This window comes from Comamonas sp. NyZ500 (assembly GCF_016772095.1).
Taxonomy (GTDB): domain Bacteria; phylum Pseudomonadota; class Gammaproteobacteria; order Burkholderiales; family Burkholderiaceae_C; genus Comamonas; species Comamonas thiooxydans.
On the sequence record NZ_JAEIJE010000019.1, the window covers coordinates 1 to 55,847 of the forward strand.

Sequence of the window (55,847 nt, forward strand, 5' to 3'; positions counted from 1 at the left end):
GATTCCAAGGTGATCGTGGCGATCAACAAGGACCCCGAAGCACCGATCTTCTCGGTGGCCGATTACGGTCTGGAAGCCGATCTGTTCACGGCCGTGCCCGAACTGGTCAACGCGCTGTAATTTGGCGCACATCAAAAGAGGGGCTTCAAGCCCCTCTTTTTCCATGGGCGCCTGGCTCGTACAGGTCAGGTCATCAACAATAATTCGGCAGCTGCATGGGCGCTTCAGACCCACTGCATTGATGGAGAGGGAGACTCTGAATGAATCGCAAGCATTGGGTGTTGGCGCGAGCCGGTTTGGTTGCCATGTGTGCAGGTGCTGTTTTGGTGGCACAGGCCTGGACGGTAGGGCAGGTGGCTCCGATGTCGGGGGCCGAAGCCAGTCAGGGGCGGGCCTATGCGCAGGGGATGCGTCTGTACTTTGACCAGGTCAACAAGGCTGGTGGTGTGCAGGGCCAGTCTGTGGAGCTGGCCGTGCTCGATGATGTGGGCCATCCCGAAGAGACCGTGACCAAGACGCGCAAGCTGCTGAGCGAATCCAAGCCCGTGGTGCTGGCAGGCTATTTCGGCAATCGCAATCTCTCGGCCTTGCTGGAGAGCAAGGCTCTGGATGGCTCGCAGATTCCGCTGGTGGGTTATCAAAGCACGGACACCCGTGTGCTGGCATCACCCCAGATGTTCTCCACGCGTGCAGGGCTTGTCGAGCAGATCGCAAAGATTTCCACCCACCTGGCCACCGTAGGCATCACGCGGCTGGCGCTGGTGTTCGAGGAGCGACCCGATGCACAGGAGCTGACGGCCTTGGTGACCAAGGCCGTGAACCCCAGCGGGGCCAAGCTGGTCGCATCGGCCATGCTCAAGAGCCGAGGTGGCTCGGACAAGGCTGTGCAGGAGCTGCAGGCTGCGAAGACTTCGCCTCAAGCCATTCTGTTGGTGGCTTCCAGTCCTGCCACGGCGGCATTTGTCGAGGCATATCGTATGGAGGGCGGTACCGCCCAGGTCTATGCCACGGCCGAGGCCGATATCGAGCAGTTGGCCAAGCGTCTTCCTGTGGAGTACATGAGCGGTCTGTCGATTGCCCAGGTGGTGCCCAGTCCCTACAAGGTCTCGGGCAAGCTCAACAAGGAGTTTCGCGACGCGACGATTGCTGCGGGCAAGTCCCTGGACGTTCCGGTGAGCTTTGCGATGATGGAAGGCTTTGTGAATGCCAAAGTCATCGTGGAGGCCATGCGTCGCAGCCAGCCGGTGACGCCGGAAAAAATGAGTGCCGCCTTGCGCGGACTGGAGTCTTATGACCTGGGTGGCTACTGGGTGAACTTCAAGCCCGGTCAAGTGGGATCCAAATATGTGGACCTGTCCATCGTCAATGCCGCCGGGCGTGTGACGCAGTAAGAAACCAAGGCCTGACGCAGCACCGCGCTCAGGCCTTTTTTGCGGCCGCGCCCATCACGATGATCCTCCGTGCACAGAGAAGGCAAAAACTGTTGCCCTGGGGACAGGGAGTGGCGCGATGGCAGGCGAAACTGGCCAAAGGCCAGTCGGACGGCTTCACCGTCGGCACAGGGGTGCAAACAGTGAGCCGTCCTTCGAACTGCTTCTGAAATAAGAGCTGCCTGCGTATCTGGAACAAACGCTACAGCCCTTTTTATTTATAAAACGAAGAAGGAGACAACATATGTCCAAGCTGCCACCCGCCCTCAAAAAGCTGGCTCTGCCTGTCATCGGCTCGCCGCTTTTCATCATCAGCAATCCCAAGCTTGTCATCGAGCAGTGCAAGGCCGGTATCGTCGGCTCCATGCCTTCTCTCAATGCCCGCCCGGCCGAGCAGCTGGAGGACTGGCTGGCAGAGATCACCGAGACTCTGGCGGCCTGGGACAAGGCCCATCCCGATCGCCCTTCGGCACCATTCGCCATCAATCAGATCGTGCACAAGAGCAATGACCGTCTCGAGCACGACATGCAGGTCTGCGCCAAGTACAAGGTGCCCATCATCATCACCAGCCTGGGCGCGCGTGAAGATGTGAATCAGGCCGTGCATGGCTGGGGCGGTGTGGTGCTGCACGACATCATCAACAACAAGTTTGCTCGCAAGGCCATTGAAAAAGGTGCCGATGGCCTGATCGCCGTGGCAGCCGGTGCTGGCGGCCATGCGGGTGTGAAGAGTCCATTTGCCCTGGTGCAGGAAATTCGCCAATGGTTTGACGGCCCTCTGGCGCTGTCCGGCTCGATTGCCACGGGGGGGGCGGTTCTCGCGGCCCAGGCCATGGGTGCGGACTTTGCCTATATCGGATCGGCCTTCATTGCCACCGACGAGGCGCGCGCCGTAGAAGCCTACAAGCAGGCGATCGTCGAGGGCAGCTCCGACGACGTGGTCTACAGCAATCTGTTCACAGGCGTGCATGGCAACTATCTGGCACCTTCGATTCGTGCGGCCGGTCTGGATCCGGAAAACCTGCCCGAATCCGACCCCAGCAAGATGAATTTTGGCGGCGGTGCGCAAAAGGCCTGGAAAGATATCTGGGGCTGTGGCCAGGGTATCGGTGCCATTGACAAGGTGCAGTCCACGGCGGAGCTGGTGGCTCGCCTCAAGCGTGAGTACGCCGAAGCCAAGGCAAGCCTGCTGGTTGCCTGAGGCAGTTCACTATCTTCTGTGCCAACGGCGTCTTCGGACGCCGTTTTTTATGGGCGGCTTGCTCGCTTGATGTTGCTCAAGCACGACTTGCTCAAGGGTTAACCCTTGTTAAATTGCTTCGGAGTTGATGCGTATCAATGTAGGCCTGGTCCTGCAATTGGCTTTTGCATATCAAGTCATGATGATTGTCAAAAGAAGAGTAGTATTCCGTTAATTTCAGTAAATACTGAAAATTGAGAAATGCAGCACACCCCTTCTTCCTCCACCGACAACCAGGTCGATACAGCACATGCCAAGTTGGCGAGCGTCATCCGTCGCCCCAGCGCGGGAGCTGTGTGGCAGGTGTTTGCCGGGCTGATATGGCTGCCGCAGGCAGCCTTGCTGGCCAGGGCTGTGCAACTCATGGCCAACGGTCAGGGCATGGCGGCCGTCTGGCCCATGGCTGCTGGCGTGTTGTTGCTGGGCTTGCTGCGAGCCTGGGCAGAAGGCCATGGCGGCATGCTGGCCAACCGTGCAGCGCGTGCGCAGCTCAGCAGCTTGCGCGCCCGGGTGGCGCAGTCGCTGGCTCAGACATCGCCGCTGGACAAGAGCCGTCCAGCTTCCGGCCAGGCCGCCAGTGCCATGGCCGAGCAGGCCGAGGCCATTGTTCCGTGGCTGGCGCGTTACCAGAGCGCGATGTGGCGTGTGCGTTTGCTGCCCTTGGTGATTTTGGCTGCCGTGGCCTTGCAGTCATGGGTCGCTGCTCTGATTTTGATGGTTGCCGCGCCGCTGATTCCGCTTTTCATGGCGATCGTGGGCTGGCGTGCCAAGGCGGCCAGCGAAGAGCAGATGCTGCAGCTCGGTCATATGAACGCTTTCTTGCTGGACCGCCTGCGCGGCCTGAGCACGCTGCGTGCTCTGCATGCCGTGGAGCTGACGGGCCAGCGGCTGCGTGACCATGCCGAAGACCTGCGCACCCGCACCATGCGCGTGCTGCGCATTGCCTTTCTGTCTTCTGCGGTGCTGGAGCTTTTCTCGGCACTGGGCGTGGCCATGGTGGCCGTCTATATAGGTTTTCACCTGCTGGGCACGCTGAATTTCGGCGCCTGGGGCGACAAGCTCGGTCTGGGCCAGGCCATGTTTGTGCTGCTGCTGGCGCCGGCATTTTTCGAGCCTTTGCGCGATCTCTCGGCCGTCTGGCATGACAGAGCTGCGGGCGAGGCCGCACTGCAGACCTTGCAGAGCATGCAGGCGCAGTCCATGCAGGTTGTCGGTGCGCAGCATGCCGCTGAAGCATCTCCGGTCGATGAGCAGTCATGGCCTGGCCAGCCTGTGTCCGTAAGCGTTTCGGAACTCAAGGTTCAGGTGCCAGGCAGTGACTCCAGCCTCGCGCCGCTGTCTTTGCACATACAGGCTGGCGAGCATGTGGCGCTGTGGAGTCCCAGCGGCAGCGGAAAGTCCGTGCTGCTGGCGCAGATTGCCGGCCTTTTGCCGGTACAGCAAGGCCGTATCGAAGTCGACCGGCAAACGCTTGATGCCGGCAGTGCTACCCAGCTGCGCCGGCGCATGGCCTGGCTGGGGCAGTTGCCCCATGTCTTTGCAGGCTCGGCCGCGCGCAATATTGCGCTGGGGCGACGTTCTGTAGGACCTGAACAGATTGCCGAAGCTACGCAGCTGGCGGCACTTGATGAGGCCCTGGCGCATCGCCCCGGCGCAAGCCTGGGTGAGGGCGGCGCAGGCCTTTCCGGTGGCGAGGTGGTACGTTTGGCTCTGGCACGTATGGCCGCGCAGACACAGGCCGGACTGCTGCTGGTCGATGAACCTACTGCTCATCTCGATCCCGAGACAGCAGCCCAGATCACGCAGTCTCTGCGCCATCTGGCCAGGGGGCGCACCATGCTGGTCGCCACCCACGATGCACAGCTGGCCGCTGCCATGGATCGCGTGATCGAGTTGCCGCTGCCGCGACCGGCGCGGGAGTCGCAGCCATGAAGATGCAAACCATTTCAATGCGCGAGATGCTGAAGCTGCTGGGCCAGATGGCGCCGCGCAATCTCTGGCTGGGAGGTGCAGCCCTGGCAGCGCTTACGGTGCTGATGGGCATGGCATTGCTGGGCTTGTCGGGCTGGTTCATCACGGCCACGGCACTGGCCGGGCTGGTGCCTGCCACGGCCCTGGTGTTCGATGTGTTCATGCCGTCGGCCGGCATTCGCTTGCTGGCCGTGGGCCGTACCGGTGCCCGCTATGCCGAGCGCCTGGTGACCCATGATGCCACGCTGGCCGTGCTGGCCGCTTTGCGCCAGAGACTGTTCCTGAGCTGGGCTCGCCCGCAGGCCGCCCGCCTGCTGCTGCAGCGCCCGGCAAGGCTGTTGCAGCGTCTGACCTCCGATGTGGATGCCCTGGACAATCTTTATCTGCGCCTGCTGGTGCCCGCCGTAGCGGCGCTGGGCGCGGCCTTGCTGGCGGCTCTGGCCTACGGATTCATGCGCTGGTGGCTGGGCCTGTTGACCCTGGCGTGGCTGCTGCTGACTGGCTGGGGCATCGCCCTGTGGCATGGTTTGCGCAGCCGCAAGGCTGCCGTACGCCGTGCCATGGCACTGGAGGCCATGCGTGCCCAAACCGTGGATCTGGTTGCAGGCCAGACCGAGCTGCTGATGGCAGGCCAGTTGCCTGCCCAGGTGCAGCAAGTGCTGCATAGCGATGCGCGCTGCGCCCTGGCCGATGAGCGGCTTTATCAATCCGAAGCGGCTGCCGCCCAGGCTTATGGTGCGGCGTCGGCCTTTACCTTGAGCGCATCCGTGCTGTTGATGGCCTGGTTGATGGAGCAGGGCCGCATCAACGCGCCGGTTGCTGCGCTGGGTATTTTGCTGGCACTGTCGGCAATGGAGCCGTTTGCAGCTCTGCGCAGAGGGGCAGAGCAGGCCGGGCGTACCTGGCTGGCGCTGCGCAGGCTGGCTCCACCGCTGGCGGCCAAGGCCGAAGCGGCAGAGAGTCCGCAGCCGCCTGTGCAGAAGCTGGCCGTCAGCCTGCAGTCTGTCCGACTGCGTCAATTGGGTCCGATAGACCTGAGCGTGCGCCAAGGCGAGCGCGTGGCGCTGATTGGCAGCAGCGGCGCAGGCAAGACCAGCTTGCTGCATTTGATGGCGGGTGAGCTGCAGCCGGACGAAGGCGTGGTTCAGGCCCGCGGCTGCAGCTGGATGACACAGAGAACCGAGCTTTTTCAGGACAGCCTGCGCAACAACCTGAGTCTTGCCGATGCCAAGGCCGACGATGAGCAGCTGTGGGGCGTCCTGCAGGCTGCAGGTCTCAGAAGCGACGTCATGGCCCTGCCACAGGGGCTGGACACCATGCTGGGTGAAGGCGGCCTGGGTCTGTCCGGAGGCCAGTCGCGCCGGCTGGCACTGGCCAGACTGCTGCTGAGCCCAGACCGCTGCTGGCTGCTTGATGAGGTGACCGAGGGACTGGATGCCGTCACTGCTGCCGATGTGCTGAAGCGGTTGGTGCAGGCGGCTGAGAGCGGCGCGCGAACGCTGATTTTTGCCACGCATTGGCAGCGTGAGGCGAGCCTCGCCGATCGCATTGTGTATCTGCAGGCAGGACAGGTGAGAGCGCAGGCCCTGCGCGGCACCCCAGAGTTTGAGCAGCTGATGGCAAGGCTGCGACCCGATGCGCTGGGTGCTGTTGCACCGCAGTCCATATGTTTTTCCGATTGATTTTTGAAGTACCGAGAGAAAGGACCTGACCATGGACCTCGATATCGTCGATTTATCGCGACTGCAGTTTGCGATAACGGCGCTCTACCACTTTCTGTTTGTGCCGCTGACACTGGGCCTGTCCATACTCGTTGCCATCATGGAAACGGTGTATGTGATGACCGGACGAGCCATCTGGCGCGACATGACCAAGTTCTGGGGCGTGCTGTTCGGCATCAACTTCGCCATGGGTGTGGCCACCGGCGTGGTGATGGAGTTCCAGTTCGGCATGAACTGGAGCTACTACAGCCACTATGTGGGCGACATCTTTGGTGCACCGCTGGCGATCGAGGGTTTGATGGCCTTCTTCATGGAGGCGACCTTTGTCGGCCTGTTCTTCTTTGGCTGGGATCGCCTCTCCAAGGTCAAGCACCTGATCGTCACCTGCCTGATGGCCATAGGCACCAACTTCTCGGCGCTATGGATTCTGGTCGCCAATGGCTGGATGCAGAACCCCGTGGGTGCTACTTTCAACCCCCAGACCATGCGCATGGAAGTGAATGACTTCTTTGCCGTGCTCACCAATCCCGTGGCGCAGGCCAAGTTTGTGCACACGGTGTCGGCGGGTTATGTCATGGCCTCGCTGTTCGTGCTGGGTATTTCGGCCTGGTATCTGCTCAAGGGTCGTCACATCCATCTGGCCAAGCGCTCGATGACGGTGGCCGCATCCTTTGGTCTGGCTGCTTCGCTGTCGGTGGTGGTGCTGGGTGACGAGTCCGGCTATCTGTCATCCGAACACCAGAAGATGAAACTGGCGTCGATCGAAGCCATGTGGGAGACCGAGCCCGCACCGGCTTCCTTCACGGCCTTTGGTTTCCCCGACCGCGAGGCGCGCGAGACCCACTTTGCCGTGCACATCCCATGGGTCATGGGCCTGATCGGTACGCGTTCGCTGGACACCCAAATTCCCGGCATCAACGAATTGGTCAAGAGTGCGGAGGGCAATATCCGCAACGGTATCGACGCCTATGACGCGCTGCAGACCATTCGCAAGGCCAGGACCGATGCCGAGATTCCCGCCGAGGCACGTCTGCGCTTTGAGAACAATGGTGCCAATCTGGGTTACGCCCTGCTGCTGATGCGCTATGTGGATGACCCACGCAAGGCGACCGAAGCACAGATCCACCAGGCGGCAATGGATACAGTGCCGCCGGTCGGTCCACTGTTCTGGACCTTCCGCATCATGGTGGCCTTGGGCATGTTCTTCATCGTGCTGACCGGCACCTTCTTCTGGCTGGCTGCCCGCCACAGGCTTGAGGCCTATCCCTGGCTGCTCAAGGTTGCCGTGTTCTCGATTCCGCTGCCCTGGATCGCCGCCGAATGTGGCTGGGTGGTGGCCGAGCTGGGTCGTCAGCCCTGGATCATCGAAGGCGTGCTGCCCACGGCCATGGCGGTTTCCAATCTGGGCGCGAAGACGCTGTTGCTGACCATTGCCGGCTTCGTGCTGATCTACACCGTGCTGCTGGTTATCGAGCTCAAGCTGATGGTCAAGGCCATCAAGAAGGGCCCCGAGCATGAGAGCGAACCTCACCTCAGCCTCTACGAACCAATGATCAAGAAGCTGGCACGCGGCCAAAGCTGAGAGGAGCAACCAAATGATCTTGCATGAACTGATTTCATATGACGTGCTGCGCCTCATCTGGTGGCTGCTGCTCGGCGTGCTGCTGGTGGGCTTTGCCGTCACCGACGGCTTTGACCTCGGCGCCATGGGCCTGCTGCGCGCCACGGCCAAGACCGATGTCGAGCGCCGCACGGCCATCAACTCCGTCGGCCCCGTGTGGGAAGGCAATCAGGTGTGGCTGATTCTGGGTGGCGGCGCCATCTTTGCGGCCTGGCCCCAGCTTTACGCCGTGTCCTTTTCGGGCTTTTACCTGGCCATGTTTGCCGTGCTGGTGCCGCTGATCCTGCGCCCCGTGGCGTTCAAGTTCCGCAGCAAGCATGAGGATGCGGCCTGGCGCAATCGCTGGGACTGGGTGCTGTGCATCACGGGTCTGGTGCCAGCGCTGCTGTTCGGCGTGGCAGTGGGCAATGTGATCCTCGGCGTGCCATTTCGTCTGGGCGACGATATGCGCATTTACTATGACGGCAGCTTCTTCGGTCTGCTCACGCCTTTCGCATTGCTGTGCGGTCTGGTCTCGCTGTCCATGCTGCTCATGCACGGTGCGGCCTGGCTGATGTTCAAGACCGATGGAGAAGTCGCCAGCCGCGCCGCCAGGTACGGCACATGGTTTGCCGTGCTGACCACCGTGCTGTTTGCGGCTGCCGGCCTGTGGCTGGCTACAGGCATCAACGGCTATGTGATTACCAGCGAGATCAACCCCGTCGGTCCCTCCAACCCCTTGAACAAGACCGCAGCCGTGGCTGCCGGTGCATGGATGGCCAACTTCAAGTCCTATCCCTTGCTCTGGCTGGTGCCCGGTATCGGCCTGCTCATGCCGCTGATCGTGGCCATCGGCTTGCGCAGCCGTCGCGAGTGGCTGGCGCTGCTGGCAAGCGGCCTGGCGATTGCCGGAATCATCCTGACCGTGGGCGCTGCCATGTTCCCCATGATCCTGCCCTCCAGCATTGATCCGCGCTTCAGTCTGACGGTCTGGGACTCGTCTTCCAGCCATGTCGTGCTCTTCATCATGCTGGTCTGCGTGCTGATCTTCCTGCCCTTGATCCTGGCCTATACCAGCTGGGTGTACTCGGTGCTGCGAGGCAAGGTGGACGTGAAGGCCATCGTGACCGGTCAGGGCCACTCGTATTGAGATGGGACGCCCCTCGGACGCCATGCTGCGTTCTTCCTTCTGTGTGAGGGGCGGTTCGAATATTGTTGGCCCATGCATTGGATGGGCCGAATGAAAGGAAACTTATGTGGTATTTCGCCTGGTTGCTGGGTCTGCCGCTGGCAGCAGCCTTTGCCGTGCTCAATGCGATCTGGTTCGAGTTGATGGATGACGAGGCAACGCGTCGCAAGCTTCTGGAGCGAACCAAGTCGCTGCCGGATGCCTGAGTCGCCAAGACATGGAAAAGCCCGGTCGGCTTGGAGCTGACCGGGCTTTTTTATGGATGAGGCCTTGTCTTGCTCAGGCCGTGCGAGAGCTTCGCAACGTCTGCGTGGCCTGAGCCAGCTCGGTGATGAGTGACCAGTTGCCACTCTCCACGGCACTGGCTGGGACCAGCCAGGAGCCGCCCACGCAGACCACATTGGACAGCGCCAGAAACTCCGCCGCGTTGCCGGGCGAGATGCCGCCCGTGGGGCAGAAACGCAGCTCTCCGAACGGACCTTGCCAGGCCTTCAGCATCTGGATGCCGCCCGACTGCACGGCGGGGAAGAACTTGAGCTCGGTAAAACCGTCTTCCTGAGCCATCATGATTTCGCTGCTGGTTGCGACGCCGGGCAGCAGCGGCAGGTTCAGATCGCGGCAGGCCTGGCCCAGCTTGCTGGTATAGCCGGGACTGACGGCAAACCTTGCGCCGGCCCGAGCAGCCGCCGCGGCATCGGCTGCATTGCGCACGGTGCCCGCACCGACGATGGCTTCGGGCAGTTGCTTGGCGATGGCCTCTATGCAGGCCAGGCCCTGAGGCGTGCGCAGCGTGACCTCCAGAACCCTGATGCCGCCGGCCAGCAGTGCTTTGGCCATGGGCACTGCATGCTCTGCGTTGTGCAGCACGATGACCGGAATCACCGGTGCATCCTGCATGATGGACAAGGCGGTCATTTCAGCAGCCATGTGCAAGCTCCTTCTTCTGCGCTCAGCGCATTGCGCCGGAATCCGGCAAACAGTTCACGGCCCAGGCCGCGGTAATTGGCTTGCTGCAACGCAGTCGGCATGATGGCCAACGGCCTGGCTGCCCATTCGGCATCCGTCAGCTCGGCTTGCAGCAGGCCGGTGGGGGCATCGAGCACGATGATGTCGCCGCTTTGCACCTTGGCCAGCGGGCCGCCTGCCAGTGCTTCGGGACTGACATGGATGGCTGCTGGAACCTTGCCCGATGCACCGCTCATGCGGCCGTCGGTGACCAGGGCCACGACATAGCCCTTGCCTTGCAGCACGGCCAGCGGAGGGGTGAGCTTGTGCAGCTCGGGCATGCCATTGGCCTGCGGACCCTGCCAGCGCACTACGCAGACGACGCCATTGAAGCCATTGGTCTGGCAGGCCTGCTCCAGCGCACCGGATTTGAAGGCCGCCTGCAATTCATCCTGCGAATCAAAGACCCATGCCGGTGCCCGCAGTGCGTGGCGATCTTCAGGTACGGCGCTGATCTTGATGACACTGCGGCCAAGATTGCCTTTGAGCAGCTTCAAGCCGCCCGTAGGGCTGAAGGGGCGGCTGGCAGGGCGCAGAACAGTGTCATCGCCGGAGATGCCCGCATCCCGCCATTGCAACTGATGGTTTTCGACATGGGGGATGCGCCCGAAGGCAGCCAGCCCCTCGGGCCTCACCGTGAGCACATCGCCATGCATGAGTCCGGCCTGCAGCAGCTGGGCGATCACGTAACCAGGGCCGCCTGCGGCCTGGAACTGATTCACATCGGCGCTGCCATTGGGGTAGACGCGGGCCAGCAGGGGAACTACCGCAGACAGCTGCTCGAAGTCATCCCAGTCGATGACGATTCCGGCAGCTCGGGCCACGGCCACCCAGTGGATCAGGTGATTGGTGGAGCCGCCGGTCGCCAGCAGGGCCACCATGGCGTTGACGATGCAGCGCTCGTCCACGACATGCCCTATGGGGGCAAAGCGCCGGCCCCGGGTGATGGACAGCACGGTACGCATGGCTTCGCGCGTGAGCAGTTCACGCTCTGCGTCGGCGGGGTTGATGAAGGCTGTGCCGGGAACATGCAGGCCCATGGCTTCGAGCAGCATCTGATTGCTGTTGGCCGTTCCGTAGAAGGTGCAGGTGCCCTGATCATGGTAGGCCGCGTTTTCTGCCGCGAGCAGCTCCTGCCGGCCGACCAGGCCCTGCGCCGCCTGCTCGCGTACCTTGGCCTTGTCGCTGTTGGACAGGCCCGAAGTCATGGGGCCGGCAGGCACGAACACCATGGGCAGGTGGCCGAAGTGCAGGGCGCCGATCAGCAGGCCGGGAACGATCTTGTCGCAGACGCCCAGCATCAGGGCCGCATCGAAAGTGTCATGCGTGAGAGCCACGGCGGTGGACATGGCAATCGTGTCGCGGCTGAACAGGCTCAGCTCCATGCCCGGCATGCCCTGGGTCACGCCGTCGCACATGGCAGGTACACCGCCGGCCACCTGGGCCGTTGCGCCGTTGCGCCGGGCTTCGTCTTTCAGAATATCGGGGTAATGCGCAAACGGCGCATGGGCAGAGAGCACATCGTTATAGGCCGTGACGATGCCGACATTGGGGCCTTTTTCCTCAACGATGCGAATCTTGTCCGTACCGGGCAGAGCCGCAAAGGCGTGGGCCACATTGGCGCAGCCCATGGTGCGTACTTGCGGAGGGCGCGCGGCCATGGCATCGACCTGTGCCAGATAGTCGGAGCGGCTGGCGCGGCTGCGCTCCTGGATGCGCCGCGTCACCTGGTCCAGAACGGGGTGAAGTGCCATGATGAAAGTCCTTGGGCAGCAATGCCTGTGCTTGGGGCGCAGGCATTGTCTTGGAATGAGTCAGAGCCATGCCCGGGGCATGGCTCCATGGTTGGGCGCTTATTTGGCGCGAGCTTGCTTGACGGCTGCCTGCACAGAGTCCCAGGTACCTTGACCCACGGACTTGGCAATGCCGGCATTGACGGTGCCGAGCTTGTCGCGCATGCGGCCTGCTTCGGCGGCTGGCAGTTCGTTGACCTGCATGCCCTTGGTCTTGATCTCGGCCAGGGCCTTGGCGGCTTCTTCGCGCGTATCCTTGCGCTCGAATTCACGGCTCTTGATCGCAGCATCTTGCAGCACCTTCTTCTCGGCAGGGCTCAGCGTGTCCCACCACTTCTTGCTGACCGTCACGATCCAGGGGCTGTAGACATGGTTGGAGACGGTCAGGTACTTCTGCACTTCATAGAACTTGCTCGACAGCACCGTGTTGAAGGGGTTTTCCTGACCGTCCACGGCCTTGGTTTCCAGCGCCGTGAACAGCTCGGAGAAGGGCAGGGGAACGGCATTGGCGCCCAGGGTCTTGAAGCTGTCCAGGAAGACATTGTTCTGCATCACGCGCAGCTTCACGTCCTGAAGATCTTCCAGCTTGGTGATGGGGCGCTTGTTGTTGGTCAGATTGCGAAATCCATTTTCCCAATAGACCAGACCCACCATGCCCTTGGGCTCCAGAGTGGCCTTGACCTTCTCTCCCACGGGGCCGTCCAGCACGGCATCGGCCTCCTTGGTGTTGGCAAACAGAAAAGGGGTGTCCCAGATCGCCATTTCGGGCGACAGGCCCACCAGCGTGGCGGTGGAGCCGACCATCATTTCCTGGGCGCCGCCGATCAGGGCCTGCTGCATCTGCGTGTCCGAGCCCAGGGATGCGTTGCCGATGGCGCGGACCTTCATCTTGCCACCGCTGGCCTTTTCCACTTCCTTGGCGAACATGCGCACGGCACGACCCTGGTTGGAGTCTTCCACCAGGCCGTAGCCGAACCGCACCAGGCGGGGCTTGAAGTCCTGCGCCTGAACGGCACCGGCGGCCAGCAGCATTGCCGTGAGGCCCGCGACTGCAAATTTGATACGCATACCCGTCTCCTTGCTTGATTGGGCCTGGGCCCTTTGATGAAATTGGAACTGCCGTGATGCGCTTGACTGAAGTGCGCACCATGCTATGAACTTAAGAGCTTTCATGAATGGAATGCCGTTCTCAGTGCATCCATTTGAGCGGACCCGTGACCAGCTGAGGGAAGATCACGAAGAGCACGGCCAGCAGCACATAAACCATCAGGAAGGGATTCGTGCCCTTGATCACGGTCTCCATGCGCAGCCTGCCGACCCCGGCCACCACGTTCTGCACCGTGCCCACCGGAGGGGTGATCAGGCCGATACAGCCCACATAGATGAACATGAAGCCGAAGTACACGGGATCGATGCCGGCCTTGACGGCCAGCGGCGCGCAGACCGGACCGAAGATCAGAATGGTCGGGGTCAGATCCATGGCGGTGCCGACCACGAGCAGGAAGAGCATCATCACGGCCATGAAGAGCATGGGCTGATCCAGCAGACCCGAGAAGCTGTCGGCCAGCATATTGGGCAGGTCGGCGAGCGTGATCATGTAGGCGGTCACAGTGGCCGCTCCGCAGAGGAACATCACCACGGCGGTGGTCTTGGATGCGCCCAGAAAGACTTCGTAGAGCCTGCTCCAGCTCATCTCCCGATAGACCACCATGGACACGAACAGCGCGTAGACCGCGGCCACCACTGCGGCTTCTGTCGGCGTGAAGACGCCGCCCTTGAGGCCACCCAGAATGATGACAGGCATCATCATGGCCCAGAAGCTCTTGGCCAGTGCCTTGAGGCGCAGGCCCCAGCTCACGCGTTCACCCGAGGTCAGCTGGTATTTGCGCGCGATGAACCACCAGGCGGCAATCAGAAAACCGCCCATGAACAGGCCGGGAACGACGCCCGAGAGAAACAGCTTGCTGATGGAGGTGTTGGTGGTGACGCCGTAGATCACGAACGGCATCGAAGGCGGAATGATGGGGGCGATGATGCCGCCCGACGCCAGCAGGCCGGCGCTGTAGCTGTCGGGATACTTCTGGTCGCGCATCATCGGCAGCAAGATGGTGGCCAGCGCGGCGGTGTCGGCAATGGCCGATCCGCTCATCGAGGCCAGCAGCACGGCTGCGCCGATGGCCACGTAACCGAGGCCACCCGGGATATGACCGACAAAGGCGCGGGCCAGATCGATGATGCGGCGCGACAGGCCGCCGGCATTCATCAGCTCACCTGCCAGGATGAAGAATGGCACGGCCAGCAGCGGGAAATTGTCGAACCCGGCTTGCAGGTTCTGCGCGAGCAGCTGGGTGTCGAAAAAGTCCAGGTGCCACATCAGTGCAACACCGGTGAGTATCAATGCATGCGCAATCGGCATGCCGATCACCATGCCGCCGATCAGCACGGCGAGAAAAATCAGGGTAACGACCATTGCGCTCTCCTTACTCCACGCTGGTTTCAGAAGATTCGGACGGGGTACCGCGCAGCATGTCGCGCACCACGACCAGCAGCATGCCTATGGCCAGCACCAGCGTCGCCGCTGCGCCCAGAGCCAGGGGGTAGCCCAGCACGGTGCTGTAGCTGCTCCAGCCGGCAACGACCTGCTCCCAGGAGCCCCACAGCAGCAGGGCCATGCAGGCGCCGATCAGCAGTTGCGAGACCCAGAACAGGACTTTGCGGGTGATCGGGCCGACCCGCGATGTCACCATGTCGAAGCCCAGATGGGCGCCTTCGAAAGCCGCCACGATGGCGCCGATGGCCACCAGCCACACAAACAGCAGGCGCGAGATCTCCTCATAGGAGACGATGCTGGTGTGGAAAACGTAGCGCAGCACCACGTTGACGAAAACGGCAACCACCATGCCGGCCAGGGCCAGCACCATCAGGCCTTCGGCCAGGCGCTTGAGCCATGGCTTGCGGCCCTGTGCCTCTTTGCGATCTTCAGACATTGGCTGTCTCCTGCTGTCTTTATGCTTGGGATTCGCGCCTTGCCCATTGCCGGGCCGCGAGCGCGATGTCGTTGAGATTCATGGTGGCGCTGACGGTCAGAACATCGGGCTCCTGACGCGGGTCTTCCAGCGTCGTGAACTGATTGGCCACCAGGTCGGGTGAGAAGAAATGCCCGGGTCGGGTCTGGACGCGTTCCAGGGCCGTGGCATAGTCGAGATCGAGAAACACAAAACCCAGCTGCTGGGCGCTGCGCAACTGGTCGCGGTACTTGCGCTTGAGCGCCGAGCAGGTCAGTACCAGGCCGTGTTCGGCATCTGCCTGAGCCAGTCGCTGCGCCAGGCGTTCCAGCCAGCCTTCGCGGTCGGCATCCGTCAAGGCAATGCCGGCCTGCATCTTGGCCACGCTCTGGGGGGAGTGGTAGCTGTCGCCTTCCACCAAGGTCCACCCCAGTTGACGGGCGATGGCTTCTCCTGCGCTCGATTTGCCGCAGCCGGAAACACCCATGACGACGAGTGCCGACATGGTGCCCTGAGGCTGGATCTTGCTTTGAATCATTTTTGGATAGCGCTATCCGATGTGGTTAAAAAATGAGCAGCCTGCTGCTTTCTGAGATTGGCTTCAGACCTTGGTCGAAGGCAAGTCAGTGCTTTCATCAAGCTGCTTCTACAGACTTCATTTCAAGTCTGGATAGCGCTATCATACTCAAAAAACTTCAGGCATCTGATTAGGAGATTCCCTTGCCTCCCGAGACCCGTACCAAGAGTGAAACCCCGGCCGACAGCGCTTCTTCAAGGCGATCTCGTGCCAGCGGGCGTGTCACCCTCAGCGATGTGGCACAGGCTGCGGGCGTGAGTCCGATGACGGTCTCCAGAGCCTTGCGCGGAGAGCGTAGAGTAGCTGCTGCCCTGGTCGACAAAGTGCGCGAGGTTGCGGATTCTCTGGGTTATGTGCCCGATCTGGCAGCGCGTGCACTGGCCTCGCAAAAAAGCACCCAGGTGCTGGTACTGGTACCCATGCTCTCCAACACCTTGTTTGTGGAGGTCCTGGAGGCTGTGCACAAGGTGCTGTTTGCCCAGGGCTATCACATGCTGATCGGCGTGACCCACTACGACCCTGCGGAGGAAGAGCAGTTGCTGCGGGCCTATCTGCCCATGCGACCTGCCGGGCTGTTGCTGACCGGGTTTGATCACAGCGAAGAGTCGCGGAAATTATTGGCTGCCAATCCCGTGCCGCGCGTGCATCTCATGGAGTTGCGCGAGCCCGGCACGGGCCCCGATTGCTACAGCGTGGGTTTCTCGCAGATTGCAGCGGGCGCTGAGATGACCCGTCATCTGCTGGACAAGGGATACAGACGCATCGCATTTTGCGGAGCCCAGCTCGACGCGCGTGTCATGCAGCGCCTGGAAGGTTATCGGCAGGTGCTCAAACAGGCCGGCCTGTATGACCGGAGCCTGGAGATTCTCAATCCCGAGCGTTCATCGCTGGCGCTGGGTGCAAGGCAGTTTGAGACACTTCTCAAGGCGCGGACTACGGTGGATGCCATCTTTTTCTGCAATGACGACATTGCACAAGGCGCATTGCTGGAGGCCAATCGCATGGGGGTCAAGGTGCCGCAGCAGGTGGCGATCGCCGGGTTCAACGATCTGCCTGGCAGTGATCAGATGGTGCCGCCTCTGACCACCATCCATACACCCAGGGATGAAGTGGGCAGAAAAGCTGCCAGCATGCTGCTGCAGTTGCTGGCAGGGGACACCGTCAGAGAGGCCAGCGTGGATCTGGGCTTCAGGCTGGTGCCCAGGGCCAGCACCTGAGTTGTCGGCGTCAGGCTTCCGAGCCTGACTTGCCTCGCCCGGTAATCTTGTCTTTCAGGTCCAGCAGTCGGGTCACGGCGGAGCCCATGCCCATGAGCTGCATGGCGGTCTCTGGCGACAGACGCTGAACATCGTCAAACCAGCTCATCAGCTTGTCGATGAGCTCGTGCATATCGCGCATGCGTTGCTGGGCGTAACGTTCTTCGTCGGTGCTGGCTTCTTCCATCATGGCGGCACGCAGCATGGACTGCGTGGGCTCGATCTCGCGGCGGCGGCGCTCTTCGGCCAGTCGCTTGAAGATTTCCCAGACATCCTCGGGTGCCTGGAAGTATTCGCGCCGGTCGCCGGGCTGGTGACGCAACTGAACCAGCCGCCAGGCCTGCAGCTCCTTGAGCCCCATGCTCACATTGGAGCGCGAGAATTCCAGCGTGTCGGCAATCTGGTCTGCGTTCAGCGGCTCGGGCGAAATGAACAGCAGGGCATAGATCTGCCCCACGGTGCGATTGATGCCCCAGCGGCTGCCCATCTCGCCGAAATGCGAAACAAATTGTCGGCTCAGCTCCGACAGTGGTTTGGCTTGCGTCATGGCCTCCATTGTGCCTTTGCCCGGGGTTCTCAGTGGGGCAGGGAAATCAAGCCGGAGTGCAATCGCTCTGGTTTTGTTCATGCTTGGCGCATGAAGCCCGCGCAGATATGTTTCGTAAAACTTGCAACGCTGTCAGCAAATTGTTGGGAATCGGCGCAAAATCGCCATCCTGTTTTAAGTCGGCTTCTTTACGTTGCCTGTTGCCGGGCAAACTCACCCTGCTGCCGGGCAGCCGTGATCTGATGGTTCAAAGTTCTATTTCCTCTCATTCCCGCAGTGCCCTGATCGACTGTACCAAGGGGCTGGCTTGTGCTGCCATCGTCTGGCATCACCTGGCTTTCTACGGCCCCATGTCCGATGTGGCTCACCCTGTCATGCCCGACCTGCTGGACTGGCTCTATGAGTACGCCCGTATGGCCGTGCAGATCTTTCTGGTGATCGGCGGTTTTCTGGCTGCAGCCAGCCTGGCTCCCATGGGTCTGGCGCGGTTTGATTCACCCTGGTCCAAGATTGGCAAGCGCTTTGTGCGTCTGGTCGTGCCTTATGCCGTGGCACTGGTGGTGACGATCGTGGTGTCTGCGGCGATTCGTCCCTGGTTCGATCACGAGTCCGTGTCCGCCGACCCCGATCTATGGCAGCTCATGGCCCATGCCTTGCTGCTGCAGGGCATTGTGGGCGAGGAGTCACTGTCGGCTGGCGTCTGGTATGTGTCCATAGACTTTCAGCTGTTCGCTGCGACCGTGCTGCTGCTGGCCGGAGTGCGCTGGCTGCAGCAATGGGCGCTGAAACGCTGGGGCGATACGGCCATGAAGCGCTGGTGGCCCTGGGCTGTGACTGGCATGCAGGGGCTGGTGGTCGTGGGGACGGCAGCTTCGCTGCTGAGCTTCAATCTCGATGCAGACCTGGATGTCTGGGCGATTTATTTCATGGGTGCCTATGGCATCGGCATGATGGCCTTCTGGGCGGTGGCGGCAGACAAGCGCCTGACGGCCTGGAGCTGGGGCATGCTGATTGCGGCTCTGATCATCGGCGCACTGGTCTATGAGTGGCGTGACCGCATTTTTCTCGCCGGCGTGACCGCGATGCTGCTGATCGTTTGCATGCGTACCGAGGTCATTGCCCGCTGGCAGGGTTTTGCGCCGCTGCGTCGCCTGGGAGAGATTTCCTACTCGGTATTTCTGATTCACTTTTCCATCTGCCTGCTGGTCAACGCAGTGGTCAACCATTTCTGGCACGGTTCGGTCACCGCCGCCGTGGTGGGCATCCCGTTTGCCTTTGTGCTTTCACTGACTGCCGGCTACGCGCTGTATCAACTGGTGGAGCGCCATGTTTCGTCCTGGAGTCAGGCCCTGCGCTGGCAGGCAGGCCTGATCGGCGCGGGTCTGCTGACCACCATGCTGGCCGGCTTGCGCTGAGTCTGATCCAGGCAACAAAAAAAGCAGCTCCGGTGAGCTGCTTTTTTGTTGGGTGAGCCGGTTCAGCGATGGAGCTCGCCCGCGCTTTCGGGCTGGAACTCGATGGCATCCACACGCACGGTTACCTGGCCGGTAGGGCTGGGCATCTTGAACTCATCACCCACTGACAGGCCCAGCAGGGCGATGCCTACCGGCGCAAAGATGGAGACCTTGTCGGCGCTGCCATCCATATCCTTGGGGTAGACCAGTGTCAGCGTATTGGTCTTGGCGATCTCGAGAATGGTGAAGCGCACGGTGGAGTTCATCGTCACCACGTTGGCGGGTATTTCTGCGGGGTCGAGTACATCCGCGCGGTCCAGCTCCGCCTCCAGTGCATCACGGCCGGGGAACTGGCTGTTGTTCTTTTCCAGCAGCGATTCAATGCGATCCAGGTCCAAGGAGGACAGAGTGATATTGGGCTTGCGCTCCATGTAGTAACTCCCTTGCGAGATGGTGTGGTTGGCGCTTTGGCGTTGCGCAAACGGACAAAAGCCCGGGCAACGGTGTTGTCCGGGCCAAGGCATTCAGTGAAAGGCACCAACTTGGTGCATTGAAGGGATTGTCGGCGCTGAATCGCAAACTGCCAAGCCATCTCGCACTCACTGAGTGCGGATTGACTTTGAGCTTGCTCTAGTTAATGGAGCGTGCTAAGCCTGTAGAGCAATGGGCGCAGTCATTTTTCATCCAGATCTGACTCAATCAACCCTCACCGTATTGACCGGGATGCAGCCATGGTCAGTGCCCATTTCTTGCAATGAGTAACTGTATTTATGTACAGTTGTTTTATGAAGAAACTTTCCTCATCCTCTGGACTGGAATCCATTCGGACCGATGTGCCGGTGCGGCTCATCAAGGGGCGAGGGGCTGCCAGCCAGATCACGCACCGGTTTGCACGGGAGCTGCGCCAGGGTTTCGATGACGGCTGGGGCAAGTCCGAACAGGATGAAGGAAGCGAAGAGGGTGAGGAGGTCAAGACCTGGTGCACCCATCTGGAGTGGGAGCGGGCTAAATCAGCCCTGAGCCGCCACGAATCGCCGGATCTGCCTTTTCATCTGGGGCTCAATCCCTATAGAGGATGCGAGCACGGATGCATCTATTGCTATGCCCGGCCCACGCATGGCTATCTGGGCTATTCGCCGGGTCTTGATTTCGAAACCCGGCTGATTGCCAAGCAGAACCTGCCCGAGGTGCTGCGCGCCGAGTTATCCCGGTCCAGCCATGTGGCGGCCCCCATCATGCTCGGCTCGGTCACGGACTGCTACCAGCCTGTGGAGCGCGAAGTCGGGTTGACGCGCCGCGTGATAGAGGTCCTGGCGCAGGCCAGGCATCCGTTTTCCATCGTCACCAAGGGCAGCGGCATCGAACGCGACCTTGATTTGCTGGTGCCGCTGGCACAGCAGCATCTGGTGGCCGTTTATGTGACGCTGACCACCTTGCAGCCCGAGCTGGCCCGGCAGCTGGAACCACGCGCCGCCGCACCGCATCGGCGGCTGCGCATGATTCGGACTCTGAGCGAGGCAGGCATACCCGTGGGCGTCAGCCTGGCACCGCAGATTCCGTTCCTGAACGACGATATGGAGCAGGTGCTGACCGCAGCCAGCGAGGCCGGTGCAAGACAGGCTTTTTATGCAGTGCTGCGTCTGCCGTGGGAAGTGGCTCCGCTGTTCAATGAATGGCTGATGCTGCACTATCCCGAGCGCGCCCAACGCGTGATGGAGCGGGTGCGGGATCTGCATGGGATCAGCGAAGCGGGCAGAGCCGACGGCAAGGTCTACAACAGCAGGTTTGGCCAGCGCATGAAGGGAACGGGCGCCTGGGCCGATATGCTGGCGCAACGCTTTGCACTGGCCTGCCGCAAGCTTGGGCTGAATCGTGAGCGCGTGCAACTGGACTGCGATCAGTACCATCATTCCTTGCTGTCGCCGCAGCAAAGTCTTTTCTGATGTTTCGTCTCAGTCCGTTGCGTGCCGACTCGGAACGGGTCGACGCAGCGAGCTGCAGCTACCCGGTTGCAAGAAGCCGGAATCTGGCATGACTCCGGCCTTTTGGGCGCCTGAACTGTTTACTGAGCTTGGTAATCAATGGACTTGAGCAAGGCCTGCTGGCGCTGATAGGCCTTCTGCAGTTCGTTCATCAGCGCTTCCGGGGTCGCGTCGGTGCCCGACTCCATGCCCATGTCCCTGAGCCTGGCCTCGACCTGGGGCTGCTTGAAATACTGCAGCGCGATCTCTCTGACCCTGGCCTGCACATCGGCAGGGATATCCGGGCGCGACCAGACGCCGAACCAGCTTACTTCGGACAGTTGCGGGTAGCCCAGTTCCTTGAAAGTGGGCACATCGGGCAGTTGGACCATGCGCGTAGGGTAGTTCACGGCCAGCGGCTTGACCTTGCCGGCCTTGATCAGCGGCAGGGCGGTGGTGAGCCCGTCCATCATCAGCGGCACATGGCCGCCCATCAGGTCGCTGAGTGCCGGAGGGGAGCCCTTGTAGCCCAGGTGTTTCATCTTGATATTGAGCAACTGCCCCAGCAGCATGCCCGAGGTATGGCCGCGCATGCCTGTGGCATACGAGGCAAAGTCCAGTCCGTCGGCCTGCTTTTTGCCGTAGTCGCCGAGTTGCTGCAGATTGCTGGCCGGGAAGTCCTTGTTGGCAATCAGCACCAGACCGTTGCGGCTGAGCTGGGCCAGAGGTTTCAGATCCTTGAAGGGCTGATAGCTGACTTTGTAGGCCAGCGGCGTCTCGCTGACTATGCCGCCCTGGATCAGCAAGAACGTGTGGGCGTCCTTGCCGTTGGCGAGCAGGTCGTTGACGGCCAGCACGCCGGCCGCTCCGGGCTTGGATTCGACAATCACGGGCTTGCCCAGCTGCTTTTGCATGCCGTCGGCCAACAGGCGTGCCAGCGAGTCAGCATTGCCGCCGGCCGGGCCGCCGACCACCAGGCGTATGGGCTTGACGGGCCAGGGCGCTTGCTGCGCCATGGCCGCTGCACTCAGGCTCAGGCCGGTTGCCAGAGCAACGGCCCTCCAGAGCATGGTTTGTTTCATCATTGTCTCCTCTGTTTTTTGACTGTCCGGCAGCCACCGCTGTGCCAGCGCAACGGGCCGCCGCACTGTCCCGGCGAGAGAGTTCTGGCCGAGGTGCCCGGGCAGCACTGTCAAAAAATTCTCGGCGCAAGGGGAGCAGAGGGTTTGACGAATTACGCCAGCTTCTTGGCCGTTGGAGCGATCAAGGGTTTTGGAGCGGTCAGTAGTACAGGCAGATTGGGAGCCGCGCCGTCTTCAATGGCCTTGAGGAAGGAGCGCACCAGCAGACTTTCGCTGCGTTCCTTCATGCAATAGACATAGGTGGTGGTGCTGGCCGGGTCGCCGGCAATGCGCACGGGCCTGAAGCGCGGGTCGGCGATGAATTCGGCTTCGGACACGGCGCCGATGCCCAGGCCGCGCGCCACGGCCTCGCGTATGGCTTCGCGGCTGCCGATCTCCAGCTGGGTGCGGGGCTTCACGCCGGCTGCCTGCAGCGCTTTCTCGATAGCGGTGCGCGTGGTCGAGCCTTGCTCACGAAGCAAGAGCGGCAGGCCGTGCAGCTCGCCCAACTCGACTTGCTCGCGCCTTGCCAGCGGATGGTCGATATGGGCAAACAGAATGATGGCGTGACGCGCGTATTCGCGCACCAGCAGCTCGGGCCTGTCATAGAGACCGGCCAGCACCGCCACATCGGTGGTGTAGTTCTCCAGATCGTGCAGCACCTGCTGCGAGTTGCCCATGCGGATCGACAGCTTCATGCCGGGATGGCGGGCGCTGTAGGCCGCCACCATCTCGATCACGTGAAACGGCCCCACGGCGCCGATCTTGAGCTCGCCCTGGTTGAGCTGGCCCGAGTCACGCAAAAAGAATTCTGTTTCAGCCTCCAGTGCCAGCAGCTTCTGTGCCAGCGTCATGAGCTTGTGGCCGGCGCCGGTGAGCGTCATGCGATAGCCCTGGCGATGGAAGAGCTCGATCTGGCTTTGCCGCTCCAGCGTGGCGATCTGGCTGGAGACCGTGGGCTGGCTGACGCCCAGGGCGCGGGCCGCCGCGCTCAGGCTGCCTTGCTGGGCCACGGCGATAAAGGCTCGATATCGGGCGGTGCTCATGCAGATTTCATCTCAAGGTTTGATCTATGGAAGCTGTCAAAACTGATTCTGAAACCTTCACATGACAGTCATATGTCGTCCCTAATATTTGCGTCAACGCACTGCAGTGACGGTGCGATGGCGGCAACCCAGCCGCACTCTACAGACGCACTTGCAAAGGATGAAATCCATGACGATGACCCGCAAAACCTGGCTGAAAGCCGCAGCCGCCAGCCTGACGCTTGCCGCCACCACCGGCGTCATGGCGCAGCAGCCCACCGAGCTGCGCGTGGGCCTGATCCCTTCCGAGGACGCCCAGGCCATGATGCGCGCCAGCCAGCAGGTGATGGACCAGCTGGCCGCCAAGACCGGCCTGAAGATCAAGCCCTTTGTGGCCAATGACTACAACGGCGTGATCGAGGCCATGCGCTCGGGCAAGATCGACGTGGCCTATTTCGGACCCTTCTCCTATGTGCTGGCCAGCCAGCTGGCGAATGCCGAGGCCTTCGCCATTCCCGTGGCCAAGAAGTCCGGCAAGAGCTCGTACAACAGCATCATCATCAGCAAGAAGGACAAGGGCCTGGGCACCGTGCCCCAGCTGCAGGGCAAGACCTTTGCGTTTGTCGATCCCAGCTCGGCATCGGGCCATCTGTTTCCCAAGGCCGGCCTCAAGGGCGAGGGCATCGATACCGACAAGTATTTCTCCCGCGTGATCTTCTCGGGCTCGCACGACGCCAGCATCATGGCCGTGGCCAACGGCAAGGTGGATGCGGCGGCCGTGGCCGATCCCATCTTCCAGACGGCCGTCGCCAAGGGCCATGTGAAGGCCGAGGACTTCCAGGTCATCTGGCGCTCCAAGGACATCCCCGAGTCGCCCATGGCCTGGCGCAAGAATCTGGACGATGCCACCAAGAAGAAGGTGGCTGCGGCACTGGCCGAGATCAAGGGCCTGCCCTGGGGCGACCGTGGCGAGCTCAATGGCTTTGCGCCCACCAACGATCAGGCCTATGACGTGGTGCGCCAGACCGCCAAGGCGCTGAATCTGGACCTCGGGAAGATGAAATGATCAGCATCCGCAATCTGCGCAAAAGCTATGGCAGCAACCATGTGCTGCATGGCATCGACATGGATGTGAAGGCCGGCGAGTTCGTGGTGATGCTGGGCCTGTCGGGTGCCGGCAAGTCCACCTTGCTGCGCTGCATGAACGGGCTGAACCAGCCCGACAGCGGCCAGCTGCAGGTGGGCGGCATCGACCTGATGCGCAGGCACTCGCGCCGCGAGTTGGCCCGCCATGTGGCCATGGTCTTTCAGCACCACAACCTGGTGCAGCGCCTGTCGGTGCGCAAGAACGTGCTCACGGGGCGGCTGGGTCAGGTCGGCACGCTGGCCTCGGTGCTGCAGCTGTTCAAGCAAAGCGATATCGCACTGGCCGATGCCTGCCTGCAGCGTGTGGGCCTGGCCCACAAGGCCGATGAGCGCACCGAAGCGCTCTCGGGCGGGCAGATGCAGCGCGTGGGCATTGCCCGTGCCTTGGCGCAGCAGCCGCAGCTGATTCTGGCCGACGAGCCCGTGGCCAGCCTGGATCCCAAGACCGCGCGCAGCGTGCTGCAGTATCTGCGCGATGCCACGCGCGAGCTCGGCATTGCCGTGGTCTGCAATCTGCACCAGGTTGATTACGCCCGGGAGTTTGGCGATCGCATCGTCGGCCTGTCGCAAGGGCGCATGGTGTTTGACGGCGTACCGGCGATGTTGGACGAGGCTGCGCTCAACGCCATCTACAGCGGCGAGCCTCAGCCCGCCGGACATGCCCCAGAGCAGGGCGCTGCGCTGCATCTCAGCAGCACCGCAGTCGGCAACTGGCTGCCCGGGGCGATGTCGCCAGCCACTGCCGCAGGAGGTCTGCAATGAACAGCCAGAGCTTGAAACAGACCGATCGTTGGCAATGGACGGCGGGGCGGCCCGAAAGCACTGGCGGCTGGCTGGGCTATGCCGCAATGGCCTTGGCCATCGGCTGGGTGCTGCACTGGAGTGCTGCGGGCGCGCAGATGAGCTGGAGCGAGCTGGCGGGCGGCATGCCGCAGATTGGCGACTTTCTCTCACGCTCGGTGCCGCCGGACTGGAGCATGCTGCCACGCCTGTGGGCGCCGGCGCTGGAGACGATACAGATCGCCATCTGGGGCACGTTGCTGAGCGTGATTCTGGCCCTGCCTTTGTCTTTCATTGCTGCCAGCAATCTGCACGGCTGGCACTGGCTGCGTCGCATCACGCGCCAGTTTCTCAATGTGATCCGCAGCATCAACGAGCTGATTCTGGCGCTGGTATTTGTCTCGGCCGTGGGCCTGGGCCCCTTCCCCGGCGTGCTGGCCCTGGCCCTGCACGGCATGGGCATGCTGGCCAAGTTCTTTGCCGAAGCCATCGAGGAGATCGACGACGGCCCGCTGCAGGCCTTGCGCAGCGCCGGTGCCAGCCAGCTGCAGATCATCGCCTTCGGCGTGGTGCCCCAGGTCATCACCGCCTGGATTGCCGTGGTGCTCTACCGCTTCGAAGTCAATCTGCGTTCGGCCACCGTGCTGGGCATGGTGGGCGCGGGCGGTCTGGGCTTCGAGCTGGTCAGCAGCCTCAAGCTGTTCCGCTACCAGGAGACCGCGACCTGCATCATTGTCATCACGGTGATGGTGATTGCCGCCGACATGGCATCGAACTGGCTGCGCAGCCGCATACAGCAGGGCACTCGTCACTGATCTCGCTGCGGTGCCGGTGTGTGCCGCAGTGCTTGAACCATCAAAAATATGAGCTATCAGCGCTTGGTACATAAGCGCCAAGGGCTGATTTCGTTCAAAAAATGTCAAAAGGCTTTCTCGTGTGGACCTATCACAACCCCGTGCATATCAGCGTGGGTCGCAACAGTCTCGATCAGCTGCCGGCCTTGCTGGCCGGGCGCAGCTGCCTGCTGGTCACCTTTCCCGAGGCCGAAAGTCTGGGCCTGGTGCAGCGCATGCGCCAGCTGCTGGGAGCGCAGCTTCGCGGCGTGATCGACAGCATTGCCCCCAATCCCGATGTGCAGTGGCTGGCGCCGCTGTACGAGCAGGTGCAGCGTGACCATGCCGAGGTGCCCGTGATCGTGGCCCTGGGGGGCGGCAGCGCCATCGACTCGGCCAAGGCCTTGATCTGCCATACGCCCGGCGGCCGTTTTGCCGATCTGCTGGCGCTGCTCAAGCAGGGTGGCCAGTTGGGGGCGGGAGGGCACAAGGCCCTGATCGCCATCCCCACCACTGCCGGCACGGGCAGCGAAGTCACGCCCTGGGCCACGATCTGGGATCAGGCCGCCGGCCAGAAGTATTCGCTGCACCAGTCCTGCACCTGGCCCGAGGCCGCGGTCATCGATGCCGAGCTGATGACCAGCCTGCCGGCCGGCGCCACGCTGGCCTCGGGGCTGGATGCGCTGTCGCATGCGCTGGAATCCATCTGGAACGTGAACCGCAACCCGGTCTCCATGGCGCTGGCCGTGCAGTCGGCGCGCCGCACCCTGGCCACGTTGCCCGCCCTGATGCAGGATCTGGATAACGCGCAGCTGCGCAGCGAGATGGCCGAAGCCGCGCTGATGGCCGGCCTGGCTTTTTCCAACACCAAGACCGCACTCGCGCATTCGCTGTCCTACGACATCACGCTGCAGCATGGCGTGCCGCACGGCCTGGCCTGCTCGTTCAGCCTGCCCCTGGTGCTGGAGATGGCGCTGGGCGCAGATGCGGTGGCCGATGCCGCCTTGCTCTCCATCTTCGATGCCGGCACGCCTGCTGTGGCCGTCGAGCGTCTGCGCAGCGTTCTGCAAGGGCTGGGCGTTGCCACCGATCCAGCCCACTACGGTGTGCCGCGCGAGGCCTGGAGCGCCATGGTGCAGAAAGCCGCCAGCGGACCGCGCGGTCGCAACTTCATACGCTCTCTGAGCTGAGTCCTGCAACCCGATCACGTTCCCGCTTTCCATCCTGTTGAAGTCACCACTGAAAAAATCATGAACTCCATCGCTCAAGCCGAAACCCTGGTCCTGTCCCAGCCCTCTGTCGACCTGTCACCGCTGCAAGCCGTCATCTTCGACTGGGCCGGCACGCTGGTGGACTTTGGTTCGCTCGCACCCACGCAAATCTTTGTCGAAGCCTTTGCCAGCTTCGGCATCAGCATCACGCTGGTGCAGGCACGCGGCCCCATGGGCCTGTCCAAATGGGACCATATCCACCAGTTGCTGCAGGATGAAAGCATTGCCGCGCAATGGCAGAGCGCTTTTGGCCGGACGCCGACCAACGAGGATGTGGATGCCATCTACGCGCGCTTCATGCCGCTGCAGATTGCCAAGGTGGGCGAGTTCTCGGCCCCCATAGCAGGCGCTGTGCAGACGCTGCAATGGTTGCGCGACCATGGTATCAAGGTCGGCTCATGCTCGGGTTACCCGCGTGAGGTGCTCAACCAGTTGCTGCCTCAGGCCGAAGGCGCAGGCCTCAAGCCCGACTATGTGGTGGCCGGCGACGAGCTGGAAGCCGGCGGTCGCCCCGGTCCCTTCATGGCATTGGCCAATGTGCTGGCGCTGGGCATTGGCGATGTGCGTGCCTGCGTCAAGGTGGACGACACCGTGCCCGGCATCGAGGAGGGTCTGCGCGCAGGCATGTGGACCGTGGGCCTGAGCCTGTCGGGCAACGAGGTCGGCTATAGCGTGGAGGAGTTTGCCAGGGCGCCCGAGCAAGAGGTCGAGGCCCGTGTCGCCGTGGCCGAAGCCAAGCTCAAAAAGGCCGGTGCCCATTACGCGGTGCGCAGCGTGGCCGATCTGCCGGCCGTGCTGGTGCAGATCGCGGCCGAGATGCGTGCCGGAAAAATGCCGTTCTAGGACTCGGTTCTGGAGCTTGCAGACCCGGTCGCAAGCCCGGCCCTGATAAGCCAAGCCCCAGGCCTGACGGCCCGGGGCTTTTTTATGTAGTTGGGGCTCAGCCTGCGGGTGTTTGCGCCTCGGGATCGAGCTGCTCGTGGTGCTCTATGACCTTGCGCATCAGCTGTGTGAAGAGTTCGCGCTCGGTCTCGCTCAGCGGGTCCAGCATCTGCTGCTGGGCTTGCAGCACGGAGGGGCCGGCATCCGCCAGCAGGGCCTGGCCCTCGGGCGTCAGGGACAGCAGACGCACGCGGCGATCCTTGGCCGTGTGCTGGCGCAACAGCAGACCGCGTGCTTCCAGGCGGTCGATCACGCCGCCGATGGTGGATTTGTCAAAGCCCACTTCCATGCTCAGCGTGCGCTGGTCTATGCCCGGCAGATGCACCAGTTTTTGTAGCACGGCAAATTGCAGCGGCGTCACGCCCCAGGCTTCGGTGGCCTGGCTGAACACGGCCACTGCCACCTGCTGCAGGCGGCGTATGCCGTGGCCGGGAAAGGTTTCCACCTCCAGGCGTGGAAAGACGGGGTGGCTGCTGGCGCTGTCTGAGGCAACGTTTGGCAGTGCAGAGTTAATCATGGTTTTCCCTAGGTGGGGTTGGCATTTCAAGTTTCGAATAATACGATGCATGCATTTGGTATGCATACATATTATTTGTGTGCGGACTGATTGGGCAGACACTGGCGTCTGCGCACTTGAAGAACTTGAGGCCTCCATGCAGTTTCATTTGAACGGTTTTCGTCCCGGCAACCCCTTGATCGCTCCAGCTTCGCCGCTGGCCCCTGCCCATACCGAGACCGTGCCCTCGCAGGTCGATGTGCTGATCGTGGGCTGCGGTCCTGCCGGCCTGACGCTGGCCGCGCAACTGGCGGCCTTTCCCGATATCCGAACCTGCATCGTGGAACAAAAGGAAGGCCCCATGGAGCTGGGCCAGGCCGATGGCATTGCCTGCCGCACCATGGAGATGTTCGAGGCCTTCGAGTTCGCCGACTCCATACTCAAGGAGGCCTGCTGGATCAACGACGTCACCTTCTGGAAGCCCGATCCTGCCCAGCCTGGCCGGATCGCCCGCCATGGCCGCGTGCAGGACACGGAAGACGGTCTGTCCGAGTTCCCTCACGTCATCCTGAACCAGGCGCGCGTGCACGACCACTATCTGGAGCGCATGAGCAACTCGCCCAGCCGTCTGCAGCCGCACTACGCCCGCCGAGTGCTGGATGTGAAGGTCGACCACGGCGCTGCCGACTATCCGGTCACCGTGACGCTGGAGCGATGCGACGCCGCCCATGCCGGTCAGATCGAAACCGTGCAGGCCCGCTATGTGGTGGGCTGCGACGGCGCGCGCAGCAATGTGCGCCGCGCCATCGGCCGCCAGCTGGTCGGCGACTCGGCCAACCAGGCCTGGGGCGTGATGGATGTGCTGGCCGTGACGGACTTCCCCGATGTGCGCTACAAGGTGGCCATTCAGTCCGAGCAGGGCAATGTGCTCATCATCCCGCGCGAAGGCGGTCACCTGGTGCGCTTTTATGTGGAGATGGACAAGCTCGATGCCGACGAGCGTGTGGCCAGCCGCAACATCACGGTGGAGCAACTGATAGCAACCGCCCAGCGCGTGCTCCATCCCTACAAGCTCGAAGTCAAGAATGTGCCGTGGTGGTCGGTGTATGAGATCGGCCAGCGCATCTGCGCCAAATATGACGATGTGGCCGATGCCGTGGCCACGCCGGACTCGCCCCTGCCGCGCGTTTTCATCGCCGGCGATGCCTGCCACACCCACAGCCCCAAGGCCGGTCAGGGCATGAATTTCTCCATGCAGGACAGCTTCAACCTGGGCTGGAAGCTGGCCGCCGTGCTGCGCAAGCAATGTGCGCCCGAGCTGCTGCACACCTATTCGTCCGAGCGCCAGGTCGTGGCCCAGCAATTGATCGACTTCGACCGCGAATGGGCCAAGATGTTCAGCGACCCGGCCAAGGAAGGCGGCCAGGGCGGTGTGGACCCCAAGGAATTCCAGAAGTATTTCGAGCAGCACGGCCGCTTCACGGCCGGCGTGGGCACGCACTATGCCCCCTCGCTGCTGACGGGGCAGGCCTCGCATCAGGCACTGGCCAGCGGCTTTACGGTGGGCATGCGTTTCCATTCCGCGCCGGTGGTGCGCGTTTCCGACGCCAAGCCCTTGCAGCTGGGTCACTGCGGCAAGGCCGATGGCCGCTGGCGCCTGTATGCGTTTGCAGGCCAGAACGACCTGGCGCAGCCCGAGTCCGGCCTGCTGGCGCTGTGTCGCTTCCTGGAGAGCGATGCCGCATCGCCGCTGCGCCGCTTCACGCCATCCGGCCAGGATATCGACAGCATCTTCGATCTGCGTGCCATCTTCCCGCAGGCTTATACCGAGGTGGCACTGGAGACGCTGCCTGCCTTGCTGCTGCCCCCCAAGGGCCAGCTGGGAATGATCGACTATGAAAAAGTGTTCAGCCCCGATCTGAAGAATGCCGGGCAGGACATCTTCGAGCTGCGCGGCATCGACCGCCAGCAGGGCGCTCTGGTGGTGGTGCGTCCCGACCAGTATGTGGCCCAGGTTCTGCCCTTGGGCGATCACGCTGCACTGAGCGCCTATTTCGAGTCTTTCATGCGGGCCTGAGAGCCCGTGACCTAAGGGCTACTGAGCAGCATCAACGCCTGGAAGGTGTTTCAGGGAGGGCATGCCCCTCCCTTTTTGGCGTCCGGGGCGGTGCGAGCGGGCGCTGCTTGCTACGATGTTTGCTTGTGCTCAAGAGGAGAAGACATGCTGTTGATCGTGGGTACCGTGCGTTTGCCATCCGAAAACCTGGCCCTTGCCCGACCTGCCATGCGTGCCATGGTGGAGGCCTCGCGTGCCGAGCCGGGCTGTCTCGAATACGGCTATGCCGAGGATGTGCTGGTGCCGGGGCTGATCCATGTGAAGGAGCTGTGGGAGGATCAGGCGGCGCTGGATGCACATTTCGCTTCCACGCATATCCAGGCTTGGCGCGCCGCCTGGCCGGAGCTGGGAATCGGACAGCGGGATTTGCGGCTCTACGAGGTCCAGGCGTCACGCGCCACCTGAGCTGCGGCAGAGGCTTGCATGAAGATGCTTGGCGTGAGAGCGCCTAGTTTGAAGCCTGCTGCAGTCTGATGATGTCTACCGATATTTCCACCGCCGTCACGGCGCAGCGGTTTTCAAGCCAGTGCGTGGTGTTCCTGTCTTCGGGCCAGCCCACGCCCGGGCCGTAGTCGGTGGCCACGCCGTTTCTATGGTCGGTGATGCAACCTTCGAGGATGTAGACCATGCCGGGTCGGTCTTTGTGGTCGTGAACCGGGCCGAAGACGCCGCCTGGCGCCATGGTCACCAGGCGCATGCGAAGCTGGCGCCCCGACATGCCTTCGATCTCGGGGCCCAGGTCGAGCGTGGCCAGCATTTGCACGGCCACCCCCCGGGTTTCGGGGACTTGCTGTTGCTTGGACATTCTTTGCTCCTTCGCGCCTCGTCATGGCCGTTGAAGCGAACCTGTCTTCGCTTAGGCCGGTTGCCAAAAGTGTGATCTCTTGCTGGCGCACAGGAAAGCCAAACCCATGTCATTGGCGTGGCGCATTTTCCATGTCCATTGCTGGGCGGGGAGAGGCGCTGCGGCCTGCACAGCCTGGCACTTGTCCCCGGAGCAGACGCCTGGAGGGTGATTCCCTGACAATGCGCAAATGACTTCCCAAGAACAACCGCGCAACCCGCTGCATGGGCTGACGCTTGAGCGCATCGTTACCGATCTGGTGGATTACTACGGCTGGCGCGAGCTGGGGCGCCGGGTGCCCGTGCGCTGCTTCAATCTGGATCCCAGCATCTCTTCGAGCCTGAAATTTCTGCGCAAGACGCCCTGGGCGCGCGAACAGGTGGAGCAGCTGTATGTACAGACCCAGCGTGCCGATGAGCGCGAGCAGCAGCGGCGCGCGAGAAGATCGGAGCGCTCCGAGGACTGATCCGGCGCCGGACCGCATCAAGAAGAAACCGCCGTCAGGCGGCTTTTGCCCGTGTGGGGTGACAGCTATGGCCGGGCAGTCTCGGCCGCGCGAACCCGTTCCAAAGAATCAGGCGCCCAGTTGCTGCGCATGGTGGCGCAGATGGTCGTCGACAAAGCTCTGGATGAAATAGTAGCCATGGTCGTAGCCCGCATGCCGGCGCAGCGTGAGCGGCTGACCGGCCTTGGCGCAGGCGGCTTCGAAGGCTTCGGGCAGCAATTGCTTTTCGATCAGGAACTTGTCGGCCAGGCCCTGGTCGATGAGGATGCCTGCGGGATAGGGGGCAGAGGCTTGCGCGCCCATCAGCTCGCTGGCGTCATGCCTGGCCCATTCGGCCTTGTCTTCACCCAGATAGCCGCTGAAAGCCTTGTGGCCCCAGGGGCAGTTGAGCGGGTTGGCAATCGGTGCAAAGGCCGAGACCGACTTGAACCGGCCGGGGTGGCGCAATGCCAGAGTCAGCGCGCCGTGGCCGCCCATGCTGTGGCCGAAGATGCCCAGACGCTGCAGGTCCACGGGCAGCTTGCTGCCGACCAGGGGCAGCAGGTCATTGAGGATGTAGCTCTCCATGCGCCAGTGCAGCGCCCAGGGCTTGGTGGTTGCGTCCAGGTAAAAACCGGCGCCCACGCCAAAGTCCCAGCTGTCGGCCTCGCCCGCCAGACCCGCGCCGCGCGGGCTGGTATCGGGGCAGATCAGGGCGATATTGAGTTCGGAGGCCAGGCGCTGGGCGCCGGCCTTGATCATGAAGGTTTCCTCGGTACAGGTCAGACCCGCCAGATAGAGCAGGGCCGGCACCTTCTCGCCCATCACGGCCTTGGGCGGCAGATAGACCGAGAACTTCATGGCGAGGCCGATCTCGGAACTATGGTGTTCGTAATAGCGCTGAGCGCCGCCAAAGCAGGCGTGGGCGTTTTTGAGTTCCATGGCAGTCACTCCTAAAAGAAAAGCTGCTTGCGCTCGTTAATCAAGCGTTTGCAGCTGTTTTATATATAAATATGAATCAAAGCATGCGCAAGCAGCTATGAAATTAAAAGCGCTGGGTGGTTCTTCAAAACTGGCGCGGCCCATCGATGAGACACCGAGGAAGCGCCGCCGCGCACCGAGGGTGTCGTCCCCCTTCCGCGAAGCGAGAAAGGGGGAAGGCGCGGGGCCGCCCAGGCGAAGCGCCTCAGGGGGTTACGAAGCGTCAGCGTAGTTCACCACCGAGCGGATCGACTTGCCTTCGTGCATCAGTTCGAAGGCTTCGTTGATCTTGGCCAGGCCCATGGTGTGGGTGACGAAGGGTTCGAGCTGAATCTTGCCGGCCATGGCGTCTTCCACCATGCCGGGCAGCTCGCTGCGGCCCTTGACGCCGCCAAAGGCCGTGCCCAGCCACTTGCGGCCGGTCACCAGCTGGAAGGGGCGGGTCTTGATCTCCTGACCGGCACCGGCCACGCCGATGATGACCGACTGGCCCCAGCCGCGGTGGGCGCATTCCAGCGCCGCGCGCATCACGTCCACATTGCCTATGCATTCAAAGCTGTGGTCCACGCCCCAGCCGGTCATCTCGACGATGACTTGCTGGATGGGCTTGTCGAAGTCCTTGGGGTTCACGCAGTCGGTGGCGCCAAAGGTCCTGGCCAGGTCGAACTTGCCGGGGTTGGTGTCGACGGCGATGATGCGGCCGGCCTTGGCCAGCTTGGCACCCTGGATCACGGCCAGGCCGATGCCGCCCAGGCCGAACACGGCCACGGTGTCGCCTTCCTGCACCTTGGCAGTGTTCTTGACTGCGCCCAGACCGGTGGTCACGCCGCAGCCCAGCAGGCAGACCTGCTCGGGGTTGGCATCAGGGTTGACCTTGGCCAGCGAGACGGCAGCAACCACGGTGTATTCGCTGAAGGTCGAGCAGCCCATGTAGTGATAGATGGGCTCGCCCTTGTAGCTGAAGCGCGTCGTGCCGTCGGGCATCACGCCCTTGCCCTGGGTGGCGCGCACGGCCACGCACAGATTGGTCTTGCCGCTCTTGCAGAACAGGCATTCGCCGCATTCGGCGGTGTACAGCGGAATCACATGATCGCCGGGCTGGACGCTGGTAACGCCTTCGCCCACTTCCACCACGATGCCCGCGCCTTCGTGGCCCAGCACGGCGGGGAAGATGCCTTCGGGGTCGTCACCGCTCAGGGTGAAGGCGTCGGTGTGACAGACGCCGGTATGGGTGATCTTGACCAGCACCTCGCCGGCCTTGGGCGGCGCGACGTCGATCTCGACGATTTGCAGGGGTTCTCCGGCTTTGAAGGCTACGGCGGCGCGGGATTTCATGGGCAGGTCTTTCTTGGAAGGCTGAGGATGCGGTGGCTGCCCGGGGCAGGGCCGAGGCCTGACTGGGCGCACCGGTTGTGAAGTGTGAATGTAGGCGATCCCGTCGCCCTATGGAAATTCGTGGCCGCAGATGGCGGCTCTTTGGCCGAATGTCACACGGTTCGCGGGATCGTCTTCCGCCGGCTGGCGATGCCATGAGTCCTGATCAGCCGCTTTGCACTCCGGCTGAGGCGCCATCATAGGGACGGCATGGCCGGCGTCCATCCTGCCGCTGGCGGGCCCTTGAACATCATCAGCAACTTGACCGCGTTCTTGCTGGCGGTTCGGGCAGCATGCGTTGCAGCATTGATCGGGGAGGATCCGGTCGTCACACCCTAGTCGGATCATCGCGGGCAGCACAGAGTATTGGCGCGCACAGCGTCTCCAGCTCAATCCTCATTCGGTATCAGCGTCCCCCATACCGGCAGGTGTGCGTCTGGTGGTGCCGGGCCGTCATAGGCCGGCTGCACCTCAATGGCGGGCTTGCCCTCCTGGCAATCGATGAAGCCCCATTGACTGGGACGGTAGCGCGCCTCGGGGCCGTCGGGGGCGCCGACCAGAAACTCGGCCTGAATGTCATAGTCGATCAAGGGCACATGCAGGCTGGCGATATCGCCCTTGCGGCATTCCAGATAGGAGCGCTTCGGGTCGACCACCCAGGCGCCATAACCCGGGTTGACGTCGGGATCGAAGTGGAACACCGGACCGAGGCGCTGGTCGCGGGCAAGCTCCAACACGCCGTTGCCGATGGCGCTGACCCAGGCACCTGCAATTTGCACCGGTTGCGTAAAGCGCGCCGCACTCAGTCCTCGCAGGCCAAGCGGTCGCTGGCGCTCGCCGTTGTCAAAAGCGTCGTAGCGGTTGATCAAGGTGCCTTTGGGGAATAGCTGCTCCCCATAGCGGAAGTCCTCGGGCAGCACAAAGCGCTGTCGGCTTTCGCGATAGTGGGCCCGCAGCGTCACGGCCTCTTCAATCTGTACCAGCTTGCGCGCCAGCACCAGGCCCCAGAGATCGCCGGCCAGGGCCAATATGGCCACCACCACGACGGGCCAGTGCCAGAACGGCGGGCGCTCGGAGGCGGGTGTGTGCCTATGGCGCAGCCACCAGAACAGCCCGCGCAGCAGCAGCCACAGGCTCAGGCCGGCTGCCACCAGGGGGGCGAGCAGCAGCAGCAGCATGGGCAGGGTAAAAAGAGGTCCGGGAATCATGGGTGGAAAAAGGGGCAGAAGCCCCGGACTTTAGCAGTGGATGCGACTGCCAGCACTAGCTGCCGAGAGGGCTTGCGTATAGTCGAGGCTTGTGCGCTGCAAGTGCCTGCAGCGCTGGTTGTATATGCTCGAATTGCTCTGATTTTTGTATGGAACACCATCACGCTGGCGCCCACCGCGTCGATCTGGTTGTCTACCCCGGCTTCAAGGCGCTGGAGGCCATAGGCCCCATGTCCGTGTTTGACTATGCCAATGTGCATCTGCGACACAAAGGCCTGCCTGACGGATACATGGTGCGGGTGGTGGCGTCACAGGCCGGTCTGGTGCCCTCGGACACCTTGATGGGCTTGCAGGCCAGCCATACCCTGGCGCAGGTCGAGGCCGAGGGCACGGGGTGCACGGTGCTGCTGGTGGGCGCGCGCCATATCGAGCAAGTGCTGGCGGCTTCGCCCGAGCTGGTGGACTGGGTGGCGCGAGTGGCTCCCGGGGTCGGGCGCATGATCGCGCTGTGCAGCGGCAGTTTTTTTCTGGCAGCAGCCGGTTTGCTCAATGATCGCCGCGCGGCCACGCACTGGAGTGTGGCCGGGGCGCTTGCCCAGCGTTATCCGCGGGTGCAGGTGGATGCCGATGCGATCTATGTGTGCGACGAAATCAAGGACAGCGACGGCATGCGTCAGCTCTGGACTTCGGCCGGTGTCACTGCCGGCATTGATCTGGCACTGGCGGTGGTGGAGCATGATTTCGGCCATGCGCTGGCACTGCAGGTAGCGCGCGACCTGGTCATGTATCTCAAACGCCCCGGCGGCCAGTCGCAGTTCAGCGTATCCCTGGCCGCACAGGCCACGCAGCACAGCGCAGTGCAGGCCGCCCAGCAGTGGGTGCTGGAGCACCTGGACCAGCCCATGCCGCTGGCGCTGCTGGCGGGCAAGGCGGCGATGAGCGAGCGCAATTTTCGCCGCGTCTTTCAGCAGGAGACCGGCTGCAGTCCCAGCAGCTTTGTGGAAAACGCTCGCCTGGAGCGGGCCAAGCAGCTGTTGGAGAATCTGGGCTCTGTGCCCCTCAAGACCGTTGCTGCCAAGGTCGGGTTGGGCTCGGAGCAGGCGCTGCGACATCTGTTCGTGCGCAAGCTGGGTATCACACCTGTAGCTTACCGGGAGCGGTTCGGAGACTGATGGGCTTGCGGCATCCTGTCGGAAGCAGCCGGTTTTGGCCAGCCGATCAGAACAGAGGGCTCTTGAAGAAATCCAGAGCGGCCTTGGCGGCAGCAAAGTTGCGCTCGATCTGCGCCTGTTGCTCATCGTGGTTCGCGGTCTCGACGGCAGGTTCGGCAGCGGACTTGGCCCTCTTTGGCGCCGCAGTTCTTTTCCTGTCTAGGCAGGGGGCATCCGAGCGGGATGCGGGTGCCAGTGCTGGAGCCTTGGGTGCGAGCAACCGGGTCAGGTCCAGCTCGGGATTGAGCTGCCACAGGCAGGACACATAGGTCGCCATGGCCACGGCCGGGTCGCCGCGCTCTATGCGTGCCATGGTGGGCTGGGAAATACCCAGCCGCTCTGCCCACTGCGTCTGTGTTTCGCCCCGACTCTTGCGCAGGGCCACGATGTGCTGGGCCAGCTGCGTTATCTGCAAAAGAATGGCGGGCGGAAACTCTGCGGGGCTGGTGTTCTGGCGAGGCATATGCCAATGGTAGGCAGATTTGGGGAGTGCTCAGGGCAAACAGGGCGCTCTTTGCATTGAGTCAGCAGTTTTCTTGACTGTCCTACGAAGCGGCCAGATCAAGTCTGCAAGCATGGGCGGCGATGGATCGTCAACACGGTCCTGGAGTTGCTCATGAAGTTTGTTCACTGGCTCTACACCCTGACCCATTCGCTGATTGCCCTGCTGTTCGGCCTGGCGGCGTTGTGCCTGATCTGGATGGCGGTCACCAAGGCCTGGGCCGTGATTGCTGCCGGTCTGGAGCCGGAGGCCACGCTGCATGTGGTGGAGGCGCTGGGCATTCTGGCCTCAGGCGTGGTGGCTCTGCAGATTTCCCAGACCGTGATTGAAGAAGAGGTGGTGCGCGACGCCCATATCAGCGGCCCGACAAGAGTGCGTCGCTTTCTCTCACGCTTTATGGTGGTGCTGGTGGTCGCCCTGGCCGTCGAGGGATTGGTTGCCACCTTCAAGGCCCAGGAGCAGCCCGAGAAGCTGCTGTATTCCGCCGCCTTGGTCATTGCCGTTGGCATGCTCATGGTCGGCTGGGGGGTGTTTGTGCACCTGAATCGTTCGGCGGAGGAGCTGGAGCCCGAGGCCATGGAGGAGGCCAAGAGCGAGGACCGCAAGGTCAGCAACGACCACTGACTCAGGACTCAGGTCGGCAGTCGATACAACGTTCCGTTGAATGCCACGGCGCCGCTGCCATGCAGCGCGTCGAGCTGCGTCAGCACCAGCTCGCGTACCGGCGCGGTGACAGCGCTCAGGCCCAGCAGCCGGGCCACAGCAGCGGGTAGTTCCTCGCGCTGGCCGCCCAGGCTGCTCCTGAGGGCCAGAGCAATCGCTGCACGGATCTCGGCTGGCGGCAGGCAATCGATGCGGCGCAGATTGGCCGAGCCTACCTCTGCGCGATTGCGTACCCGAACCGCTCGTCCCGGCAGGTCGAGAAACTCTCCCTCTGCGGCCAGTGCCTCATCGGCCAGCAGCGATTGGCGTGCCTGCTCCAGCGCATCGCGCACGCGGCTGCCGGCGCGTTGCAGGCCCCAAAGCGTACGCATGCGGGTGACCAGTTCGTCGAAATGAATCGGTCCTTCCAGCTCCACTGCCTGGTGCATCAGCTGGGCCAGCTTTGTGGTGGATTGGCTGTGCAGTTCTCCGGAGGGAACGGCAAAGCGGGCTTCCTGGTAGAGGCTGTCGTCAGGGCCGGCGGCCGATTCCGTCTCGGCGCTTCCGGCATCGGACCGTGCTGCGCGTTCCATGACTTCTGTGGCTGTCTGTGACTGATGGGTGGCCATTACCGGCTGAACTGGTTCGGCCTGTTTGCGCTGCCTGGCAGCTTCGACGGCGGCCAGGACGCGCTCGGTCTGGGCACGCGGCTGGCGGAACCAGTCGCATCCCCAGATGCGCAGCAGCGTCCAGCCCTGGCTCTCCAGCACGGACTGGCGCAGGCGGTCGCGGTCGCGCGCAGAGCGGCTGTGGTGATAGCTCATGCCGTCGCACTCGATGCCGAGCAGATAGCGCCCCGGCTGTTCTGGATCGACCACGGCCAGATCGATGAAGAAGCCCGCAATGCCGATCTGCGTCTGCACCTGCAGACCCTGGGCCGTCAGCGCTTCGTACACATCTTCTTCGAGCGGCGACTCCAGATCGCGTCCGCTGATGCCGGCCAGGGCCAACTGACCGGTGGCCGCGTATTGCAGGAATACCTTGAGCGCAGCCACGCCCTTGCCCTTGCCGCGTTCCAGATCGATATCGTCGGCGGTGATGGACGAAAACACCTCGCAGCGTTGCTTGGCGCGCGAGATCAGCACGTTCAGGCGGCGCTCGCCGCCATCGGCGCTCACCGGGCCGAAGCGCATGGGCAGATAGCCCTGCGCGTTGCGCGCATAGGCCACCGAGATGAAGATCACATCGCGCTCGTCGCCCTGCACGTTTTCCAGGTTCTTGATGAAGAAGGGTTCGTTGGGATGGGCGACAAAAAAGGACTCTGCCTCGGGCTGCTGGCGACGCAGCAGTTCCAGCTCGTCCTGGATGGCGACTTTTTGCTGCAGCGAGAAAGCGGCCACGCCCAGGCTGAGCTGCGGCGACTGCTGTGCGTGCTGCATGATGGCGCGTGCAATGGTCTGGACCTCGATGCGGTTGATGCGGCTGGCGCCGCTGTCAAAGCGGCCTTCGGGCAGATGGTGAAAGCGCAGTCCCATGCCCGAGCGGGCCGTGTAGGGGCTGGGCACGACGTAAAGGCTGCTGTTGTAGAACTGCTGGTTGGACACCGCAATCAGCGACTGGTGGCGGCTGCGGTAATGCCAGCGCAGCATGAGCTGGGGCATGCCCTTGGCCAGGCACAGGCTCAGAATGCTCTCCACATCGGCGGCTCCGGCGATGAGCTGGTCTTCGTCCTCGTCGTCGAACTCGTCCTGCTCGCTGGTCATGCGCGAGAAAAAACGCGTGGGCGGCAGCTGGCGGTCGTCGCCCACCACCACCAGCTGCTTGCAGCGGGCGATGGCGCCCAGCGCATCCACGGGCTCGATCTGGCTGGCTTCGTCAATCACCAGCAGATCGAACTCGACCGCACCAGGTTCCAGAAACTGGGCCACGGACAGCGGGCTCATCATGAACACGGGCTTGATGGCCTGGACGGCTTCGCCTGCGAGCTTGAACAGCTTGCGCAGCGGCATATGGCCGCGCTTGCGCGCAATCTCGCCATTGAGCACGCCAAGCGGGCCCATGCCGGATGCGCTGCGTGGCACCTGCTCGTAATGCGAGAGTGCAGACTGGGCGCGCGCGAGTTCGATGCGCTCCAGATCCAGCGCCCGGAACTGGCGCACTTTCTGGCTGTGCTGATCGCCGTTGAAGGCGACCAGCTCGGGGTGAGCCTGGGTGGCCTGACGCAGCAGCGCTTCGTAATAAGCGCGCTCGAAGATGGCGGGCAGGGCTCCTTGTGCAATGGATTCATTCTCGAGCTGCTGCACCAGGACGGCCATGCCGGCTGCACGCGCCTGCTCACGGGTGGCGTGGTACGAGGTCCAGTCCAGCAAGGCGTTGGGCTCGGCGACCCATTGTGCAAGGCGCTCGCCAAAGTCGGCCAGCGGGATGCGGGCCAGATCGGCGGCGCCAAAGGCTTCCTGCGTCTCGAGCCGGTAGCCGTCCAGCAAGCTTTGCGCAGCATCCTCGAATGCCTGCAGCGAGGCACTGGCCCGGGCGGCCAGGTCCGCGCAATGTGCGGGCGATGGCAACTGGGCATAGAGCTGGCGAAAGGCGGCACTGCGGCCCTGTCCGTCGGGGCCGGCCATCCAGCCCAGCACGGCCTGCAGTTGCGCCCAGTCGCTTTGCTCGCCCAGCCACAAGTTGCCAAAGGCATCTGCCCCCAGGGTCTGCTGCTGGCCCAGGTTCTGGCGCAGTTGCTGGGCTTCGATCAGGCTGTCGAGCAGGTTCAGACGCTCTGCCCGTGAGCTCGGCAATGTCGTTTTCAGCTGGCCCTTGAGGTTGGCAATCGCCGCGCGGTAGCCGCTGTTGAAAATGCGAAACAGCGAGTCGCCATATGCTGCGATGCTCTGGCGTGGGGCACTCCAGTCCGCCGTCCAGGCGGATTCGGCAAAGCTGCTGCCCAGGTTCTGTGCCTTCAGGCTGAACCGTGCGCCGCATTCCACCAGCTTGTGCAGCTGGCCCAGGCCCTGATCCCAGATGCTGCTGGCGACGGCCTGCCGGTCTATGGACGGGGCACTGGCGAGCTGCTGCGCCAGAGTGATCTGCTCATGCAGAGTCTGCAGAGTCTGTGCCGCCGGCGCGTTCAGGGATTGCGCCAGCAGCTCAGCATCCTGCTGCAACCGGGCCAGCATTGCTTGCAGCGTCGGCAGTTGCTGGGCGAAGCGTTGCGCATCCAGCTTGAGCAGCGCCGGATGGCATACGCCGCGCCACGGGTGCCCGGCCACCGGGCTCACCTTGGACACCGCCTGGCGCAGTGCTTCGACAATCTGCTGGCGTGAATGAAAGTCCTCGGGTGACCAGTTCTGTGTGCCTTGCAGCAGATCGGGCAGATGCGCGATCTGCACTGCATCCAGACGCGCCAGCTGGCCCAGGATCTGATAGGGCGTGAGTGTGCAGGGCGCCAGCGCCTGATGCATGGTCCGGCTGTGCGCGTTGAGCTGCTGCTGCACGTTGCTCAGCTCATGGATGATTTGCTCGCGGTGCTCCACACGCGGTTTGCCCAGATCGCGCGTGGCCTTGAGTTCCTCCAGCACCTTGCGCTTGTTGGCATGGTGGCTGTGCAGTTCCAGACAGGCAGGCCCAAGGCCCACGGATTTGAGGCGGCGGTTGACCACCTCCAGTGCGGCCATCTTCTCTGAGATGAACAGCACTTTCTTGCCGTCGGCAATCGCCGCTGCAATCACGTTGGTGATGGTCTGGGACTTGCCCGTGCCCGGCGGGCCTTGAATGACCAGGTTCTCGCCGCGGCGCACGGCTTCGATGGCCAGTGACTGCGAGCTGTCCGCATCGACCACATGGCGCTGGCTGTCCACGGGGATCAGTTGGTCCACATCGGCGTCTTCGGGGAACAGATGTTCGCGTGCCTCGAAGCCGTCCTGCAGCGCGGCGGCAATCAGCGCCTGCTGGTCGAGCCGCTTTTCCGGCGGCCAGGTCGCAGTGTCCAGATCGCGGTACATCAGGAACTTGGCAAAGCTGAAGAAGCCCAGCGTCATGGCGTCGGGCAACACTTGCCAGCCGGGCTGGGCCGCAGCCATGGCGGCGACCGCGGCCAGATAGGCGCGGGGGTCGAAGTCGTCGCCGGCATTGAATTCGGGCAGCTCGAGGCCAAAGTCGGCCTTGAGCTTGGCCGCCAGCGACAGGTTCTCCGCCGCATCTTCCTGCAACCAGGACAGGGTGAAGCGCTCGGCCGCGCTTTTGCGCTCCAGTGCCACGGGCAGCAGAATCAGCGGTGCAAAACGCGGCTTGTCGGGGGCATTGCGGTCGAACCATTGCAGCTGACCCAGCGCCAGAAACAAGATGTTGACGCCCTGTTCCTCGATAAAGGTGCGGGCATCGGAATACATGTCCAGCAGCCGGCGCTGCAGCTTCTCGCTGGATAGGCGCGTCTGCAATTTCAGGTCACGATGGCGCTGGGCCACACCGCGCGCATCGAGCTGCTCGTCGACGCTTTCTTCGGGCTGGGGCAGGGCGAGGGTGGTCTGTGTCTCCTGGGCCTCTGCAGGGTCTGCGGCCGCTTGTTCCTCCTCGGCCTTTGCCGGCGCAAAGCTCATGGCTTTGCTTTCGCCCGCCAGCAGGCGATAGACCTCGTCCGTGCGTTCATCTGCAAAATGCAGCACGCGTGCCGTGGCGGCCTGAGGCAGGCTCAGCAGCCGGTTGCGTGTGGAGAGGTCCAGCAGCGCCTGGCGGCTTTTTTCGAGCTGGCGGGTGATGAGGGCGGAATTCGAGTCTGCGTGCATGGGGCATCAAAAAGCACAGTGAGCTGGCACTTTAGCGCGCTCCCTGGTGCTGATGATGCTGATTGGCAATGTGCGCACTGCGGTTCCGTACCCGTTTTACAAATTGATCACAGTTTCCAGCCGAACTCGAGCGCAATGAAAGCCGAGCATTGGCCGCAGGTCTTGGGTGCAGCGCGGACCGTAACGCTGTAGCGCTCACCCTGCCAGCGCACCAGGGCTCCGGCGGCCGCCATGACGGGGCTTGTGTAGTTGGTGCGCAAACCGGCATAAACGCCAGAGTGCAGATTGCCAAAAGTCAGCGGCGTGTACTCGCCTATGGCGTAGGTACTCCAGCGGTCGATGCTGTTGCGATAGAAGCCGGCCTGCACGGAGAAATTGCTGGAAAACTCTCGTCTGATGCCCAGGCCCAGGTTTTCCTCGTTCCATGTTTTGCCATGTTTCCGTTCGCTGAAATGGTGGCTGACCGTGTGCAGATTGATATGCCATGCGCCCGCTGCCTGGCTGACCTGGGCAGACTGATTGACCTCGACGGGCTGAGTGGTCTCGACAGACTGATCGGCTTCGTCGGCCTGGACTGCGGAGCAGGCAATGACGATGGTCAACCCTGCCAGTGCTTTCAACGATTTCATTGCCGTTCCCCCCGCATCGCTTCACAGGCGCATGCAGACAGGTCAGTGACATCCTTGGCTCGCGTTCGCAGTGCTGCCAAGGGACCTGGCTTACCGATTTCTATTTAAAAAAATCATGTAAACCATGTTTCCTAATGTCTATGACTATCGATGTGGCTGATGTAAGAATAGTTCTTATCTATCAGTGATTGAACTTCAATTGGACTTATGAGGATTTGGAGATTTCTCTGTCAAAGAATCGGCAGGAAGAGGGAGCGGCTGCGTCCGGCCAGGTTGAAGGCGGTCTCTGTCAGACGCACAAAAGGCCGCAGAGGCGGCCTTTTTGATGAGCTGAGGCGAGGGAGTTCTCGGCCTTGCGCGGCAGCTTAATCGGCTGGCTGCTGCTTTGCGGCCGCAGCAGCAGCGCGCAGCTTGTCCTTCTTGCTGGGTCTGCGGCCCTTGATGCCGCCGTTGCCGTCCTGCGCGACCGGCGGTGGCGGTACGGCTTCGGTAGGCTCGAAGCCCTGGATTTGCTCCAGATCGATTTCCAGCTGATTGCGCTTGCAGATCAGTTTCCAGTGTGCGGTGTCGGCGGGGCTTACAAAAGTGATGGCGCAACCGGCATGCCCTGCACGGCCCGTGCGGCCAATTCTATGAATATAGTCGGCGGGCGAGCGGGGCAGGTCGTAGTTGATGACCGTGGGCAGCTGTGCGATATCGATGCCGCGCGCGGCCAGGTCGGTGGTGATGAGTAGTTGCCAGCGCTTGGCCTTGAACTGGTCGAGCACGTCCTTGCGCGCACCCTGGCTCATATCGCCGTGGAAGGTGGTGGCGTAGATGCCCGCCTTGTAGAGCTTGTCGGCCAGCATTTCGGCGGTGTGGCGCTTGGCGACAAAGACCAGGGCTCGTTCCCATTCGGGCTGGTTCTCGCCTTGCTTGACGAGATGGCGCAGCAACTGGGTGCGGCGGGGCCCGTCCACGGCAATGGCGCGCTGGCTGATGTTCTCGGGGCTGGCCGAATGCTCGGCGGCCTGGTCGGCATCGACCTGCACCCGAACGGGGTCGTGCAGCAGGCGGGTGGCCAGCGCCTCCACGTTCTGCGGGAAGGTGGCCGAAAACAGCAGGGTCTGCCGTTTGCCGGGCAGCAGGGCCAGCACGCGGTTGAGTTCTTCGGCAAAGCCCTGGTCCAGCAGGCGATCCGCCTCGTCCAGAACCAGATGCTGCACCGCGTTCAGGCGCACGGCATTGTGCTCCACCAGATCCAGCAGGCGGCCCGGCGTGGCGACCAGAAAGTCGGCGCTGCCACGCAGCTGCATCATCTGCGGGTTGATGGAGACACCGCCATAGACCACGCGGCTGCGTGGTTGCTCACGCAACTGGCGCGTGATGTCGCTCAGGCTTTCGTGAACCTGGAGGGCCAGCTCGCGCGTGGGCACCAGAATCAGGGTGGCCAGAGGCCGCACAAAGCCGGTGTGGCTGCGCTTTTGCGCCAGCCAGGCCTGCAGCAGGGGCAGCAGATAGGCCATGGTCTTGCCCGAGCCCGTGGGCGCGCAGGCCCAGAGATCGCGTCCGGCCAGCACGGCGGGGATGGCCTCGGTCTGAATCGGCGTCGCGTCGCGCAGACCCAGATCGAGTGTGGCATCCAGAAGCTCGGCGCGCAGGCCTAGGGGGGCAAAAGACATAGAAGAATCAATAGCGGTGTGCAGGAGGCGCATTGTGCGGGAATTGCCGCGTCGCAGCGAGGCGCAGGGACAAGCGCGGCGCAGGCTACATTCGCAGGATTACAACCCGCAAGGAGCATCAGCCATGAGTCAGATCACGCATCAAGCCATTGTCATGACGGAATACGGAGGCCCCGAGGTTCTGCAGATCGCCTCGGTCGCTTCGCTGCCGCTGACGGCTGGACAGGTGCGCGTGCGACACACGCGCATTGGCGTGAACTTTCACGATATCTATGTGCGCTCCGGGCTTTACAAGACGCTGGCGCTGCCGGGCACGCCCGGCATCGAAGCCGTGGGAGTGGTGGCCGAAGTGGGAGAGGGCGTGACTCGCTTCAGACCCGGCGACCGGGTCTGCTATGTCTCTGCCGCCTATTCCATCTACGCCGTCGAGCGCGTGATTGCGGGCGACGAGCTGATTGCCGTGCCCGATGACCTCAGCGACGCACTGGTCGCATCCAGCCTGCTGCGCGGGCTGACGGCCGATGTGCTGCTGCATCGGGTGGCCAGGGTAGGCCAGGGATCGCGGATCCTGGTCCAGGCTGCCGGTGGCGGCATGGGGCAGATTCTGAGCCAGTGGGCAACGCAACTGGGGGCCATGGTGATCGGCACGGCGGGCAGCGATGCCACGGCAAAAAAGGCCGACCAGGCCGGCTGCGTGGAGGTGATCCGCTATCGCGGTGCGGGCGCTCAGGATGTGGCTGTGCGTGTGCAGCAGTTGACCGGCGGCGAAGGCGTGGATGTGACTTATGACGGCGTGGGCAAGGACAGTTTCGATGCCTCGCTGGCCAGTCTGGGCATCGGCGGCCAGCTGGTGATGTACGGGCAGTCTTCCGGTCCGGTGCCGCCGCTGGAGATTGCGCGTTTGGCCGCGAAGTCGAACAGCGTGTGCCGGCCCATGGTGTTTCACTTCGTCAAAAAGCCCAGAGAGCGCGATGCCATGGCCGCGCGCCTGTTCGAGGCGCTGCGCAAAAAGCATTTCCGTATGGGCGAGCCGCAGGAGTTTGCGCTGGCCGATGCCGCGCTGGCCCACCGGCAACTGGAGGCGCATGGCGCCCAGCAGCCGATTTTGCTCGTGCCCTGACGGGAGTGGTCTGCGGTGCGGTCTTATTGCGCGCCAGCCTGGGGGCGTGGCAGATAGACCTCGCGCCACAGGCTGACTTTTTCGTGTTCGTCAAAACGCATGAGCAGCATGGCGACAAAGTGCTGGGCGCTGCCATCGGCCTTGGTGATGCAGACATCCATGGAAAAGACCACGGAGTCTTCGTCGGCCGTGGTGTGCCGGATGTCGTAGCGAATGCCTTCCATGTCCTGCTTCATGCCTGCGAGAAACTCGCGATAGCTCTCGAGGTCCGCTGCATAGTGGCGGCCGTTGGGCTCGACCACGAATTGCTCGGCAAAGCATTCGGCCACCTGCTCGCGGCTCAGCGTGGTGTGACGGTTCAGGTGGCGCTGGTTCCAGTCGAGCACGGCATGGGCCAGCTCCAGATTGCGTTGTCGTTTTGCGTGCATGAAGACCAGTATAGAAGAGCCGATTCCGGGTTCGCTCCGCATTTCTGATGTGGACTGACTCATAAATTTCTATAGCGGCTAGCGCTTTGTATCAATGGATACTGAGATGATTCACACTTGAAATCGACCTGTGTCTTGCGTAGCCAGCTATGGTTTTACGAAAGCTGAGATCGGGGGCACGTAAAAAAGCCCGCGGACTTTGCAGTCTGCGGGCTTTTTGCCACCCTGAGACCCGGAAATCCGGGCCTGGGTGTGCCGATCAACGCTGAGCGATAGGCTTGACGTCGCGCGACACGGAGCCGGTGAACAACTGGCGGGGACGGCCGATCTTGTACTCGGGGTCGGCCATTTGTTCGTTGAGCTGAGCGATCCAGCCCACGGTACGGGCCAGAGCGAAGATGCCGGTGAACAGGTTGACGGGGATGCCGATGGCGCGCTGCACGATGCCGGAGTAGAAGTCCACGTTGGGGTAGAGCTTGCGCTGGACGAAGTAGTCGTCTTCCAGGGCAATCTTTTCCAGCTTCTTGGCCAGGGCGAACAGGGGATCGTTTTCCAGACCCAGTTCGGCCAGGATTTCGTTGCAGGTTTCCTGCATCAGCTTGGCGCGGGGGTCGTAGTTCTTGTAGACGCGGTGGCCAAAGCCCATCAGCTTCACGCCGCTGGTCTTGTCCTTGACCTGTTCCATGAACTCGCCGACCTTTTCGATGCCGCCATTGGCCTGGATGCCTTCCAGCATGTTCAGGCAGGCTTCGTTGGCGCCGCCGTGGGCAGGGCCCCACAGACAGGCCACGCCAGCGGAGATGGCCGCGAAGGGGTTGGTGCCCGAAGAGCCGCACAGACGCACGGTGGAGGTCGAGGCATTTTGCTCGTGGTCGGCGTGCAGGATGAAGATGCGGTCCAGAGCGCGCTCAACCACGGGGTTGACCTTGTACTCTTCGCAAGGGTTGCCGAACATCATGCGCATGAAGTTGCCGGCATACGACAGGTCGTTCTTGGGGTACATGTAGGGCTGGCCCATACCGTACTTGTATGCCATGGCGACCAGCGTAGGCATCTTGGCGATCAGGCGGATCGCAGCGATGTTGCGGTGCTCTGGGTTGGTGATGTCGGTGCTGTCGTGGTAGAAGGCCGACATGCCGCCCACCAGACCGGTCAGCACGGCCATGGGGTGAGCGTCACGACGGAAGCCGCGCAGGAAGAACTGCATCTGCTCGTTGACCATGGTGTGCTTGGTCACCAGCTCTTCGAAGTTGGCCTTTTCCTTCTCGTTGGGCAGTTCCCCGTACAGCAGCAGGTAGCAGGTTTCCAGGAAGTTGCAGTTCTTGGCCAGTTGTTCGATGGGGTAGCCGCGGTACAGCAGCTCGCCCTTGTCGCCATCGATGTAGGTGATGGCGGATTGGCAGGCGGCAGTAGAGAGGAAGCCCGGGTCATACGTGAACATGCCAGTCTGGGCATAGAGCTTGCGGATGTCGATCACATCCGGGCCGATATTGCCCTGGTACACCGGCATTTCCACACTGGGAGCGCCATTGCTGAAAGACAGCGTTGCTTTGTTGTCAGCGAGTTTCATTTCCAAACTTCCTTCTCTAGTTTGCCTAGCCTACTGGGGACAGTTACCGGGCTGGCGCTTGCGCACCATCTCCAGCACTTCCCTGACTTCTTGGGTATCGAGTTGTCCTTCAGGTTCCTTGCGACGCAAGAAAAGATCCATCAGGTCGTTGTCTGCCAGATCCATCAAGGCAGACAGGCCAGTCGCGTGTCTCCGCGTGAGCTGGCTTCCGTAGGTGGCGAAGAACTGCTCGATGAACAGATCGTTCTCAACCAGACCACGGCGGCTGCGCCACCTCAGCAGGTCGCGCTCACGTTCGTCGAGCAGAGTATTCGTCATCAGCATCAGACGGTTCGACGAACCATCAGCTCCTTGATCTTGCCAATGGCTGCTGTGGGGTTCAGGTGCTTGGGGCACACGTCCACGCAGTTCATGATGGTGTGGCAGCGGAAGAGGCGGTAAGGATCTTCCAGATTGTCAAGGCGCTCGCCCGTGGCTGTGTCGCGGCTGTCCGCGATGAAGCGGTAAGCCTGCAGCAGACCGGCCGGGCCCACGAACTTGTCGGGGTTCCACCAGAACGAGGGGCAGCTGGTGGAGCAGCTGGCGCACAGAATGCACTCGTACAGGCCGTTGAGCTCTTCGCGCTCTTCGGGCGACTGCAGGCGCTCCTTGCTGGGCGATGCGTAGACATCGCTTTGCAGGTAGGGCTTGATCGAGTGGTACTGCTTGAAGAACTGGGTCATGTCCACGATCAGATCGCGGATGACGGGCAGGCCGGGCAGGGGCTTGAGAACGATGTCGCCCTTGAGGGTGTTCATGTTCGTCAGGCAGGCCAGACCGTTCTTGCCGTTGATGTTCATGGCGTCGGAGCCGCACACGCCTTCACGGCAGGAGCGACGGAAGGCAATGGAGGGGTCCATGGCCTTGAGTTTGACCAGGGCGTCCAGCAGCATGCGCTCGTGACCGTCCAGCTCCACTTGCACTGTTTGCATGTAGGGCTTGGCGTCTTTATCCGGATCGTAGCGGTAGATTTTGAATGTGCGCTTCATCTTGATCTTCTCTCGTGGGCTGCTGAATTAGAACGTGCGGACCTTGGGAGGAACGCTGGCAACGGTCAGGGGCTTGAGGTTCACAGGCTTGTAGGTCAGGCTGTTGGTCGCGCTGTCCCACAGTGTGTGCTTGAGCCATTCCTTGTCGTTGCGGCCCAGGGGGAATTCGGCGTGGTCGGCAGGGTGCTCGTAGTCGTACACGGTGTGTGCGCCACGGCATTCCTTGCGGGCTGCGGCCGAGGTCATGGTGGCTTGTGCCACTTCGATCAGGTTGTCCACTTCCAGGGCTTCCATGCGAGCGGTGTTCCACACCATGGACTTGTCCTTCAGGGTCACGGAGCCGACCTTCTCGCGGATCGCGTTGATCTTTTCCACGCCTTCGTCCATGCTCTTTTGCGTGCGGAACACGCCAGCATGAGTCTGCATGGATTGACGGATCTCGCCGGCGACGTCCTGGGCGTAAGTGCCGTCCTTGGAGTCTTGCAGCTGGTTGAGGCGGGCCAGGGTGCGGTCAGCGCCGTCGGCAGGCACTTCGTGGTGAGCGCCGAAGCCGTTGACGAATTCCACGATGTGCTTGCCGGCAGACTTGCCGAAGACCAGCAGGTCCAGCAGCGAGTTGGTGCCCAGGCGGTTGGCACCGTGCACGGACACGCACGAGCATTCGCCCACGGCGTAGAGGCCGTTGACCACATTGTTCTGCTGACCGTCCCAGACCACGACCTGACCGTTGATGTTGGTCGGGATGCCGCCCATCTGGTAGTGGATGGTGGGAACCACGGGAATGGGTTCCTTGGTGATGTCCACGTTGGCGAAGTTGTGGCCGATTTCTTCCACGGAAGGCAGACGCTTGCGGATGGTTTCTGCACCCAGGTGGTCCAGCTTCATCAGGATGTAGTCCTTGTTGGGACCGCAGCCGCGACCTTCCTTGATTTCCTGGTCCATCGAACGCGACACGAAGTCACGCGGTGCCAGATCCTTCAGCGTGGGAGCGTAGCGCTCCATGAAGCGCTCGCCTTCGCTATTCAAGAGAATAGCGCCTTCGCCGCGGCAGCCTTCGGTCAGCAGCACGCCGGCACCGGCCACGCCGGTGGGGTGGAACTGCCAGAACTCCATGTCCTGCAGAGGAATGCCGGCGCGGGCAGCCATGCCCAGGCCGTCACCGGTGTTGATGAAGGCATTGGTCGAAGCCTGGAAGATGCGACCGGCACCGCCGGTGGCCAGCAGCACGGCCTTGGCGTGCAGCTCGTACAGATCGCCGGTTTCCAGTTCCAGTGCGGTCACGCCGACCACATCGCCCTGGGTGTTGCGGATCAGGTCCAGCGCCATCCACTCCACGAAGAAGTTGGTCTTGGACTTGACGTTCTGCTGGTACAGCGTGTGCAGCATGGCGTGACCGGTGCGGTCAGCGGCAGCGCAGGCGCGTTGCACGGGCTTTTCGCCGTAGTTGGCGGTGTGGCCGCCGAAGGGGCGCTGGTAGATGGTGCCGTCGGCATTGCGGTCGAAAGGCATGCCGAAGTGCTCGAGCTCGATCACCACGTTCGGCGCTTCACGGCACATGAACTCGATGGCGTCCTGGTCGCCCAGCCAGTCGGAGCCCTTGATGGTGTCGTAGAAGTGATAGTGCCAGTTGTCTTCGCTCATATTGCCCAGCGAAGCGGACACGCCGCCCTGAGCGGCCACAGTGTGCGAGCGAGTGGGGAAAACCTTGGACAGCGAGGCGACGGACAGACCGGCGCGCGACAGTTCCAGCGCAGCGCGCAGGCCGGAGCCGCCGGCACCGACGATCACGACGTCAAACTTGCGCTTGGTGATATTTGCTTTGGAGTAGCTCATTCTTAACCTTCAATCGTGGAGACTGTGTCTCAATCAGAGACGCCACAGAACCTGGATGCCCCAGCCGATGCAGCCGACCAGCCAGACAATGGTGACCACTTGCAGTGCAAGGCGCAGGCCCACGGGCTTGACGTAGTCCATCCAGATGTCACGCACGCCGATCCAGGCATGCCAGCCCAGAGCCACGAAGAGGGCCAGGGTCAGAAACTTCATCCACTGGGGAGCAAAAATGCCGGCCCACTGCTCGTAGCCCACGGGGCCGCCGACCGTCAGAAAGCGCACCAGCAGCACAACGGTGTACAGCGCCATCAGGACGGCGGTAGAGCGTTGAGCCAGAAAGTCGCGGGTGCCATAGTGCGCACCGACAACGGTGCGCTTGGAGCCGTAATTCACGGACATGGTTGTTTCCTTATCGTGAGGTGTTATTGACTGGGCGCTGATCAGTACAGGCCGAACAGCTTGGCGCCAAGCACCACGGTCAGGGCAACGCTGATGCACAGAACGACGGCGGCGGTGGACTTGCCGGTCTGCTTGTTCACGGCGTGGTGGTTCACGTCCATCACCAGATGGCGGACACCTGCGCAGAAGTGGTGCAGATAGGCCCAGATCAGTGCCAGGCAGACGAGCTTGGCAAACCAGCCAAAGGGACCTGCGAATACCGACGTGAAGGAATCAAACGAAATTTCCGACGAGATCGAGTTGTCGAACATCCAGATGATGAACGGCAGCAGGATCGCCATCAGCAGGCCGCTGACGCGGTGCAGAATGGACACAATGCCTGCCAGGGGCAGGCGATAGGTCGGTAGGTCCGAGAAGAAGTTGATATTGCGGAACTCTGGCCGCTGTTTTGCTTTTTGCTCTGTCATGGCAGGGTACTTTCGTGGATGTAACTGCGTTGTAATCGCTAGTGCGAAGCGACACAAAATTCTATTGCAATGCAGCAGAATCCGTTAGCCGAATTTGCATAGCAGATGATTGGGCTCTGTTGCAATCAACGCTTTTACGGGGGGATTCAGTTCAATGCATTGCGGTAATGATGGGTGTCGGTGCGGTACAGGCCGCGTCGTAACTCCATGGGAACATCGTTGTATGTGTAAGCAGTTCGCTCCACGCTGAGCAGCGGCGTGGTGCTGGGAATGTTCAGCAACTGGGCTTGCTCGGCATCCGGCAGAACGGCGCGAATTTTCTCGTCTGCCCGCACCATGCGCACGCCATAGTCGAGTTCGAACATGGCGTAAGTCGGGCCCTGGTAGTTGGACATCTGTTCGGCAGTCAGCCCCTTGAAGGCGTTGCCAGGCAGCCAGATGTCCTCCAAAATAGTCGGGATTGCGGCAAAGGACAGGGTGCGGCGCACATGCATCACGGCGTCGCCGGTGCGCAGGGCCAGGGCGCGGGCCACTTCGGCAGGCGCGCGCAGGCGGCGGCACTCGAGGATGTGGCGCTCTGCGCGGCCTTCGCCCTGCAGGTCGCCAGCATCGGGGCGCAGATTCAGAAAGCGGTACTGCACCTGCTGGGCAGCGTGAGTGGCCACAAACGTGCCTTTGCCCTGGCGGCGCATGACCAGGTTTTCGGCAGCCAGCTCATCGATTGCCTTGCGCACCGTGCCCTGGCTGACCTTGAAGCGGGCTGCCAGCTCCATTTCACTGGGGATCAGTTCTCCGGGGCGCCATTCGCCAGCTTCCAGACTTTGCAGGATCAGGCCCTTGATCTGCTGGTACAGAGGGCTGAAGGCTGGGGTGGAGACGCCGGCACCACCGCTATGGCTGGCGTTGTTGTCCGGGGCTGTGTTGTGGGGGCTGGGCATAGTTGGTTTTGAAGGTATCGCCTCCGCGATGCGATGCACAAAAAACAGTCGATTTGACTCTGGTCGCTAAGTGAAGATCATATCTTATATAAGACATAAGACAAATTGACCGGGCTTTGATTTCGGCAGTACACTTGCCGCATGTTTGCGGAGCTTGCGCTACTGGTGGTTACGCTGGTGCAACCTGGCGCCCATAACATCTCACTTTTTTCCAATCTTGGAGTTTCACCATGAGCAAGAAGCCCGTCCGTGTCGCCGTTACCGGCGCAGCTGGCCAAATCGGTTACGCCCTGTTGTTCCGCATCGCCTCCGGCGAAATGCTGGGTAAAGATCAGCCCGTTATTCTGCAACTGCTGGAAATCCCCGACGAAAAGGCTCAAAACGCTCTGAAGGGCGTGATCATGGAGCTGGAAGACTGCGCCTTCCCCCTGCTGGCCGGCATCGAAGCCCACGCCGACCCCATGACCGCCTTCAAGGACACCGACTACGCTCTGCTGGTGGGCGCCCGTCCTCGTGGCCCCGGCATGGAACGTGCTGACCTGCTAGCTGCCAACGCCCAGATCTTCACCGCCCAGGGCAAGGCTCTGAATGCCGTGGCTTCGCGCAATGTCAAGGTTCTGGTGGTCGGCAACCCCGCCAACACCAACGCCTACATCGCCATGAAGTCGGCTCCCGATCTGCCCGCGAAGAACTTCACCGCCATGCTGCGCCTGGACCACAACCGCGCTGCTTCCCAGCTGGCTGCCAAGGGCGGCTTCAAGGTCGGCGACATCAAGAAGCTGACCGTGTGGGGCAACCACTCGCCCACCATGTACGCCGACTACCGCTTCGCCACCGTGGACGGCAAGTCCGTGAAGGAAGCCATCAACGACCAGGAATGGAATGCCAACGTGTTCCTGCCCACCGTGGGCAAGCGCGGCGCCGCCATCATCGCTGCTCGCGGTCTGTCGTCGGCTGCTTCCGCTGCCAACGCTGCCATCGATCACATGCGTGACTGGGCCCTGGGCTCCAACGGCGAATGGGTCACCATGGGCGTGCCTTCCAACGGCGAGTACGGCATCCCCGCCGGTATCGTGTTCGGTTTCCCCGTGACCACCACGGCTGACGGCGAATACAAGATCGTCGAAGGTCTGGAAATCGATGCCTTCTCGCAAGAGTGCATCAACAAGACTCTGGCTGAGCTGCAAGGCGAGCAAGACGGCGTCAAGCACCTGCTGTAATCAGCGCAAAACCTATGCAAGACTGGAACCCCGCGCTGTATCTGCGCTTTGCCAATGAGCGCACGCGCCCTGCGGCAGAACTGCTGGCAAGAGTACCTTCCAGCTTGCATTCACCCGCTCGCAGCCTCCGCATCGTGGATCTGGGCTGCGGGCCGGGCAACTCCACCGAACTTCTGGTGGAGCGTTTTCCCGGCGCCGATGTGGTCGGTGTCGACAATTCCGAAGCCATGCTGGAGACTGCGCGTAGGCAGTTGCCGCAGGCCAGGTTCGAGGCCGGTGATATTGCCTCCTGGGCACCTGCTGAAGGTGAACCAGCACCTGATTTGATCTATGCGAATGCCTCCATCCAGTGGGTGGGCGAGCATGAGAGCCTGATTCCCCGTCTGTTTTCCTTGCTGGCGCCCGGTGGCGTGCTGGCCGTGCAGATGCCTGACAACCGTCAGGAACCCTCGCACCGAAACATGCGCGAAGTCGCCCAACTGCCCCGGTTTGCGGCGCATATCGGGGACGCGAGCAAGGTGCGTACCGAAATTTTGCCCATAGGGGTGTATTACGACCTGCTGGCAGCGCCTCAGCCGGCGGCTCCCGCCAATGAGGCTGCGAGCGTCGATGTGTGGCACACCGTCTATCAGCATCCCATGGACTCGGCCGCAGCGATTGTGCAGTGGCTCAGCAGCACGGGCCTCAAGCCTTTCGTGGAAGGTTTGCCCCGGGAGCTGCAAGCCGAGTATCTGACCGAGTATCAAAGCCGCATCGATGCGGCGTATCCGGAGCGAGCCGACGGCAAGCGTCTGCTGGCTTTTCCCCGACTTTTCATGGTGGCTCAGCGCAAGTCATGACGAAAGAACTGGTTCATCCCGCCACCGTGCTGCTCGATGCTCAGGGTGGCGCTCAGCGTCTGCCCGTCTGCGATCACTACAGCGGCGTGGAAGCGCGCATGCGCAAAAGCCTGCAGCTGCAGGCAGAGATGATGCAGGAGTTCGGCACCTGCGTGTTCGACGTGACGCTGGACTGCGAGGATGGCGCTCCTGTCGGCCAGGAGGCCGAGCACGCGCGTCTGGTGGTCGAGCTGGCGAATGGAGCGGCTCAAGGCGCGCGCGTGGCGGCCCGGGTGCATGCGGTGGAGCATGCTCATTTCCAGGCAGACATGGACATCATTGCCGGCGGCGCGGCAGACAAGCTCTGCCACATCATGATTCCCAAGGTGGAGTCGGTGGATGACGTCATCAAGGCCGAAGCAGCCCTGCAGCGTGCGACAGACAAGCGTGTGCCGCTACATGTCTTGATTGAGTCTCCTGCTGCCGTGCAGCAGGCCTTCGACATTGCCGCGCACCCGGCCGTGCAAAGCATCTCCTTCGGGCTGATGGATTTTGTCTCGGCCCATGGCGGCGCCATCCCGGCTTCCGCCATGACGGCACAGGGCCAGTTCGAGCATCCCTTGGTCGTTCGTGCCAAGCTCGAGATCGCGGCAGCCTGCCATGCCCACGGCAAGGTGCCCTCGCACTGCGTGGTCACGGAATTCAAGAATCCTGAAGCTTTGCAGGCTTGCGCGCAAAAAGCCTCGCGTGAGCTTGGCTACACACGCATGTGGAGCATCCATCCTGACCAGATTCGCCCGATTCTGCGTGCATTTGCGCCAGCAGAGGACGAAGTTCTACAGGCGGCACAAATACTTACCTCTGCAGCGGTGCAGAATTGGGCGCCCATCAGTTTTGGTGGTGTACTACACGACCGCGCGAGCTACCGCTATTTTTGGCAGTTGCTGGAGCGCGCTCACCAGACGGGGCAGGTCTTGCCGGTTGAAGTTCAACCCTGGTTTGCCCCGGCCTCAATCCGTTGAACTCATAACAAGTCTGCAGGAGCTAATTCCTATGAAGACCCTGATCGCCACTTTGATGATTGCCGCTCCCCTGGTCGCAATCAGCCACTCTGCCGTGGCAGAAACCGCTCCCAAGGCCAAGGCGGCCGCCGCCAAGAAGGCTCCCGCCGCCAAGAAGGCCACCACTACTTCCAAGAAGGGCAAGGCTGCCGCTGCCGTAGCTGCAGGTGGCGCG

52 protein-coding genes and 1 pseudogene (1 of these 53 running past the window's edge) are annotated in these 55,847 nt (G+C 62.4%); 26 read left to right on the plus strand and 27 right to left on the minus strand.

Annotated elements, in window-relative coordinates; translation table 11 throughout:
- The 8 genes and pseudogenes from JAO85_RS21220 to cydX all read left to right on the plus strand — a co-directional run.
- Window positions 1-120: pseudogene (locus JAO85_RS21220) on the plus strand (electron transfer flavoprotein subunit alpha/FixB family protein); the annotation flags it as partial.
- A gap of 140 nt (window positions 121-260) precedes the next feature.
- Window positions 261-1,391 carry an ABC transporter substrate-binding protein gene (locus tag JAO85_RS21225; protein WP_039050670.1) on the plus strand — a complete coding sequence of 377 codons (1,131 nt, stop codon included), beginning with the start codon at window positions 261-263 and terminating at the stop codon, window positions 1,389-1,391.
- A gap of 283 nt (window positions 1,392-1,674) precedes the next feature.
- Window positions 1,675-2,631, plus strand: coding sequence for a nitronate monooxygenase family protein (locus JAO85_RS21230; protein ID WP_003065748.1), 957 nt, complete (start codon window positions 1,675-1,677; stop codon window positions 2,629-2,631).
- A gap of 240 nt (window positions 2,632-2,871) precedes the next feature.
- Entirely contained in the window at window positions 2,872-4,602 is a 1,731-nt protein-coding gene (cydD, locus tag JAO85_RS21235; protein WP_202788977.1) for a thiol reductant ABC exporter subunit CydD, read from the plus strand.
- Complete coding sequence (locus JAO85_RS21240; RefSeq protein WP_202788978.1) at window positions 4,599-6,323, plus strand: amino acid ABC transporter ATP-binding/permease protein; 1,725 nt, start codon at window positions 4,599-4,601, stop codon at window positions 6,321-6,323. The genes cydD and JAO85_RS21240 overlap by 4 nt, the downstream gene beginning before the upstream one ends.
- Before the next feature lie 31 nt (window positions 6,324-6,354).
- The gene (locus tag JAO85_RS21245; protein WP_003065743.1) at window positions 6,355-7,944 is read left to right on the plus strand and encodes a cytochrome ubiquinol oxidase subunit I; all 1,590 of its coding nucleotides are present in this window, start codon (window positions 6,355-6,357) and stop codon (window positions 7,942-7,944) included.
- Window positions 7,945-7,957: 13 nt separating this feature from the next.
- The gene (cydB, locus tag JAO85_RS21250) at window positions 7,958-9,112 is read left to right on the plus strand and encodes a cytochrome d ubiquinol oxidase subunit II (protein WP_003065741.1); all 1,155 of its coding nucleotides are present in this window, start codon (window positions 7,958-7,960) and stop codon (window positions 9,110-9,112) included.
- A 104-nt stretch (window positions 9,113-9,216) separates the two neighbouring features.
- On the plus strand, window positions 9,217-9,357 hold the full coding sequence (gene cydX, locus JAO85_RS21255) for a cytochrome bd-I oxidase subunit CydX (protein ID WP_003053063.1): 141 nt from the start codon (window positions 9,217-9,219) through the stop codon (window positions 9,355-9,357).
- A gap of 73 nt (window positions 9,358-9,430) precedes the next feature.
- On the opposite strand, the gene eda is transcribed toward cydX, so the two are convergent.
- From eda to JAO85_RS21285, 6 genes are all read right to left on the minus strand, one after another.
- Window positions 9,431-10,078: a bifunctional 4-hydroxy-2-oxoglutarate aldolase/2-dehydro-3-deoxy-phosphogluconate aldolase gene (eda, locus tag JAO85_RS21260; RefSeq protein WP_039050668.1), complete on the minus strand. Its 648-nt coding sequence runs from the start codon at window positions 10,076-10,078 to the stop codon at window positions 9,431-9,433.
- Entirely contained in the window at window positions 10,063-11,910 is a 1,848-nt protein-coding gene (edd, locus tag JAO85_RS21265; RefSeq protein ID WP_202788979.1) for a phosphogluconate dehydratase, read from the minus strand. Before edd ends, eda begins: the two co-directional genes overlap by 16 nt.
- A 99-nt stretch (window positions 11,911-12,009) precedes the next feature.
- Complete coding sequence (locus JAO85_RS21270; RefSeq protein WP_003065736.1) at window positions 12,010-13,017, minus strand: TRAP transporter substrate-binding protein; 1,008 nt, start codon at window positions 13,015-13,017, stop codon at window positions 12,010-12,012.
- Between the two features lie 121 nt (window positions 13,018-13,138).
- Entirely contained in the window at window positions 13,139-14,419 is a 1,281-nt protein-coding gene (locus JAO85_RS21275; RefSeq protein ID WP_012839281.1) for a TRAP transporter large permease, read from the minus strand.
- Between the two features lie 10 nt (window positions 14,420-14,429).
- Window positions 14,430-14,936, minus strand: coding sequence for a TRAP transporter small permease (locus JAO85_RS21280; RefSeq protein WP_012839280.1), 507 nt, complete (start codon window positions 14,934-14,936; stop codon window positions 14,430-14,432).
- A 19-nt stretch (window positions 14,937-14,955) separates the two neighbouring features.
- Window positions 14,956-15,492 carry a gluconokinase gene (locus tag JAO85_RS21285; protein WP_003065728.1) on the minus strand — a complete coding sequence of 179 codons (537 nt, stop codon included), beginning with the start codon at window positions 15,490-15,492 and terminating at the stop codon, window positions 14,956-14,958.
- Window positions 15,493-15,674: 182 nt separating this feature from the next.
- Here JAO85_RS21285 and JAO85_RS21290 point away from each other — a divergent pair, with 182 nt between their 5' ends.
- Window positions 15,675-16,748, plus strand: a complete 1,074-nt coding sequence (locus JAO85_RS21290; protein WP_202788980.1) for a LacI family DNA-binding transcriptional regulator — start codon at window positions 15,675-15,677, stop codon at window positions 16,746-16,748.
- Between the two features lie 10 nt (window positions 16,749-16,758).
- Here the strand turns inward: JAO85_RS21290 and JAO85_RS21295 are convergent, their stop codons facing one another.
- A complete protein-coding gene (locus tag JAO85_RS21295; RefSeq protein WP_003053080.1) occupies window positions 16,759-17,343 on the minus strand; it encodes a GbsR/MarR family transcriptional regulator in 585 nt (194 codons plus the stop codon).
- Between the two features lie 233 nt (window positions 17,344-17,576).
- On the opposite strand from JAO85_RS21295, the gene JAO85_RS21300 reads away from it, so the two are divergent.
- Window positions 17,577-18,749, plus strand: a complete 1,173-nt coding sequence (locus JAO85_RS21300) for an acyltransferase (protein WP_039050678.1) — start codon at window positions 17,577-17,579, stop codon at window positions 18,747-18,749.
- A 62-nt stretch (window positions 18,750-18,811) separates the two neighbouring features.
- On the opposite strand, the gene rnk is transcribed toward JAO85_RS21300, so the two are convergent.
- Window positions 18,812-19,219, minus strand: coding sequence for a nucleoside diphosphate kinase regulator (rnk, locus tag JAO85_RS21305; protein ID WP_003063629.1), 408 nt, complete (start codon window positions 19,217-19,219; stop codon window positions 18,812-18,814).
- A 354-nt stretch (window positions 19,220-19,573) separates the two neighbouring features.
- Between rnk and JAO85_RS21310 the strand changes: the two genes are divergently transcribed.
- Window positions 19,574-20,731 carry a PA0069 family radical SAM protein gene (locus JAO85_RS21310; RefSeq protein WP_202788981.1) on the plus strand — a complete coding sequence of 386 codons (1,158 nt, stop codon included), beginning with the start codon at window positions 19,574-19,576 and terminating at the stop codon, window positions 20,729-20,731.
- Window positions 20,732-20,850: 119 nt separating this feature from the next.
- Here the strand turns inward: JAO85_RS21310 and JAO85_RS21315 are convergent, their stop codons facing one another.
- Window positions 20,851-21,831 (minus strand): tripartite tricarboxylate transporter substrate binding protein, encoded by a 981-nt coding sequence (locus tag JAO85_RS21315; protein WP_012839276.1) that lies wholly within the window; start codon window positions 21,829-21,831, stop codon window positions 20,851-20,853.
- A gap of 152 nt (window positions 21,832-21,983) precedes the next feature.
- A complete protein-coding gene (locus JAO85_RS21320; protein WP_202788982.1) occupies window positions 21,984-22,916 on the minus strand; it encodes a LysR substrate-binding domain-containing protein in 933 nt (310 codons plus the stop codon).
- Window positions 22,917-23,085: 169 nt separating this feature from the next.
- On the opposite strand from JAO85_RS21320, the gene phnD reads away from it, so the two are divergent.
- From phnD to phnX, 5 genes are all read left to right on the plus strand, one after another.
- Window positions 23,086-23,961: a phosphonate ABC transporter substrate-binding protein gene (gene phnD, locus JAO85_RS21325; RefSeq protein ID WP_255539094.1), complete on the plus strand. Its 876-nt coding sequence runs from the start codon at window positions 23,086-23,088 to the stop codon at window positions 23,959-23,961.
- Entirely contained in the window at window positions 23,958-24,803 is an 846-nt protein-coding gene (phnC, locus tag JAO85_RS21330; RefSeq protein WP_039050664.1) for a phosphonate ABC transporter ATP-binding protein, read from the plus strand. The genes phnD and phnC overlap by 4 nt, the downstream gene beginning before the upstream one ends.
- Window positions 24,800-25,636, plus strand: coding sequence for a phosphonate ABC transporter, permease protein PhnE (phnE, locus tag JAO85_RS21335; protein WP_003063616.1), 837 nt, complete (start codon window positions 24,800-24,802; stop codon window positions 25,634-25,636). Before phnC ends, phnE begins: the two co-directional genes overlap by 4 nt.
- 119 nt (window positions 25,637-25,755) lie before the next feature.
- Complete coding sequence (gene psrA / locus JAO85_RS21340) at window positions 25,756-26,844, plus strand: iron-containing alcohol dehydrogenase PsrA (RefSeq protein WP_202788983.1); 1,089 nt, start codon at window positions 25,756-25,758, stop codon at window positions 26,842-26,844.
- 60 nt (window positions 26,845-26,904) lie between these two features.
- Window positions 26,905-27,768, plus strand: a complete 864-nt coding sequence (gene phnX / locus JAO85_RS21345) for a phosphonoacetaldehyde hydrolase (protein WP_202788984.1) — start codon at window positions 26,905-26,907, stop codon at window positions 27,766-27,768.
- 97 nt (window positions 27,769-27,865) lie between these two features.
- Here the strand turns inward: phnX and JAO85_RS21350 are convergent, their stop codons facing one another.
- Window positions 27,866-28,384 (minus strand): MarR family winged helix-turn-helix transcriptional regulator, encoded by a 519-nt coding sequence (locus tag JAO85_RS21350; protein ID WP_003063610.1) that lies wholly within the window; start codon window positions 28,382-28,384, stop codon window positions 27,866-27,868.
- A gap of 136 nt (window positions 28,385-28,520) precedes the next feature.
- Here JAO85_RS21350 and JAO85_RS21355 point away from each other — a divergent pair, with 136 nt between their 5' ends.
- Window positions 28,521-30,440 (plus strand): FAD-binding monooxygenase, encoded by a 1,920-nt coding sequence (locus tag JAO85_RS21355; protein WP_202788985.1) that lies wholly within the window; start codon window positions 28,521-28,523, stop codon window positions 30,438-30,440.
- Window positions 30,441-30,584: 144 nt separating this feature from the next.
- Entirely contained in the window at window positions 30,585-30,884 is a 300-nt protein-coding gene (locus tag JAO85_RS21360; protein WP_179626592.1) for a putative quinol monooxygenase, read from the plus strand.
- Window positions 30,885-30,927: 43 nt separating this feature from the next.
- Here JAO85_RS21360 and JAO85_RS21365 read toward each other — a convergent pair whose 3' ends face one another.
- The gene (locus JAO85_RS21365; protein ID WP_202788986.1) at window positions 30,928-31,284 is read right to left on the minus strand and encodes a cupin domain-containing protein; all 357 of its coding nucleotides are present in this window, start codon (window positions 31,282-31,284) and stop codon (window positions 30,928-30,930) included.
- 229 nt (window positions 31,285-31,513) lie between these two features.
- Here JAO85_RS21365 and JAO85_RS21370 point away from each other — a divergent pair, with 229 nt between their 5' ends.
- Window positions 31,514-31,789 (plus strand): VF530 family DNA-binding protein, encoded by a 276-nt coding sequence (locus tag JAO85_RS21370; RefSeq protein ID WP_003063602.1) that lies wholly within the window; start codon window positions 31,514-31,516, stop codon window positions 31,787-31,789.
- A gap of 108 nt (window positions 31,790-31,897) precedes the next feature.
- Here the strand turns inward: JAO85_RS21370 and fghA are convergent, their stop codons facing one another.
- The 3 genes from fghA to JAO85_RS21385 form a co-directional block, all read right to left on the minus strand.
- Complete coding sequence (gene fghA, locus JAO85_RS21375) at window positions 31,898-32,749, minus strand: S-formylglutathione hydrolase (RefSeq protein ID WP_003063600.1); 852 nt, start codon at window positions 32,747-32,749, stop codon at window positions 31,898-31,900.
- Window positions 32,750-33,001: 252 nt separating this feature from the next.
- Complete coding sequence (locus tag JAO85_RS21380) at window positions 33,002-34,123, minus strand: S-(hydroxymethyl)glutathione dehydrogenase/class III alcohol dehydrogenase (RefSeq protein ID WP_034380711.1); 1,122 nt, start codon at window positions 34,121-34,123, stop codon at window positions 33,002-33,004.
- Between the two features lie 428 nt (window positions 34,124-34,551).
- Window positions 34,552-35,370: a hypothetical protein gene (locus tag JAO85_RS21385; protein ID WP_229227459.1), complete on the minus strand. Its 819-nt coding sequence runs from the start codon at window positions 35,368-35,370 to the stop codon at window positions 34,552-34,554.
- Window positions 35,371-35,519: 149 nt separating this feature from the next.
- Between JAO85_RS21385 and JAO85_RS21390 the strand changes: the two genes are divergently transcribed.
- Window positions 35,520-36,542: a GlxA family transcriptional regulator gene (locus JAO85_RS21390; protein ID WP_202788987.1), complete on the plus strand. Its 1,023-nt coding sequence runs from the start codon at window positions 35,520-35,522 to the stop codon at window positions 36,540-36,542.
- 46 nt (window positions 36,543-36,588) lie between these two features.
- Here JAO85_RS21390 and JAO85_RS21395 read toward each other — a convergent pair whose 3' ends face one another.
- Window positions 36,589-37,044 carry a helix-turn-helix domain-containing protein gene (locus tag JAO85_RS21395; RefSeq protein ID WP_012839262.1) on the minus strand — a complete coding sequence of 152 codons (456 nt, stop codon included), beginning with the start codon at window positions 37,042-37,044 and terminating at the stop codon, window positions 36,589-36,591.
- A gap of 153 nt (window positions 37,045-37,197) precedes the next feature.
- Between JAO85_RS21395 and JAO85_RS21400 the strand changes: the two genes are divergently transcribed.
- Window positions 37,198-37,707: a hypothetical protein gene (locus tag JAO85_RS21400; protein WP_003063591.1), complete on the plus strand. Its 510-nt coding sequence runs from the start codon at window positions 37,198-37,200 to the stop codon at window positions 37,705-37,707.
- Between the two features lie 8 nt (window positions 37,708-37,715).
- On the opposite strand, the gene JAO85_RS21405 is transcribed toward JAO85_RS21400, so the two are convergent.
- From JAO85_RS21405 to JAO85_RS21415, 3 genes are all read right to left on the minus strand, one after another.
- A complete protein-coding gene (locus JAO85_RS21405) occupies window positions 37,716-42,500 on the minus strand; it encodes a DUF3320 domain-containing protein (protein WP_202788988.1) in 4,785 nt (1,594 codons plus the stop codon).
- Between the two features lie 107 nt (window positions 42,501-42,607).
- The gene (locus JAO85_RS21410) at window positions 42,608-43,129 is read right to left on the minus strand and encodes a hypothetical protein (RefSeq protein ID WP_054074659.1); all 522 of its coding nucleotides are present in this window, start codon (window positions 43,127-43,129) and stop codon (window positions 42,608-42,610) included.
- A gap of 365 nt (window positions 43,130-43,494) precedes the next feature.
- Window positions 43,495-44,790: a DEAD/DEAH box helicase gene (locus JAO85_RS21415; RefSeq protein ID WP_012839259.1), complete on the minus strand. Its 1,296-nt coding sequence runs from the start codon at window positions 44,788-44,790 to the stop codon at window positions 43,495-43,497.
- A 124-nt stretch (window positions 44,791-44,914) separates the two neighbouring features.
- Between JAO85_RS21415 and JAO85_RS21420 the strand changes: the two genes are divergently transcribed.
- A complete protein-coding gene (locus JAO85_RS21420; protein WP_202788989.1) occupies window positions 44,915-45,910 on the plus strand; it encodes a quinone oxidoreductase in 996 nt (331 codons plus the stop codon).
- Between the two features lie 23 nt (window positions 45,911-45,933).
- Here the strand turns inward: JAO85_RS21420 and JAO85_RS21425 are convergent, their stop codons facing one another.
- The 8 genes from JAO85_RS21425 to JAO85_RS21460 form a co-directional block, all read right to left on the minus strand.
- Entirely contained in the window at window positions 45,934-46,338 is a 405-nt protein-coding gene (locus tag JAO85_RS21425; protein WP_237734945.1) for a nuclear transport factor 2 family protein, read from the minus strand.
- Window positions 46,339-46,597: 259 nt separating this feature from the next.
- Complete coding sequence (locus JAO85_RS21430) at window positions 46,598-47,908, minus strand: citrate synthase (RefSeq protein ID WP_003063579.1); 1,311 nt, start codon at window positions 47,906-47,908, stop codon at window positions 46,598-46,600.
- 30 nt (window positions 47,909-47,938) lie between these two features.
- Window positions 47,939-48,232, minus strand: a complete 294-nt coding sequence (locus tag JAO85_RS21435) for a succinate dehydrogenase assembly factor 2 (RefSeq protein ID WP_003053208.1) — start codon at window positions 48,230-48,232, stop codon at window positions 47,939-47,941.
- Complete coding sequence (locus JAO85_RS21440) at window positions 48,232-48,936, minus strand: succinate dehydrogenase iron-sulfur subunit (protein WP_003053210.1); 705 nt, start codon at window positions 48,934-48,936, stop codon at window positions 48,232-48,234. Before JAO85_RS21440 ends, JAO85_RS21435 begins: the two co-directional genes overlap by 1 nt.
- Before the next feature lie 27 nt (window positions 48,937-48,963).
- Window positions 48,964-50,769 carry a succinate dehydrogenase flavoprotein subunit gene (sdhA, locus tag JAO85_RS21445; RefSeq protein ID WP_012839256.1) on the minus strand — a complete coding sequence of 602 codons (1,806 nt, stop codon included), beginning with the start codon at window positions 50,767-50,769 and terminating at the stop codon, window positions 48,964-48,966.
- Between the two features lie 33 nt (window positions 50,770-50,802).
- Window positions 50,803-51,168 carry a succinate dehydrogenase, hydrophobic membrane anchor protein gene (gene sdhD, locus JAO85_RS21450; RefSeq protein ID WP_003063575.1) on the minus strand — a complete coding sequence of 122 codons (366 nt, stop codon included), beginning with the start codon at window positions 51,166-51,168 and terminating at the stop codon, window positions 50,803-50,805.
- Between the two features lie 41 nt (window positions 51,169-51,209).
- The gene (sdhC, locus tag JAO85_RS21455) at window positions 51,210-51,635 is read right to left on the minus strand and encodes a succinate dehydrogenase, cytochrome b556 subunit (protein ID WP_003063573.1); all 426 of its coding nucleotides are present in this window, start codon (window positions 51,633-51,635) and stop codon (window positions 51,210-51,212) included.
- A 146-nt stretch (window positions 51,636-51,781) separates the two neighbouring features.
- Window positions 51,782-52,573 carry a GntR family transcriptional regulator gene (locus tag JAO85_RS21460; protein WP_012839254.1) on the minus strand — a complete coding sequence of 264 codons (792 nt, stop codon included), beginning with the start codon at window positions 52,571-52,573 and terminating at the stop codon, window positions 51,782-51,784.
- Window positions 52,574-52,803: 230 nt separating this feature from the next.
- On the opposite strand from JAO85_RS21460, the gene JAO85_RS21465 reads away from it, so the two are divergent.
- The 4 genes in view from JAO85_RS21465 to JAO85_RS21480 are tightly spaced (at most 31 nt apart) and all read left to right on the plus strand, a layout consistent with a single transcriptional unit that may run on beyond the window.
- Entirely contained in the window at window positions 52,804-53,793 is a 990-nt protein-coding gene (locus JAO85_RS21465; protein WP_003063568.1) for a malate dehydrogenase, read from the plus strand.
- Between the two features lie 14 nt (window positions 53,794-53,807).
- Window positions 53,808-54,632, plus strand: coding sequence for a trans-aconitate 2-methyltransferase (gene tam / locus JAO85_RS21470; protein ID WP_202788991.1), 825 nt, complete (start codon window positions 53,808-53,810; stop codon window positions 54,630-54,632).
- Window positions 54,629-55,633 carry a CoA ester lyase gene (locus tag JAO85_RS21475; protein ID WP_034356844.1) on the plus strand — a complete coding sequence of 335 codons (1,005 nt, stop codon included), beginning with the start codon at window positions 54,629-54,631 and terminating at the stop codon, window positions 55,631-55,633. Before tam ends, JAO85_RS21475 begins: the two co-directional genes overlap by 4 nt.
- A gap of 31 nt (window positions 55,634-55,664) precedes the next feature.
- Window positions 55,665-55,847: the 5' end (the start) of a hypothetical protein gene (locus JAO85_RS21480; RefSeq protein WP_003063562.1), read on the plus strand. 390 nt of this gene lie beyond the right edge of the window; only the first 183 of its 573 coding nucleotides appear in the window; the start codon lies at window positions 55,665-55,667; its stop codon lies off the right edge, out of view.

Coding starts and splice junctions, on each gene's coding strand:
- JAO85_RS21380 (WP_034380711.1), bottom strand. CDS start 34,123: ATGAAATCCCGCGCCGCCGTAGCCTTCAAAGCCGGAGAACCCCTGCAA.
- JAO85_RS21315 (WP_012839276.1), bottom strand. CDS start 21,831: ATGAAACAAACCATGCTCTGGAGGGCCGTTGCTCTGGCAACCGGCCTG.
- sdhA (WP_012839256.1), bottom strand. CDS start 50,769: ATGAGCTACTCCAAAGCAAATATCACCAAGCGCAAGTTTGACGTCGTG.
- phnD (WP_255539094.1), top strand. CDS start 23,086: ATGACGATGACCCGCAAAACCTGGCTGAAAGCCGCAGCCGCCAGCCTG.
- cydB (WP_003065741.1), top strand. CDS start 7,958: ATGATCTTGCATGAACTGATTTCATATGACGTGCTGCGCCTCATCTGG.
- JAO85_RS21245 (WP_003065743.1), top strand. CDS start 6,355: ATGGACCTCGATATCGTCGATTTATCGCGACTGCAGTTTGCGATAACG.
- JAO85_RS21295 (WP_003053080.1), bottom strand. CDS start 17,343: ATGGAGGCCATGACGCAAGCCAAACCACTGTCGGAGCTGAGCCGACAA.
- JAO85_RS21435 (WP_003053208.1), bottom strand. CDS start 48,232: ATGCTGATGACGAATACTCTGCTCGACGAACGTGAGCGCGACCTGCTG.
- sdhD (WP_003063575.1), bottom strand. CDS start 51,168: ATGTCCGTGAATTACGGCTCCAAGCGCACCGTTGTCGGTGCGCACTAT.
- eda (WP_039050668.1), bottom strand. CDS start 10,078: ATGGCTGCTGAAATGACCGCCTTGTCCATCATGCAGGATGCACCGGTG.
- cydD (WP_202788977.1), top strand. CDS start 2,872: ATGCAGCACACCCCTTCTTCCTCCACCGACAACCAGGTCGATACAGCA.
- JAO85_RS21360 (WP_179626592.1), top strand. CDS start 30,585: ATGCTGTTGATCGTGGGTACCGTGCGTTTGCCATCCGAAAACCTGGCC.
- JAO85_RS21390 (WP_202788987.1), top strand. CDS start 35,520: ATGGAACACCATCACGCTGGCGCCCACCGCGTCGATCTGGTTGTCTAC.
- JAO85_RS21415 (WP_012839259.1), bottom strand. CDS start 44,790: ATGTCTTTTGCCCCCCTAGGCCTGCGCGCCGAGCTTCTGGATGCCACA.
- JAO85_RS21430 (WP_003063579.1), bottom strand. CDS start 47,908: ATGAAACTCGCTGACAACAAAGCAACGCTGTCTTTCAGCAATGGCGCT.
- JAO85_RS21405 (WP_202788988.1), bottom strand. CDS start 42,500: ATGCACGCAGACTCGAATTCCGCCCTCATCACCCGCCAGCTCGAAAAA.
- JAO85_RS21400 (WP_003063591.1), top strand. CDS start 37,198: ATGAAGTTTGTTCACTGGCTCTACACCCTGACCCATTCGCTGATTGCC.
- edd (WP_202788979.1), bottom strand. CDS start 11,910: ATGGCACTTCACCCCGTTCTGGACCAGGTGACGCGGCGCATCCAGGAG.
- JAO85_RS21465 (WP_003063568.1), top strand. CDS start 52,804: ATGAGCAAGAAGCCCGTCCGTGTCGCCGTTACCGGCGCAGCTGGCCAA.
- JAO85_RS21270 (WP_003065736.1), bottom strand. CDS start 13,017: ATGCGTATCAAATTTGCAGTCGCGGGCCTCACGGCAATGCTGCTGGCC.
- phnC (WP_039050664.1), top strand. CDS start 23,958: ATGATCAGCATCCGCAATCTGCGCAAAAGCTATGGCAGCAACCATGTG.
- JAO85_RS21275 (WP_012839281.1), bottom strand. CDS start 14,419: ATGGTCGTTACCCTGATTTTTCTCGCCGTGCTGATCGGCGGCATGGTG.
- JAO85_RS21240 (WP_202788978.1), top strand. CDS start 4,599: ATGAAGATGCAAACCATTTCAATGCGCGAGATGCTGAAGCTGCTGGGC.
- JAO85_RS21280 (WP_012839280.1), bottom strand. CDS start 14,936: ATGTCTGAAGATCGCAAAGAGGCACAGGGCCGCAAGCCATGGCTCAAG.
- JAO85_RS21425 (WP_237734945.1), bottom strand. CDS start 46,338: ATGCACGCAAAACGACAACGCAATCTGGAGCTGGCCCATGCCGTGCTC.
- JAO85_RS21350 (WP_003063610.1), bottom strand. CDS start 28,384: ATGATTAACTCTGCACTGCCAAACGTTGCCTCAGACAGCGCCAGCAGC.
- JAO85_RS21395 (WP_012839262.1), bottom strand. CDS start 37,044: ATGCCTCGCCAGAACACCAGCCCCGCAGAGTTTCCGCCCGCCATTCTT.
- JAO85_RS21225 (WP_039050670.1), top strand. CDS start 261: ATGAATCGCAAGCATTGGGTGTTGGCGCGAGCCGGTTTGGTTGCCATG.
- phnE (WP_003063616.1), top strand. CDS start 24,800: ATGAACAGCCAGAGCTTGAAACAGACCGATCGTTGGCAATGGACGGCG.
- JAO85_RS21385 (WP_229227459.1), bottom strand. CDS start 35,370: ATGATTCCCGGACCTCTTTTTACCCTGCCCATGCTGCTGCTGCTGCTC.
- JAO85_RS21320 (WP_202788982.1), bottom strand. CDS start 22,916: ATGAGCACCGCCCGATATCGAGCCTTTATCGCCGTGGCCCAGCAAGGC.
- JAO85_RS21365 (WP_202788986.1), bottom strand. CDS start 31,284: ATGTCCAAGCAACAGCAAGTCCCCGAAACCCGGGGGGTGGCCGTGCAA.
- phnX (WP_202788984.1), top strand. CDS start 26,905: ATGAACTCCATCGCTCAAGCCGAAACCCTGGTCCTGTCCCAGCCCTCT.
- JAO85_RS21410 (WP_054074659.1), bottom strand. CDS start 43,129: ATGAAATCGTTGAAAGCACTGGCAGGGTTGACCATCGTCATTGCCTGC.
- JAO85_RS21285 (WP_003065728.1), bottom strand. CDS start 15,492: ATGATTCAAAGCAAGATCCAGCCTCAGGGCACCATGTCGGCACTCGTC.
- fghA (WP_003063600.1), bottom strand. CDS start 32,749: ATGGAACTCAAAAACGCCCACGCCTGCTTTGGCGGCGCTCAGCGCTAT.
- JAO85_RS21310 (WP_202788981.1), top strand. CDS start 19,574: ATGAAGAAACTTTCCTCATCCTCTGGACTGGAATCCATTCGGACCGAT.
- JAO85_RS21370 (WP_003063602.1), top strand. CDS start 31,514: ATGACTTCCCAAGAACAACCGCGCAACCCGCTGCATGGGCTGACGCTT.
- JAO85_RS21230 (WP_003065748.1), top strand. CDS start 1,675: ATGTCCAAGCTGCCACCCGCCCTCAAAAAGCTGGCTCTGCCTGTCATC.
- JAO85_RS21300 (WP_039050678.1), top strand. CDS start 17,577: ATGGTTCAAAGTTCTATTTCCTCTCATTCCCGCAGTGCCCTGATCGAC.
- JAO85_RS21420 (WP_202788989.1), top strand. CDS start 44,915: ATGAGTCAGATCACGCATCAAGCCATTGTCATGACGGAATACGGAGGC.
- sdhC (WP_003063573.1), bottom strand. CDS start 51,635: ATGACAGAGCAAAAAGCAAAACAGCGGCCAGAGTTCCGCAATATCAAC.
- rnk (WP_003063629.1), bottom strand. CDS start 19,219: ATGGAGCGCAAGCCCAATATCACTCTGTCCTCCTTGGACCTGGATCGC.
- JAO85_RS21475 (WP_034356844.1), top strand. CDS start 54,629: ATGACGAAAGAACTGGTTCATCCCGCCACCGTGCTGCTCGATGCTCAG.
- JAO85_RS21440 (WP_003053210.1), bottom strand. CDS start 48,936: ATGAAGCGCACATTCAAAATCTACCGCTACGATCCGGATAAAGACGCC.
- cydX (WP_003053063.1), top strand. CDS start 9,217: ATGTGGTATTTCGCCTGGTTGCTGGGTCTGCCGCTGGCAGCAGCCTTT.
- JAO85_RS21460 (WP_012839254.1), bottom strand. CDS start 52,573: ATGCCCAGCCCCCACAACACAGCCCCGGACAACAACGCCAGCCATAGC.
- JAO85_RS21355 (WP_202788985.1), top strand. CDS start 28,521: ATGCAGTTTCATTTGAACGGTTTTCGTCCCGGCAACCCCTTGATCGCT.
- tam (WP_202788991.1), top strand. CDS start 53,808: ATGCAAGACTGGAACCCCGCGCTGTATCTGCGCTTTGCCAATGAGCGC.